At 49.2% G+C, this 57,671-nt stretch carries 51 protein-coding genes and 1 riboswitch (2 of these 52 running past the window's edge); of the genes, 17 read left to right on the top strand and 34 right to left on the bottom strand.

Features of this window, described 5'->3' with window-relative positions; genetic code table 11:
* The 19 genes from lpxC to modF form a co-directional block, all read right to left on the bottom strand.
* Positions 1-487, bottom strand: the 5' portion of a protein-coding gene (lpxC, locus tag BFC18_RS07955) for a UDP-3-O-acyl-N-acetylglucosamine deacetylase (RefSeq protein WP_070125004.1). Its footprint begins 425 nt before the window's first position; only the first 487 of its 912 coding nucleotides appear in the window; its start codon is at positions 485-487; its stop codon lies beyond the left edge, outside the window.
* A 156-nt stretch (positions 488-643) separates the two neighbouring features.
* On the bottom strand, positions 644-1,807 hold the full coding sequence (gene ftsZ / locus BFC18_RS07950; protein WP_070125003.1) for a cell division protein FtsZ: 1,164 nt from the start codon (positions 1,805-1,807) through the stop codon (positions 644-646).
* Between the two features lie 107 nt (positions 1,808-1,914).
* The gene (ftsA, locus tag BFC18_RS07945) at positions 1,915-3,144 is read right to left on the bottom strand and encodes a cell division protein FtsA (RefSeq protein ID WP_070125095.1); all 1,230 of its coding nucleotides are present in this window, start codon (positions 3,142-3,144) and stop codon (positions 1,915-1,917) included.
* 20 nt (positions 3,145-3,164) lie between these two features.
* A complete protein-coding gene (locus tag BFC18_RS07940) occupies positions 3,165-3,893 on the bottom strand; it encodes a cell division protein FtsQ/DivIB (RefSeq protein ID WP_070125002.1) in 729 nt (242 codons plus the stop codon).
* Positions 3,894-3,899: 6 nt separating this feature from the next.
* Positions 3,900-4,850: a D-alanine--D-alanine ligase gene (locus BFC18_RS07935; protein ID WP_070125001.1), complete on the bottom strand. Its 951-nt coding sequence runs from the start codon at positions 4,848-4,850 to the stop codon at positions 3,900-3,902.
* Positions 4,850-6,295, bottom strand: a complete 1,446-nt coding sequence (murC, locus tag BFC18_RS07930; RefSeq protein ID WP_070124999.1) for a UDP-N-acetylmuramate--L-alanine ligase — start codon at positions 6,293-6,295, stop codon at positions 4,850-4,852. The genes BFC18_RS07935 and murC overlap by 1 nt, the downstream gene beginning before the upstream one ends.
* Positions 6,295-7,368 (bottom strand): undecaprenyldiphospho-muramoylpentapeptide beta-N-acetylglucosaminyltransferase, encoded by a 1,074-nt coding sequence (gene murG / locus BFC18_RS07925; protein WP_070124998.1) that lies wholly within the window; start codon positions 7,366-7,368, stop codon positions 6,295-6,297. The genes murC and murG overlap by 1 nt, the downstream gene beginning before the upstream one ends.
* On the bottom strand, positions 7,361-8,671 hold the full coding sequence (ftsW, locus tag BFC18_RS07920) for a cell division protein FtsW (RefSeq protein ID WP_070124997.1): 1,311 nt from the start codon (positions 8,669-8,671) through the stop codon (positions 7,361-7,363). Before ftsW ends, murG begins: the two co-directional genes overlap by 8 nt.
* Positions 8,668-9,978: a UDP-N-acetylmuramoyl-L-alanine--D-glutamate ligase gene (gene murD / locus BFC18_RS07915; RefSeq protein ID WP_070124996.1), complete on the bottom strand. Its 1,311-nt coding sequence runs from the start codon at positions 9,976-9,978 to the stop codon at positions 8,668-8,670. The genes ftsW and murD overlap by 4 nt, the downstream gene beginning before the upstream one ends.
* 2 nt (positions 9,979-9,980) lie before the next feature.
* The gene (gene mraY / locus BFC18_RS07910) at positions 9,981-11,063 is read right to left on the bottom strand and encodes a phospho-N-acetylmuramoyl-pentapeptide-transferase (RefSeq protein WP_070124995.1); all 1,083 of its coding nucleotides are present in this window, start codon (positions 11,061-11,063) and stop codon (positions 9,981-9,983) included.
* On the bottom strand, positions 11,057-12,460 hold the full coding sequence (locus tag BFC18_RS07905; protein WP_070124993.1) for a UDP-N-acetylmuramoyl-tripeptide--D-alanyl-D-alanine ligase: 1,404 nt from the start codon (positions 12,458-12,460) through the stop codon (positions 11,057-11,059). The genes mraY and BFC18_RS07905 overlap by 7 nt, the downstream gene beginning before the upstream one ends.
* The gene (locus BFC18_RS07900; protein ID WP_070124991.1) at positions 12,460-13,986 is read right to left on the bottom strand and encodes a UDP-N-acetylmuramoyl-L-alanyl-D-glutamate--2,6-diaminopimelate ligase; all 1,527 of its coding nucleotides are present in this window, start codon (positions 13,984-13,986) and stop codon (positions 12,460-12,462) included. The genes BFC18_RS07905 and BFC18_RS07900 overlap by 1 nt, the downstream gene beginning before the upstream one ends.
* On the bottom strand, positions 13,976-15,751 hold the full coding sequence (locus tag BFC18_RS07895; RefSeq protein WP_070124989.1) for a peptidoglycan D,D-transpeptidase FtsI family protein: 1,776 nt from the start codon (positions 15,749-15,751) through the stop codon (positions 13,976-13,978). The genes BFC18_RS07900 and BFC18_RS07895 overlap by 11 nt, the downstream gene beginning before the upstream one ends.
* Positions 15,748-16,089, bottom strand: coding sequence for a cell division protein FtsL (gene ftsL / locus BFC18_RS07890; RefSeq protein ID WP_070124987.1), 342 nt, complete (start codon positions 16,087-16,089; stop codon positions 15,748-15,750). The genes BFC18_RS07895 and ftsL overlap by 4 nt, the downstream gene beginning before the upstream one ends.
* Positions 16,086-17,021, bottom strand: coding sequence for a 16S rRNA (cytosine(1402)-N(4))-methyltransferase RsmH (rsmH, locus tag BFC18_RS07885; RefSeq protein WP_070124985.1), 936 nt, complete (start codon positions 17,019-17,021; stop codon positions 16,086-16,088). Before rsmH ends, ftsL begins: the two co-directional genes overlap by 4 nt.
* Positions 17,018-17,476, bottom strand: coding sequence for a division/cell wall cluster transcriptional repressor MraZ (gene mraZ / locus BFC18_RS07880; protein WP_070124983.1), 459 nt, complete (start codon positions 17,474-17,476; stop codon positions 17,018-17,020). The genes rsmH and mraZ overlap by 4 nt, the downstream gene beginning before the upstream one ends.
* A gap of 330 nt (positions 17,477-17,806) precedes the next feature.
* On the bottom strand, positions 17,807-18,760 hold the full coding sequence (locus tag BFC18_RS07875) for a pectinesterase family protein (protein ID WP_070124982.1): 954 nt from the start codon (positions 18,758-18,760) through the stop codon (positions 17,807-17,809).
* 63 nt (positions 18,761-18,823) lie between these two features.
* Positions 18,824-21,556: a TonB-dependent receptor gene (locus BFC18_RS07870; protein WP_070124981.1), complete on the bottom strand. Its 2,733-nt coding sequence runs from the start codon at positions 21,554-21,556 to the stop codon at positions 18,824-18,826.
* Between the two features lie 268 nt (positions 21,557-21,824).
* Positions 21,825-23,264 (bottom strand): molybdate ABC transporter ATP-binding protein ModF, encoded by a 1,440-nt coding sequence (gene modF / locus BFC18_RS07865; RefSeq protein ID WP_070124979.1) that lies wholly within the window; start codon positions 23,262-23,264, stop codon positions 21,825-21,827.
* 234 nt (positions 23,265-23,498) lie between these two features.
* Here modF and BFC18_RS07860 point away from each other — a divergent pair, with 234 nt between their 5' ends.
* Positions 23,499-23,825, top strand: a complete 327-nt coding sequence (locus tag BFC18_RS07860; RefSeq protein ID WP_070124977.1) for a YkgJ family cysteine cluster protein — start codon at positions 23,499-23,501, stop codon at positions 23,823-23,825.
* Between the two features lie 81 nt (positions 23,826-23,906).
* On the opposite strand, the gene BFC18_RS07855 is transcribed toward BFC18_RS07860, so the two are convergent.
* A complete protein-coding gene (locus BFC18_RS07855; RefSeq protein WP_070124975.1) occupies positions 23,907-24,674 on the bottom strand; it encodes a SapC family protein in 768 nt (255 codons plus the stop codon).
* Positions 24,675-25,124: 450 nt separating this feature from the next.
* Between BFC18_RS07855 and BFC18_RS07850 the strand changes: the two genes are divergently transcribed.
* Both BFC18_RS07850 and BFC18_RS07845 read left to right on the top strand, forming a co-directional pair.
* Complete coding sequence (locus BFC18_RS07850; protein ID WP_083272971.1) at positions 25,125-27,053, top strand: S9 family peptidase; 1,929 nt, start codon at positions 25,125-25,127, stop codon at positions 27,051-27,053.
* An 80-nt stretch (positions 27,054-27,133) separates the two neighbouring features.
* Complete coding sequence (locus BFC18_RS07845) at positions 27,134-28,303, top strand: dipeptidase (protein WP_070125093.1); 1,170 nt, start codon at positions 27,134-27,136, stop codon at positions 28,301-28,303.
* A 95-nt stretch (positions 28,304-28,398) separates the two neighbouring features.
* Here the strand turns inward: BFC18_RS07845 and BFC18_RS07840 are convergent, their stop codons facing one another.
* The 5 genes from BFC18_RS07840 to BFC18_RS07820 form a co-directional block, all read right to left on the bottom strand.
* Positions 28,399-30,114, bottom strand: coding sequence for a potassium/proton antiporter (locus BFC18_RS07840; protein ID WP_070124973.1), 1,716 nt, complete (start codon positions 30,112-30,114; stop codon positions 28,399-28,401).
* A gap of 115 nt (positions 30,115-30,229) precedes the next feature.
* A complete protein-coding gene (gene secD, locus BFC18_RS07835; protein ID WP_070124971.1) occupies positions 30,230-32,803 on the bottom strand; it encodes a protein translocase subunit SecD in 2,574 nt (857 codons plus the stop codon).
* Between the two features lie 56 nt (positions 32,804-32,859).
* Complete coding sequence (locus BFC18_RS07830) at positions 32,860-33,201, bottom strand: hypothetical protein (RefSeq protein WP_070124970.1); 342 nt, start codon at positions 33,199-33,201, stop codon at positions 32,860-32,862.
* A gap of 145 nt (positions 33,202-33,346) precedes the next feature.
* Complete coding sequence (locus tag BFC18_RS07825; protein ID WP_070124968.1) at positions 33,347-33,736, bottom strand: YybH family protein; 390 nt, start codon at positions 33,734-33,736, stop codon at positions 33,347-33,349.
* Between the two features lie 232 nt (positions 33,737-33,968).
* The gene (locus tag BFC18_RS07820; protein WP_070124966.1) at positions 33,969-35,012 is read right to left on the bottom strand and encodes an alpha/beta hydrolase; all 1,044 of its coding nucleotides are present in this window, start codon (positions 35,010-35,012) and stop codon (positions 33,969-33,971) included.
* A gap of 252 nt (positions 35,013-35,264) precedes the next feature.
* A riboswitch (cyclic di-GMP riboswitch) is annotated at positions 35,265-35,355 on the top strand.
* Positions 35,356-35,444: 89 nt separating this feature from the next.
* On the opposite strand from BFC18_RS07820, the gene BFC18_RS07815 reads away from it, so the two are divergent.
* From BFC18_RS07815 to BFC18_RS07805, 3 genes are all read left to right on the top strand, one after another.
* The gene (locus BFC18_RS07815; RefSeq protein ID WP_070125092.1) at positions 35,445-36,140 is read left to right on the top strand and encodes an AAA family ATPase; all 696 of its coding nucleotides are present in this window, start codon (positions 35,445-35,447) and stop codon (positions 36,138-36,140) included.
* Complete coding sequence (locus tag BFC18_RS07810; RefSeq protein ID WP_070124964.1) at positions 36,100-36,432, top strand: ribbon-helix-helix domain-containing protein; 333 nt, start codon at positions 36,100-36,102, stop codon at positions 36,430-36,432. Before BFC18_RS07815 ends, BFC18_RS07810 begins: the two co-directional genes overlap by 41 nt.
* A gap of 122 nt (positions 36,433-36,554) precedes the next feature.
* Positions 36,555-37,649 (top strand): GGDEF domain-containing protein, encoded by a 1,095-nt coding sequence (locus BFC18_RS07805; RefSeq protein WP_070124963.1) that lies wholly within the window; start codon positions 36,555-36,557, stop codon positions 37,647-37,649.
* 46 nt (positions 37,650-37,695) lie between these two features.
* Here BFC18_RS07805 and prsR read toward each other — a convergent pair whose 3' ends face one another.
* From prsR to BFC18_RS07785, 4 genes are all read right to left on the bottom strand, one after another.
* A complete protein-coding gene (gene prsR, locus BFC18_RS07800; protein ID WP_070124961.1) occupies positions 37,696-39,057 on the bottom strand; it encodes a PEP-CTERM-box response regulator transcription factor in 1,362 nt (453 codons plus the stop codon).
* Between the two features lie 48 nt (positions 39,058-39,105).
* Positions 39,106-41,136: an XrtA/PEP-CTERM system histidine kinase PrsK gene (gene prsK / locus BFC18_RS07795; RefSeq protein ID WP_070124959.1), complete on the bottom strand. Its 2,031-nt coding sequence runs from the start codon at positions 41,134-41,136 to the stop codon at positions 39,106-39,108.
* 39 nt (positions 41,137-41,175) lie between these two features.
* Positions 41,176-42,300: a beta-ketoacyl-ACP synthase III gene (locus BFC18_RS07790; RefSeq protein WP_070124958.1), complete on the bottom strand. Its 1,125-nt coding sequence runs from the start codon at positions 42,298-42,300 to the stop codon at positions 41,176-41,178.
* Between the two features lie 222 nt (positions 42,301-42,522).
* Positions 42,523-44,298: a choice-of-anchor I family protein gene (locus BFC18_RS07785; protein WP_070124956.1), complete on the bottom strand. Its 1,776-nt coding sequence runs from the start codon at positions 44,296-44,298 to the stop codon at positions 42,523-42,525.
* A gap of 260 nt (positions 44,299-44,558) precedes the next feature.
* On the opposite strand from BFC18_RS07785, the gene BFC18_RS07780 reads away from it, so the two are divergent.
* The gene (locus BFC18_RS07780) at positions 44,559-45,356 is read left to right on the top strand and encodes a M48 family metallopeptidase (RefSeq protein WP_070124954.1); all 798 of its coding nucleotides are present in this window, start codon (positions 44,559-44,561) and stop codon (positions 45,354-45,356) included.
* Between the two features lie 63 nt (positions 45,357-45,419).
* Here the strand turns inward: BFC18_RS07780 and BFC18_RS07775 are convergent, their stop codons facing one another.
* Positions 45,420-46,526 carry an NADH:flavin oxidoreductase/NADH oxidase gene (locus BFC18_RS07775; RefSeq protein WP_070124952.1) on the bottom strand — a complete coding sequence of 369 codons (1,107 nt, stop codon included), beginning with the start codon at positions 46,524-46,526 and terminating at the stop codon, positions 45,420-45,422.
* Between the two features lie 125 nt (positions 46,527-46,651).
* Between BFC18_RS07775 and BFC18_RS07770 the strand changes: the two genes are divergently transcribed.
* Positions 46,652-47,566, top strand: coding sequence for a LysR family transcriptional regulator (locus BFC18_RS07770; protein WP_070124950.1), 915 nt, complete (start codon positions 46,652-46,654; stop codon positions 47,564-47,566).
* Positions 47,567-47,613: 47 nt separating this feature from the next.
* On the opposite strand, the gene BFC18_RS07765 is transcribed toward BFC18_RS07770, so the two are convergent.
* On the bottom strand, positions 47,614-48,489 hold the full coding sequence (locus tag BFC18_RS07765) for a mechanosensitive ion channel family protein (RefSeq protein ID WP_070124949.1): 876 nt from the start codon (positions 48,487-48,489) through the stop codon (positions 47,614-47,616).
* A 490-nt stretch (positions 48,490-48,979) separates the two neighbouring features.
* Between BFC18_RS07765 and BFC18_RS21675 the strand changes: the two genes are divergently transcribed.
* The 6 genes from BFC18_RS21675 to ruvX all read left to right on the top strand — a co-directional run bounded on the left by BFC18_RS21675 (position 48,980) and on the right by ruvX (position 53,526).
* Positions 48,980-49,144: a hypothetical protein gene (locus BFC18_RS21675; RefSeq protein WP_170826576.1), complete on the top strand. Its 165-nt coding sequence runs from the start codon at positions 48,980-48,982 to the stop codon at positions 49,142-49,144.
* A gap of 91 nt (positions 49,145-49,235) precedes the next feature.
* Entirely contained in the window at positions 49,236-49,964 is a 729-nt protein-coding gene (locus BFC18_RS07760; RefSeq protein WP_070124947.1) for a 16S rRNA (uracil(1498)-N(3))-methyltransferase, read from the top strand.
* Between the two features lie 74 nt (positions 49,965-50,038).
* Positions 50,039-51,466 (top strand): ATP-binding protein, encoded by a 1,428-nt coding sequence (locus BFC18_RS07755; RefSeq protein WP_070124945.1) that lies wholly within the window; start codon positions 50,039-50,041, stop codon positions 51,464-51,466.
* Between the two features lie 114 nt (positions 51,467-51,580).
* Positions 51,581-52,531 carry a glutathione synthase gene (gene gshB / locus BFC18_RS07750; protein WP_070124944.1) on the top strand — a complete coding sequence of 317 codons (951 nt, stop codon included), beginning with the start codon at positions 51,581-51,583 and terminating at the stop codon, positions 52,529-52,531.
* A gap of 10 nt (positions 52,532-52,541) precedes the next feature.
* Positions 52,542-53,108 carry a YqgE/AlgH family protein gene (locus tag BFC18_RS07745; RefSeq protein ID WP_083272969.1) on the top strand — a complete coding sequence of 189 codons (567 nt, stop codon included), beginning with the start codon at positions 52,542-52,544 and terminating at the stop codon, positions 53,106-53,108.
* 1 nt (position 53,109) lies between these two features.
* Positions 53,110-53,526, top strand: a complete 417-nt coding sequence (gene ruvX, locus BFC18_RS07740; protein ID WP_070124943.1) for a Holliday junction resolvase RuvX — start codon at positions 53,110-53,112, stop codon at positions 53,524-53,526.
* Here ruvX and BFC18_RS07735 read toward each other — a convergent pair whose 3' ends face one another.
* Genes BFC18_RS07735 through BFC18_RS07725 form a run of 3 tightly spaced genes read right to left on the bottom strand, consistent with a single transcriptional unit; the run spans position 53,527 to position 56,033 of the window.
* Entirely contained in the window at positions 53,527-53,853 is a 327-nt protein-coding gene (locus tag BFC18_RS07735) for a putative signal transducing protein (RefSeq protein WP_070124941.1), read from the bottom strand. It lies immediately after the preceding gene.
* A 19-nt stretch (positions 53,854-53,872) separates the two neighbouring features.
* The gene (locus BFC18_RS07730; RefSeq protein ID WP_070124940.1) at positions 53,873-54,985 is read right to left on the bottom strand and encodes a PilT/PilU family type 4a pilus ATPase; all 1,113 of its coding nucleotides are present in this window, start codon (positions 54,983-54,985) and stop codon (positions 53,873-53,875) included.
* Positions 54,986-54,995: 10 nt separating this feature from the next.
* Complete coding sequence (locus BFC18_RS07725; RefSeq protein ID WP_070125090.1) at positions 54,996-56,033, bottom strand: type IV pilus twitching motility protein PilT; 1,038 nt, start codon at positions 56,031-56,033, stop codon at positions 54,996-54,998.
* Positions 56,034-56,061: 28 nt separating this feature from the next.
* Between BFC18_RS07725 and BFC18_RS07720 the strand changes: the two genes are divergently transcribed.
* The 3 genes in view from BFC18_RS07720 to BFC18_RS07710 are tightly spaced (at most 48 nt apart) and all read left to right on the top strand, a layout consistent with a single transcriptional unit that may run on beyond the window.
* Entirely contained in the window at positions 56,062-56,748 is a 687-nt protein-coding gene (locus BFC18_RS07720) for a YggS family pyridoxal phosphate-dependent enzyme (protein WP_070124939.1), read from the top strand.
* A gap of 48 nt (positions 56,749-56,796) precedes the next feature.
* Entirely contained in the window at positions 56,797-57,618 is an 822-nt protein-coding gene (proC, locus tag BFC18_RS07715) for a pyrroline-5-carboxylate reductase (protein ID WP_070124938.1), read from the top strand.
* Between the two features lie 21 nt (positions 57,619-57,639).
* Positions 57,640-57,671: the 5' end (the start) of a YggT family protein gene (locus tag BFC18_RS07710; protein ID WP_070124936.1), read on the top strand. 511 nt of this gene lie beyond the right edge of the window; only the first 32 of its 543 coding nucleotides appear in the window; its start codon is at positions 57,640-57,642; its stop codon lies beyond the right edge, outside the window.

The following is a 57,671-nucleotide window of genomic DNA, read 5'->3' as shown; positions in this document are numbered from 1 at the left end:
GATCGAAGTCGATACGGAAATCCACACGGAAACCATCGTAAGGACGCAGTTCTGCCCACTTGTCGCCATCTTCCACGCGTACGGTTTTAGTAATACGAATGAAACGCTTCGGCGCGTTTAACTCTTCAATACCCGCCGTCTGCAGCAGAAATACGAACGGGCTTGCGCTTCCGTCCATTATTGGCAGCTCATTGCTGTCGACTTCTACAATGATGTTGTCAATGCCCAGACCGGCCAGAGCCGAAGCAAGGTGTTCAACAGTGTGAATGCTAACACCATCTTCATTGTTTACACACGTACACAGCATGGTATTGCCCACAGCGTTCGCACGCGCAGGAATATCTACAAACGGGTCCAGGTCGATGCGACGGAACACAATACCTGTGTTCGCTGGCGCAGGCCGGAGAGTCATAGTGACCTTTTCCCCTTTGTGCAAACCAATACCGGTTTCTTGTACCGATTCTTTGATTGTACGTTGTCTAATCATTTCGTTGCTTTTACCTGTTCAAAAAGCGGTCGCGCAGTATATAGACTAAAGTTCAGTCTGTCAAATTTCTGTCATGCGCAGCCTTGGTTAAACACCAACTTCTTATACATTGACAACAATATCAGAAAAAAGTTTCCTGATATTAACAGCTTAGTCTTAGTCAGCCTGTTTACGCAGGAACGCTGGAATATCTAAATACTCCAAATCGCTACCTGGCTGAACGTCATTCTCGACTTTCAGTGCCTGATTTCCGTCGGTACCGCCAACACTACGCTGTTCGGTAGCATGCGAAGTACCAAATTCACGGGCCGCAGAAGACAGACGAGAACCTTCAGAACTCACCAGGGAGATATCAGGCTTGCGCTCAGCGCCAATACCGGTTGCAACTACCGTTACGCGCAGCTCGTCACCCAGCTCCATGTCGATAACCGTACCTACAACCACAGTGGCGTTCTCTGAAGCAAACGCTTTAACCGCGTTACCCACAGTTTCGAATTCGTCGATAGAGAAATCAGGACCCGCAGTGATATTCACCAGAATACCGCGCGCACCAGACAAGTCGATGTCTTCCAGCAGCGGGCTGGCAATTGCCGCTTCAGCAGCTTCTTCAGCACGGTCAGAACCTGATGCCACACCAGTACCCATCATTGCACTGCCCATTTCTGACATCACCGTTTTAACGTCGGCGAAGTCAACGTTAATCAGACCAGGACGGGTGATCAGTTCAGCAATGCCTTGCACCGCACCGCTAAGTACGTTGTTGGCTTCGCTGAATGCTTGCAGAAGTGGTGTGCCCGGGCCCATCACTTTCAGCAGTTTTTCGTTAGGAATGGTGATCAGTGAGTCAACGTTTTTCGCCAGCTCAACAATACCTTGGTCAGCAAAAGCAGTACGCTTTTTACCTTCGAAAGGAAACGGTTTGGTGACAACCGCAACGGTCAGAATACCCATTTCACGTGCGATACGCGCAACTTCAGGGGCTGCACCTGTTCCGGTACCACCGCCCATACCCGCCGCGATAAACACCATATCGGCGCCATCAAGAGACTGGCGGATAGTTTCGCGATCTTCATGGGCCGCTTCACGACCAATGTTTGGATCGGCACCTGCACCTAAACCTTTGGTGACAGAGGAACCAATTTGCAGTGTCACGTCTGCGCTTGAACTGCGCAGTACCTGGGCATCCGTGTTCACCGCAATGAACTCAACACCCTCGATATTTTGTGTCACCATGTGTTCTACAGCATTACCGCCGCCACCACCGACGCCGATAACTTTAATTACGGCTTCTTCGCCGTGGCTATCCATTAACTCAAACATACTTACTCTCCGGATTGGTACGTCTAACAACACTAAGCCAGGTCATATACGACGGTCGGATGCCTCCATGCGACCGTATGCCGAGTCTTAGCGCCCCCAAAATAAAATTAAAATTCACCTTTAAACCAGCTTTGCACGCGCTGAAAGAAACTTTCGCCGGACTTCTGCTTACTGGTCTTTTTATTATCTGCTTGCATTTTGCCGTAGTGGAGCAAGCCCACAACGGTTGCAAAGCTTGAATCATCGGTATACTCCGATAATCCGCGCATATTTATTGGTTTGCCCACTCTCACGGGCATTTGGAAGATTTCTTCCGCAAATTCAACAGCGCCTTCCATCTTGGCGGTACCGCCGGTCAGAACGAGCCCTGCTGCAATTTGTTCTTCAAATCCACTGGCACGGATCTCTTTCTGCACCAGCTCAAATAATTCCTGATAACGAGGTTCTATTACCTCTGCCAGGGTGTGTCTGGACATGGCTCTGGCTGGTCGACCGCCCACACTGGGCACTTCGATATTTTCTTCCATGCTGACCATGTCTTTCAGCGCACAGGCGTAATTCACCTTAATTTCTTCCGCGTTACTGATTGGCGTACGGAAAATCTTTGCAATATCACTGGTTATCTGGTTACCCGCAACCGGGATCACAGCAGTGTGACGAATTGCGCCGTCGGTGTAAATGACAATATCCATGGTTCCGCCACCGATATCCACTACACATACGCCCAGTTCACGTTCATCATCGGTAAGAACCGCGTAACTTGATGCCAGTGCGGAGAAAATAAGCTGATCTGAACTCAGATCACAACGCTCAATACACTTCACCAAATTCTTGGCCATATCATCCGCACAGGTGATGATATGCGCTTCGGCTTCCATTCTTACGCCTGACATGCCAACCGGGTTTTTAATTCCTTCCTGCACATCAATGGTAAATTCCTGCGGCAGCACGTGAAGCAAACGACGTTCTGATGCAATCGGCACTGAACGGGCGGCGTGGATCACGTTGTCTACGTCTTCCTGCGTCACTTCCTGATTGTTAATCGGTACCATGCCACTTTCGTTCTGGCATTTCACATGGCGACCTGAAATCGACATGAACACCGAAGAAACCTGACAATCTGCCATCAGTTCCATTTCACTGACTGCACTCTGCACTGATTTCACCACCAGGTTGAGATCGTTTACGCCGCCTTTATCCATGCCCTGCGCATTATGGGTACCAACGCCCACAATACTGATCTGATCGTCCGCCAGCAGTTCACCGACAACGGCTTTTACCTTGCTGGTTCCGATATCCAGTCCGACAATCAGATTGCGTTCAGCAGTTTTTGACATGGTATTTTTAAACTCTCTCATTAACTTTTTTCATCTTCCGCTTCCTGCCAGCCTACAGCCAGCCCGGTGTCATAACGTAAATCCACGTACTTCACCGCTTTGGGTTGCTTCGCCAGCAGCGGATAAACATCAATAAATCGCTGCAAACGATCGATAAATTCCTGTCGGCCCAGATTCAACTCTATGCCATTTTCAAGCTGTATCTGCCAGGCGAAGCGTTCGCTCAGTGACATTTCAGCAATCGGCATCGCCGTGGTTGCTAACAGTGACTGCATGGCGTTGTAACCTTCCAATGCCGTTTTCTCGCTACCACCGGGACCAAATAACTTTGGCAGACCTAAGTCATCTGCACTGGCGTTAAAAGTTTCACCGTAAGGATTCAGCAAAAAATCATCATTCCACTGTGCCACGGGCTGTTGCTCAACCAGGTAGATCTTCAGCGTATTCGGCCACTGTTTGCGAACCGATGCGCGATAAACCCAAGGCTGCGCCTCGACCAGCTTGTATACTTCGTTCACATCGAGGGCAAAAAAACTGCCGGGCTGCGACTGCCTGATCAAACGCTCAAGCCGGGTAACGTTCACATGACTGAAATCGCCGGAAAAATCCACTACCTGAACCGGTGCCCGCTGGGCGTCCTGCAGGTATTCCTGAATTTTCACGCCGCCCACAATCAGACCGGTAATCACTGCCAGCAGAAACGCTACGCCGGACCAGAATCGGATCTGTTTGTGTCTTACTTCAGTCATGCAGGTTTACGCCTCATGTTCAGTTAAACTGGTTGCTAGAATTTCCAGCGTCAGTTCATCAAAACTCAGGCCAGCCACTTTGGCTGCTTTCGGTACCAGACTCTTTTCAGTCATACCTGGAACCGTATTTGCCTCAAGCAAATAAAACGTTCCGTCAGCAGCTTGCATAACATCGATGCGGCCCCAGCCGCTGCACGACAACGCATTAAACGCACGAAGCGAAAGCGCTGCCAGCTCAGCTTCTCTGTCTTGTGACAGACCACTGGGACAGTGATACACGGTGGTATCGTCTTGATACTTTGCCGCGTAATCATAAAAATTATGGGGGGTAGACATGCGGATCGACGGCAATGCCCTGCCCTGTAAAACAGAGACAGTAAACTCGGGGCCATCGATGTACTGCTCTAACAGGACCTGATTATCGTACTTAAAAGCGTCCTGAACGGCAGTTTCTAGTTGTTTAGCGCTTGTCACTCTCGCCATCCCGATACTGGAACCTTCTCGGGCGGGCTTGACCATGACTTCATTCCCCAATTCCATCATTATAGCCGCGCATGATCCAGCTTCAAAGTCACTTTTGTCAGCAATTTGATATTTTGCCGTAGATAATCCAAGGGTTTGCCAGATTTGCTTGGTGTGGATCTTGTCCATTGCCAATGCCGAGCCCAACACACCACTGCCGGTGTACGGTATTTTCAGGTGCTGCAGCGCACCCTGCATTGCACCATCTTCGCCGCCGCGACCATGTAACATGATCAATACACGATCGGTTTTTTCATCAACCAATTCAGTTAGTTGCCTTCCCGCAGGGTCAAATGCATACGCGTTTACACCCTGTCGTAAAAGGGCATTTAATACCGCTTCGCCCGACCGAAGAGACACAGCGCGCTCGGCGGATTCACCGCCAAACATGACTGCTACACGACCCAATTTCTGAACATCTGCCTGCTCAAACATTACTGCCACTCACGTTGAAATTTTTTTGGTTCTAATTCTGAATTTGCCAATTTTCTGGCAATCTGGCCGATATTACCTGCTCCCTGGGTCATGATCACGTCGTTTTCCTGCATCACACTGGCAAGAATATCCGCCAGTGAATCCGGCTCACCGACGTAAATCGGTTCCACTTGTCCTCGCAGACGAATCGACCGGCACAATGCTTTACTGTCGGCACCGTCAATGGGCTGCTCGCTGGCTGCGTAAACGTCGAGCAGCAATAACACATCGACCTGGGATAAAACATCGACAAAGTCTTCGTAAAGATCTCTGGTGCGGGTGTATCTGTGAGGCTGATACACCATCACGAGTCGCTTATCTGGCCAGTTCGTTCTCGCTGCGGCGATGGTGGCTTTTACCTCTGTCGGATGGTGACCATAGTCATCCACCAGGCAGACATCACCCTTACTAGTAGAAAACTCACCCAGCACTTCAAAACGACGACCTATACCGCCAAAACCTTTAAGCGCTTTAACTATGGATTCATCGTCCACACCTTCATCAGTAGCGACAGCAATTGCTGCCAGCGCGTTCAGCACGTTATGCATACCGGTGAGATTCAGGGTGACTCTCAAAACCGGCATGTCAGGGCGAATCACATCGAACTCTGCCTGACCGAAACGTAACTGCACGTTTTCAGCCCGCACATCATTAGCGGCATCAAGGCCGTAGGTCAGAATGTTTCGCCCAATACGCGGACGTAGAGACTGAATCACCGCATCATCGCCACACAAGATAGCCTGACCATAAAACGGCAAGTTGTGCAGGAATTCGATATAGGTGTCTTTCATCTTGTTGAAGTCACCTTCATAGGTGCCCATGTGGTCCGGCTCAATATTGGTGACCACGGAGACCATAGGTTGAAGATGCAGGAAAGACGCATCGCTTTCGTCCGCTTCAGCAATCAGATAGCGACTTTTACCCAATCGGGCATTGGTGCCAGCACTGTTAAGCAGGCCTCCGATCACAAACGTCGGATCCCAGCCAGCTTCGGCGAATATAGTGGAAATCAGACTGGTGGTTGTGGTTTTCCCGTGCGTACCCGCGATGGCAATTCCATGACGGAAACGCATCAATTCGGCCAGCATCTCAGCGCGGCGAATAATGGGAATACGATGTTCCCGGGCATAACGAATTTCCGGGTTTGCCTCGTTAATGGCACTGGATACCACCACCACATCGGCGCCCACCACGTTATCTTCGTGATGGCCGATAAATATCTCCGCGCCCAGTTCTTCCAGGCGCGCTGTCATCGCCCCAGCCTGAATATCAGATCCAGCAATGTCGTATGTTTCATTGAGTAGTACTTCTGCAATACCTCCCATTCCCGCGCCACCGATACCGATGAAGAAAATGCGTTTTACTTTACGCATTTGCGGACTCTGGAATGGTTTTTCACCTACCATCAGGCTTTCTCTCCTGTCAGCAGTTCGCATTGTTCTACGACCTGCTGTGTTGCATTTATGATCGCCACCTGACGGGCTTTTTTCCCCATATTCAGGCACGATTGGGGTTGACGCAGCCAGCCTTCCAGCACTTTGCCCAACCCGCTTTCTAATTCTGTTTGCGGCAATAATACCGCAGCGCCCTCATCGACCAATGAGCGGGCATTTTTGGTTTGGTGGTCATCCACGGCATGGGGCAAAGGAACAAATACCGCAGGTAAGCCTGCAGCAGCAACCTCTGCCACCGTCAATGCACCCGCGCGACAAACAATACAGTCGGCCCATGCATAGGCAGCTGCCATGTCGGCGATAAAATCGCTTACCTGAACGTCCACACTGCCCGATGCATAAGCAGCACGCACCGATTCTGCATTGCCTTTGCCTGCCTGATGACGGATTGTCAGGCCATACAGGTTTTTGCACACCGCTGGCACGCCCTCGTTCAGCGCTTTCGCACCGAGGCTGCCGCCAATCACCAGCATGCGCAGAGGTGAGTGGGTTTCAGTTTTATCGGCCAGGGCGACAATCTCTTTTCGTACAGGATTGCCAACCGTCATACATTTAGACGCGGCCCCCTCAAAGCCCCCGCGGGCATTGCCGAATCCCAACATGATCCGCTTTGCCAGTTTACCCAGCATACGGTTAGTCATACCAGCAGCGGCGTTCTGTTCGTGGATCATCAGCGGAATGCCCCGCAACCAGGCGGCAACACCGCCAGGGCCACTGGCGTAGCCGCCAAAGCCAACCACCAGATCGGGTTTCAGCTGCCCCATCAGTTTTCGCGCTTCTCCCATGCCTTTAAGCAGTGCCATGACACCGCTAACACGGGCTGATAAGCCTTTACCACGCAACCCCTTCACATGAATGAAGTGGATGGGAAAACCATTTTCTGGTACCAACTGTGCTTCCATTCTTTCTGCGGTACCCAGCCAGTGTACGTCCCAGCCTTTCGCTTTCAGCGCATGGGCCACCGCTAGCCCGGGGAACACATGTCCACCGGTACCACCCGCCATAATCAGGCAACGCTTAGTCATACTGCGCCTCCTGCTCTACATCTTTCAGCATGGCGCGAATATCATCCTTACTCTTCTGCTGGGTTTCTTTATCTGCTGTATTGTCTTCAGCTTTTTTGATTCTTTGCTGCTTCTTGCGTTGGTTTTTACGTTCAATGGCTTGTACACCATCGACACGTAATTCAAAATCGATTCGCATCAGCATGGCAATGGCTACCATCATGACAATCAGACTGGTTCCCCCGTAACTAATGAGGGGCAACGTTAATCCTTTGGTAGGCAGAATCCCCGCACTGGCACCAATGTTTACCGCGGTTTGGAAACTCAGCCAAATGCCAATGCTATAAGCAAGGTATCCTTCAAAAGGTCGCTGCTTCGCTAATGCGTGATTACCAATTTTAAGTGCCTTAACCACCAAATACAGAATAAGCGCCAGTACCGCTAACACGCCCACAAAGCCAAGTTCTTCGGCCAGAATCGCCATAATAAAATCGGAGTGCGCCTGGGTTAAAAATTCCAGCTTTTGATAACTGTTGCCCAAGCCCTGTCCCAGCCAACTGCCGCGGCCATAAGCCATAAGAGACTGAGTTAACTGATAACCGCTACCGAAAGGGTCTGCCCAGGGGTCAAGAAATGAAGTTACCCTGCGCATACGGTATTCCTCGAACACGATCAGGAATACGATGGCCAGCAAGCCCACAAAAACAATGGCGAAGAACTGCCAGAGCCGCGCACCGGCAAGAAACAGCAAGCCCATGGTGGTGGTAAACATTACCACTACGGTTCCGAAGTCGGGTTGCAGCAGCAGTAAAATAGCGACTACAAAGAAAACAACCAGAGGCTTTAAGAACCCTTTGATATTTTCCGTTACCTCCTCATACCGGCGCACCAGGTACCCAGCGAGATAAGTGAAAAAAAACAGTTTAGCCGGTTCCGCGGGCTGTAACGTAAGCGGGCCAATCACAATCCAGCGAGTACTGCCGTTAATTGACCGTCCCACCGCAAGTACCGCCAGCAGCATACCTATAGCCGCCAGCAGCAACCAGGGATTCACTTTGCGCCAGAAACTCATGGGGATCTGCATCACTACACCAGCAGCAAGTAAAGCGAATAACAGATAGATACCGTGACGGATGGAGAAATAAAACGGATTGCCATAAAGACGGTCTGCCACCGGCATAGACGCCGATGTCACCACCACCAGACCCAGCGTTGCCAGGGCGATAGCCACCAGCAGTAAACCGGTATCATAGGGCGATACAGATTTTGCCTCACCGTGACGCTGGGTGAAGAGTTCAGACAATTTAGCGGTCGCCTCACTCATTTGGCGGTGACCTCCGTGATTGCATCGGCAAACACCTTCGCGCGATGGGCGTAGTTGTCGAACATATCAATACTGGCACAGGCTGGCGACAGTAGCACCATGTCGCCAGGTTCGGCCTGCTGAGCAGCAAGCTTTACCGCACTGGGTAGATCAGGTAAATATTGAGAGCCCGGCACCAGCTCGCTAATCGCTTTACCATCTTTACCAATGGTAATGACTAAATCCACGTAGCGATTGAAGGGGGCTTTAAGCGCTGTAAGATCAGCGCCTTTTCCGTCACCACCGGCAATGAGAATAAGCTTGCCGGTTTTGGTACCCCCTAAACCTTCAAGAGCCGCCAGGGTCGCGCCCACATTGGTTGCCTTGGAATCGTCTATCCAGCGCACACCATTGGTATTGGCAATTTCTACACAGCGATGCGGTGCAGGCTCGAAGGATTTCACTGCTTCACAGGCGGTGTCGATTTTTAACCCGGCAACCAATGCCAGAGACAGCGCCGCCTGAATATTCAGCACATTGTGACTGCCCACCAGTTTAACCGATGCCATATCAAGCACAGGTTTACCCTGCCAGGTAATATAATTGTCGGTAAAACCAAAATCTTTCGCTGTAGGCTGCGCCTGGAATGCTGTCTGCTTCGCTACCTTTGTAGCTGGATAGGTTTCTTCGTGACCTTGCCACACCACCGCGTGTTCACAATGGGCAAAAATACGTTGTTTGGCGGCGGCGTACTCCGCCATCGTACCGTGACGGTCGAGATGATCGTCAGTCACGTTTAAAATGGTGGCACCTAGCAGATTCAGTGAGGAGGTGGTTTCGAGCTGAAAGCTTGATAATTCGAGTATCAGAAAATCCCATTCCTCGCCCACAGTTTCCAGCACCGGGCGACCCACATTTCCTGCCGCACAGGCTTTCAGACCGGCTTGGTTTAGAATATGGGTGAGCAATAAGGTTACGGTGGTTTTACCATTCGAGCCGGTGATACCAAATGCCGGGATACGCTGCAGGCGAGCGAACAGCTCCACGTCACCCATCACTTCCACATCGGCTAATTTTGCGCTTTTCACCGACGCATGAGACGGTGAGATGCCCGGACTCAACACTAACGTGTCTACACCTTCCCAATAACCAGGAGGCAACTCACCCAGGGTCACGGGTTGCGTAATGCTTTCTGGAACCACGGCGTTTGTGCGGGTATCCCACACTTTAACGGTAGCGCCAGTGGCAGATAAAAAGCGCACAACAGACTGACCGGTCAATCCAAGACCGGCCACCACTACCTGTTGAGAAGCGAGTAATTCGTTCATCGTCACCGTAACTTCAGCGTTGCCAGACCAACCAGCACCAGAATTAATGAAATGATCCAGAAGCGCACAATCACGCGGGGTTCTGGCCAACCTTTGAGTTCAAAATGGTGATGGATGGGCGCCATGCGGAAAATGCGCTTGCCGCGGAGCTTGAACGAACCCACCTGCAGAATTACCGATACGGTTTCCATCACGAAGACGCCGCCCATAATAATAAGCACGATTTCCTGACGCACCAGTACCGCCAACACACCCAGCGTACCACCAAGAGCCAGTGAGCCCACATCGCCCATAAATACCTGTGCTGGATAGGTGTTAAACCATAAAAAGCCCAGACCGGCACCGACAATAGCAGTACACACAATGACCAATTCACTGGTTAGTGGAATGTGCGGAATATTCAGATAAGTGGCAAAGTTAAAGTTACCTGTGACATAAGCAAAAATAGACAATGCTCCGGCTACCAGAATAGTCGGTACAATAGCCAGACCATCAAGGCCGTCGGTAAGGTTTACCGCGTTAGAAGTGCCTACTACCGCAAAGTACACCACAACCAGGTAGAACAGCCCCAACTGTGGCATCACTTCCTTGAAGAATGGCACCAGTAGTGACGTTTCTTGTGGCAGCGTAGACGACGCATAAAGATAAAACGCCACACCCAGCGCAATCACTGACTGCCAGAAGTATTTCCAGCGGGCAATGAGACCTTTTGAATCTTTACGCACCACTTTACGGTAATCGTCGACAAAACCAATGATGCCGTAGCCAATCACCACGGCAAGGGTAACCAACACATAGCGATTGGTGAGATCGCCCCATAGCAGCACGCTTATCACAATGGCAGATAAAATTAGCAAGCCGCCCATGGTGGGCGTACCCGCCTTAGACAAATGACTTTGCGGACCATCATCGCGGACAGTCTGGCCAATTTGCAAACGCTGTAGCCAGCGAATCATTTTCGGCCCGATTACAATGGCAATCACCAGTGCAGTGAGCGTGCTTAATATGGCACGCAGAGTAAGGTACGAGAATACAAAGAATCCCGGTTCGTATTGTTTAAGCCAGTCGGCCAGCCACATCAACATGCTATTCGCTCCCGACGGCGTTCAAACTTTCCCAGGCGAGATACCTCGATGGCATCTACAACCCTTTCCATTCGCGAGCTTCGCGAACCTTTTACTAAAACAGAAATATCACGCTGATCGGCCATCAGTACATCCGTAAGCGTTTCCATCAACGCATCCACGTCACTGAAATGAAAACCGTTATCACCGTAAACCGCACTGGCGCTTTGGCTCAGCACACCCAAGGTGAACAGATAATCGATGCCTTTTTGTTGTGCATATTTGCCCACTTCCTCGTGATAGTAGCGCGCTTTCTCACCGAGCTCTGCCATATCACCCAGAATGAGTACACGTAACCCGGAGAAACTAGAAAGTGTGTCGATAGCGGCATTCACCGAGGCGACGTTAGCGTTATAAGTGTCATCAAGCAGGCGGAAGTGTGCAGATAACGCTTTAACATTCAGGCGGCCCTTTACTTGCGCCATATTGAGCAAGCCGTCTTTCACGTCTTCAAGGGTCGCACCTACCTGCATGGATAATCCCGCAGAAACCAGTGCATTGCCTACGTTGTGAATACCAGGAATGCGAAGTTGCACTGCGGTTTGCCCCTGTGGTGTCACCATGTTGAATTCAGCACAGCCATCTAGTCCGATAGTGATATCTTCAGCGGTGAAATCCGCCGTATTCTGTTGCTGTGGAGAGAATGTCAGTACGTGGTTGTACTTGAGTTTACCTAACCAGAATTCTGCAAACTGGCTGTCGGTATTGACAATGGCAGTGCCAGATTCACCTAAACCTTTAAAAATCTCGCTTTTTGCCCGTGCAACGCCAAGCAAACTGCCGAAGCCTTCCAGGTGAGACGCCGCGGCGTTCACAATGGTCGCCACATCGGGTTTCACTAAATCGGTGGTATAGGCAATTTCACCCAAATGATTGGCACCTAACTCCATCACCGCGAAGTCATGTTCAGGCTCAAGACGTAACAGCGTCAGCGGCACGCCGATGTCGTTGTTGAAGTTACCGGCAGTAGCCAGCACATTGCCACGACGAGCAAGAATAGCCGCCGTCATTTCTTTAACTGTGGTTTTACCGCTACTACCGGTTACCGCGATAGTTTTTGGTGCCACTTCAACCTTCACTGCTGCACCGAGTAAACCCAGCGCGAGCTTGGTATCGGCAACTTTGATAACCGGCAACGAGGTGCTGACATCTTCACTGGCAATCACAGCACTGGCACCTGCCTTTTCTGCTGATGCCACGAACCGGTGACCGTTAAAATTATCGCCGCACAGGGCGATATACACATCACCCTTTTGCAGCGTACGGGTATCGGTACTTACCCCGTTAACTTCCTGATCATCCCCTTTCAGGGTGCCTTTTACTTTGTCGGCGATCCAGGAAAGTGTAGTCAGAATCATTAGCTGTACTCCCTTTGCAAGCGTGCTACGACGGCGCGCTCGTTATAATTGTTCTTGTGTTCACCGATGATCTGATAATCTTCATGGCCTTTACCCGCCACGAGGATCAGATCCTGCGGAGCTGCCTGTTCCAGGCAGTGGCGAATGGCCTTTTCTCTGTCCGGCTCATCCACCGCACATTGCGGTTGTGTCAGTCCGGTACGAATATCTGCTGCGATAGCGGCTGGCGATTCTGAACGGCTGTTGTCGGTAGTGATGATCACATGATCAGCCCCTTTTTCAGCCGCCTGTCCCATTAGCGGGCGTTTACCCTTGTCTCTGTCACCACCACAACCAAACACACACCACACGTCGCCGTTGGTATGGTCACGGGTACTCAGCAGAGCTTTTTCCAGTGCGTCCGGCGTGTGAGCATAATCCACAATCACATTAGCGTGCGTTTCAAAACGGAATACTTCCATCCGCCCAGCCACTGGCGAAACTTTCGGCAGCAACGACACCACATCTTCAAAACGCTGCCCCTGCACCAACATCACAGCAATTACCGCCAGCAGGTTGTGCACATTAAATGCGCCTAAAAGCGGTACGTTGATGTCGCGGCTTCCCCAACTGGATACCAGTCTGAACTGACAACCATCGGGATGATATTTCACATTTGTGGCCAAACAATGGCGATCTTCGGGCTTTTGCGCTTCCAATTCGGTTAAACCAAACCAAACCGTTTCCACCCCTTCGGGTTTATGGCTATGCCAATTCGCGCTTTCCCCATCATCTTTATTCAGCACCACCGTTTTCACTGCAGGAAGTTTCATCGCCAGACGTTTTGCTGCCGCGTAGTCTTCCATGGTGCCGTGATAGTCGAGATGGTCTCTGGACAGGTTGGTAAACACAACGATATCGGTATTCAGCTGACTGAGACGCCCCTGCACTAAGGCGTGGGATGAGGCTTCAAAAGCCACCTGACGGGCGTTGTGTTGCACAAAGTCTGCCAACAAATACTGCATACGAATAGCGTCGGGCGTGGTGTTACCTCCCGGCGTAGGCAGCCAGTCGGTATTACTGCCTTCATACAGGCCTGCACCCAGCGTGCCTATTGCCGCACAGCGGGTTCCGCCGAGTGTGGTAAGTTGCGACAACATTTGCACCACAGAGGTTTTTCCATTGGTGCCGGTTACTGCTACCGTTTGCAATTTGGTGGCGGGATAGTCGTAAAAAGCACCAGCCAGCGAGCTCAATATGTCTGTTAATTCATACAGATGCACAATAATTGTGGTACCGCGCATTTCCATACGGCCGTGCTCACGCACCTTTTCAGTTTGCGCAAGAATGGCTTTCGCGCCCAGACTAATAGCCTGGGGAATAAATTCACGCCCATCCTGGCTGTGGCCTTTCACTGCCACAAAGGCTAATTTCGGTGTAACGCGACGGCTATCCAGGGTGAGCCCCCGAATGCGAACGTCTGGCGCGCTGATTCCAAATTTTTGCAGCAGAACACCGAGGCTCTGCTCAAATTTGCTAACCACCATTGCTGCCTCCGTTGAGCCATTTCGTTGAAGTCACCTGTTTGTCGTCTGGTGCCACGTTCATCAGTTGCAGCGCGCCACCCATGATTTCAGAAAATACAGGCGCAGCAGTGTCACCGGCGTAATAAAGATCGCCCGCCGGTTCGTTTATCAGTACCACGGTGGCGATCTGCGGATCAGACAGTGGCGCCACACCAGCAAAAATATTTACATACTCATCACCGTAACCGCCAGCAACCGCTTTACGGCTGGTCCCGGTTTTACCGCCAACGCGATAACCCGGCACAGCGGCTTTCGGTGCTGTACCGCCTCGCAACACCACGCTTTCCATCATTTCCAGTACCGCCCGAGCATTCTTTTCAGACACCACACGTTGTGGCTGCGGACGATAAACGTCAGATTCAGGCTGCTGCACGATTCGCAACGGCATGCTGATACCGCCATTGGCCAGCGTGGCATACATGCGGGCAAGCTGTGCGGTGGTTACCGAAATACCGTAACCGAAAGATAAGGTGGCCAGTTCAAAATCAGACCAGCGCGTGCGCTCATGGAATAATCCGTTGCTTTCACCGGGCATATTGATACCGGTATCTGACGTGAGCCCCATGCTGTAAACCATATTCAGCAAGAAGGGTTTAGGTACGCCCAGCGCCAGTTTAGACGTTCCCATGTTGGATGAATGCTGAATGATTTCTTCCAGCGTAAGTTTGCCCAGATTGCGATGATCTTTTACCAGGCTGCCACCTAAGCGCATCCACCCTGGATAGGTGTCTACGGTATCGCCCACTTTCACACTGCCGTACTCCAATGCCGACAGCACGGCAAGGGGCTTTAATGACGAGCCGGGTTCAAAGGCATCGGTGATGGTGCGGTTACGCATACGATGAGGCGACGCATTTCCGCGATCATTCGGGTTAAACGACGGCGCGTTTACCATTGCCAGCACATCGCCAGTGTGGATATCCACCACGATGGCCGATGCAGAGGCGGCCTGGAAATACATCATCGCTTCTTTAATTTCGCGGTAAGCCAGGGCCTGAATACGCTGATCGATGGTAAGCTTCAGATTGCCAGCTTCTTCGCCATCGGTGGATTTCAGCACTTCCACGGTACGCCCTTTGGCGTCACGACGAATCACCCGGGAGCCCGGCGTGCCGGTTAACCAGTCATCGTACTGGCGTTCCAGACCTTCCAAACCAGAATCGTCCACATCTGTAATACCGATAAGCTGTGCTGTTACCTCACCATTGGGATAGTAACGACGGCTTTCACGGCGCAGATAGATACCGGGAATGTCCAGTTTGTCTACGTAATCGGCCATGGCCGGTGACACCTGACGTTGCAGGTAAACGAACCGGCGTTTTGGGTTTTGCACCTTGCTGCGCAAGTCTTCAACATCGCGGCCAAGCACATCCGCTAGGGCTTCCCAGCGTTCGTACTGCTCCAGGCCGCCTTGCTCGTGGATAATTTTTGGATCGGCGTAAATTGCCCGCACTGGTACACTCACTGCCAGTTCTACGCCGTTGCGATCGGTGATAATGCCGCGATAGGTAGGCATGTCTTTGGTGCGCATGGTCCGGTTGTCACCTTGCGCAATGAGGTTATCTGGCGCAATAACCTGAATATAGGCAGCACGTACGCCAAGGCCCACAAAAACGGCAATGACTAGCACGATAACTAGCATAAAACGCCATTGCATGAAGGACGGCGTCACGTTCTGCTTAGCGCCTTTTTTCGTTTTTTTCGCATGCAGTGCAAATATGCTCATTTTAACTTCACCACGACTTCTTCGTCCGCTGAAGGACGGTACATGTTAAGTTGCTTCTGGACTTCGTTTTCAATGCGGTTGTGCTCGGTCAGCGCGCGCTGTTCCAGCACCAGGTTCCGCCACTCCACATCCAGATCATCTTTCTGCTGCATCAGGTTTTCCATGGCCATATTTTGCTGTCGGTTCAGGTGACTACCCAGCACCACCGCCATAGCGGTAGACACAACCATTAAATACAACAAAACCCGCAACTTGTTGCGGGTCAAATCGGAGACCAGGATCAGTACTAAACTGAAATTTGTCGGAGACGTCGTCCGTGAATTCTGCCCCTCGCTCATAGCTTCTCGGCCACCCTTAACACAGAGCTTCGGGAACGCACATTCTGTGCAATTTCCTCCTTCGACGGCTTCATCTTACCAAGTGCTTTGAGCACCTTGTCAGCATCGATTTCAGCCTGGGTGACAGGCAGGTTTGCGGGCACCACCTTGCCCCGACTTTGGTCTTTCATAAACCGTTTAACCAGGCGGTCTTCAAGAGAATGGAACGAAATAACGGCTAAACGGCCGTCTTTTGCCAGCACTTCTACTGCCGCTTTCAGGCCTACACGAAGTTGATCAAGCTCCGCGTTGATGTAAATACGGATCCCCTGGAATGCTCGGGTTGCAGGGTGTTTAAATTTATCTTTCACTGGCACCGCTTCATCAATCAACGCAGCCAGTTCAGCTGTACGGGTGAGCGGTTGGGTTTTACGGCGCTCGACAATGGCATGCGCAATACGCTTACCGAACTTCTCTTCGCCAAATTCTTTGATAACCTGCGTGATGTCTTGCTCGTCGGCATGTGCCAGCCACTGGGCGGCACTCTGGCCACGACTGGTATCCATACGCATGTCCAGGGGACCATCTTTCATGAAGCTGAAACCACGCTCAGCATCATCAAGTTGCGGCGACGATACGCCTAAATCCATCAGCACACCGTCGATTTTACCGGTAAGCGACATTTCGTTGATAACACGGGCCATTTCACCGAACGGCTCATGCACAATAGTAAAACGCTTATCGTCTTTAAAACGATCGGCAGCTGCAATAGCTTGAGGATCGCGATCAAACGCAATCAGGCGGCCATGTTCGCCGAGTGATTCGAGAATGCGTGCAGAATGACCACCACGTCCGAACGTGGCATCAATATAGATACCGTCAGGCTTAATGGCCAACGCCTCGATACATTCCTCCAGCAACACCGAAATGTGTTTAAACGGGGTGTTGCTCATAGTGAGAATTCCTGCAGACGATCAGTAAGTTCAAATGCACCATCGCGCTCAGTTTCCATATCAGCATCAATCTGTTTAGCCCAGATATCTGCATCCCAGATCTCAAATTTGTTAAGCTGTCCGACAAGCATGACTTCTTTGCTGAGTTTGGCGTGTTGACGTAAAGGTGCGGGGAGAAGGAAACGGCCGCTTTTGTCCATGTCACCTTCGGTGGCATAACCAAGTAGCAGCCGCTGCATCCGGCGTTCAGCCGGGACCATACTGGAGAACTTACTCAGTTTGAGTTCGATCTCCTCCCATTCGGGAAGTGGGTAAAGTAGCAAACAACTTTGTTGTGTATCGATTGTGCAGACCAGTTGTCCGTTACAATCATCCAGAAGTGACTGGCGGTATTTTGTTGGTATAGCCAGTCTACCTTTGGGATCCAGATTGATTGCATTAGCGCCGCGGAACATTCCCCTAGCCTTTTATATTTTTGTGCTCTTGTTGTTCTTGTTTTCTGAGTACCAATCTGCAATTCGTTGATGACTCGATCCACAATTCGCCACATTTACCCACTTGCTAGACAGTTTGGTCTCTACTTTCCCCACTGTCAAGGAAAAACAAGGCTAAAACCCGCGTAAACACTGGGCTGGAGACTGTTCTTATATACAGTATTATTTGTAAAGTAACTGAAAAGATTAAAAAAGAATCAGATTTGATACGTGAAAAGTTTTTGAAGAAACAAAAAATAATTGTTTGAAGCCCCGTTTTTCGGGGCCTGCAAAGCGATCAATAAGTGGAGTTTAGATCGCTTTTTTCGGATTCCAGCCCCGGAGGATGTTGGCTTGGGTATATTTCGCTGCTTGTTCTGGCTCCAGTGTGTGTTGCCAAGACACGCGCTTAGGTGACATTGCTCCTGCCCCTTTGTTACCTGAAACAGCATACCGGCTGGTTGCTTCCTTGGAAGCATCACCCCAATTGTGCCAACCCGCCGAATGAATGTGTCCGTCCAATGTGCTGTTAATAATGGTGGTAGCAGCAAACTGACGCCACGGACGGCCCAGATAGACATTGACGACATCATCAGGCGCAGTAAACCGGCTATTATGAAACACCAATCCATAAGATTGATTTAAAGGCGTTGAGGCAGCGGTAACGTAGGTATTACTCAGTAAAGAGCGAATTTCACAGTTTTCAAAAAGCGCTGTACCTTCACCGAAAATAAAATCCACGGAGCCAGTTACAAGGCAGTTTTCAAAGTAAGTACGATGCCCTTCCCCTGCCACATAGAGTGTGTCCTGGTACCCTTCAATACTGACATTAAAGAAAGCGGCTTTGTCAGCTTCTACATGTAGTGCAACAGCCTGACCCACTGGTCCCGCCGTGTTTCGTATTGTCAGGTTTTCAGCGCTGAAGTCATTGCCGGCAACACGCAGAGTATAAGTGTGAAACGTGCTGTTTCTTCCAAGCCCCAGCTTATCGAAATGGTCGTCAAACGTAATGATGGTATGTTCCCGGCTTTCACCAATCATTTTTAGACGGGTATTCCAGGCGTAAACATTGACTTTTTCTTTATAAGTGCCGTTTTTGATGAATAAGACAATATCTGTCCACGGGAACGCTTTAGTGGCGTGAATAGCATCCTGAATTGAGGTGAAATCTCCTGAGCCATCTTTGGCAACCACTAAGCGGGTTTCATAATTTTGAGCAACCGTGCTGAAACTGAACAGCATGAAAAGCAAATAAACGAGTCGCATCCTTTCTCCTATTGAAAAAAAGCAGACAGCCGAGGCTGCCTGCTTTGGTTACACAAGCCAGTATCAGAATGTGTATCGCGCGCCCAGGAAATATTGAGCACCGGTATGACTGTATTCGCGGGTAAGATCCATGTCGCCGTCACCGGTTCCGTATATGCGCTCCACTTCATCTGTCAGGTTAATAATTTCCAGCGTGAGAGTGAGCTGCTCATTCACATTGTAAAACGCTGATGCATCTACATGAGTAGGCCCGTATTTCATCTCCTGAGCATGACCATTGCCTGCGGGCTCACGCAGCAGGTAATCATCACGTTTGTTCATCGATACCCGGGCACCGTATTTGTCTGTTTCGTAATACAAGGTAAAGTTATAGGAATTAGGAGACAGGCCTGTTGAGTCTTCCGCGATGACGCGGGTCAGGTTTGCCACTACCCCGAAATTAGACATCCAGCCATCAAGGAAGGTGAAAGGTTGCTGGTACATAAGCTCGAAGCCTTTGACAACAAACCCGTCTTTATTCAGTGGAATAATATGAGTGTATTCCTGTGTGGCCGGATCCCCGATAGGCGCATTACTCTGATACTGAGGATCATTGTAAATAATGTCCCAATACTCGCGGTCCACCAAGCGTACTTCCTCATCAGTGTCTAATGAGGTAACAACGTTTTTGTTAAACAATGTGGCTGCAAGTACTGCTTCTTCTGCAAAATACCATTCGAATGCTAAGTCAACATCGTTAGATTCATAAGGATCCAGCCCGGGATTACCAAGATTACTCACTGTAAATGTAGTAACCCCGAAATTGGGTCTGGCGATATTTAACGAGTTCAAACCGGGGCGCGTCATACTTCTGCCATAAGACAATCGCATTACGATATCGTCAGTAATATCCAGAGCCAGATTCGTCGAAGGTAGGAAATTGCTATAATCCCGCTTAACCGTAACAGGGTTACCACCAACCAACGCCTCGGATGTGACTTCCGTCTGAATGTAACGGCCACCAACATTGACCCGCAGCAGCATATCTGCAATATCAAAATCAGAGTTGTATTCGACGTAGACGGCTTTGGTTTCTTCCGTTACCACCCAGCTTGATTCTAGCTCCTGGGTATAGTTGTGTGTCAAGATGCCATCGGCTTCCAGACCCTCGAAGTCAGCCACCAGGAAAGGAACTAAAGTGGCTCCATCTAAGCCGTTGCCAAAATCATCGTAAGGGAACGGGGTGGTATACTGGCTTGGGTCAAAAGCAGTGAATTCACCGTTACCTTGCTGGTAGTCAACTTCGCGGTTATTGAAGGCTAATCCAGCTTTTAAGTCATATCCGTCACCCAGATAGGTTAAATCGATCTTGGTGGTGTAGTTGGTTTTCTTTACCTGATGATTACGGTTAGCAGCATTGGTCGCATCCAAAAAATTATTCGGGTCCATGGTGTCGTAATCACCATAGTTCACGGTGGCAGCATTACCACTGCTGTAGTCATAGGCATAATAGTGCGGAACAGAACGGTAGTAATATCGGATTTCTTCCCGGTCTGCATCGTTCGCTGCGTAGCCTGTCATGACATCCAGCGCCAAATAGTCGTTAATTTGGAAATCACCAGAGAAGACAACCTGGTCAAAGGTCGACTCGGATACCTGATAGCGACTCTCATACCAGGATGTCACATTATCGAAGCTGGCCGCTTCAAGCACGCGACCAGATTCATCAACAGTAAACGACAAAGGGGTTTGTCCCTGGAAATTACCCGGTGCGCCGCGATTAATAAACCACTCCATGGAGTTGTAGCTGCGACGATCGTTTTCCAGCTCAGAATGCAGAATGTCCAGCGTGAACAGCATGTCGTCATTTGGTTTGAACTGGAACGAACCTGTGGCGCCAATCCGCTTCTGATCGTTTCCGAAGAAGTCGGCACGAGGAAGCCTGGGCACCCACAAACAAGAAATCGCTTCTTCAGCCCCACAATAATTATCTGGAGTGCCATTAATTTCGGTGAGCTGTGACGTATCTCCCCAGGTACCATCGCCAATTTGATAGGTGGGTTGCCAACGCACACTGCCGAAGCCTTCCTGTCTGATAGTTCGTTCAGACAATGCCAGAGAGAAAAGTGCGCCTATAGTGTTATCAGCAAATGTATTACTGATCAGGAAAGCCGTACGCGGATCGACCTCTTCAGTGAGATCGTTATAGCCGCCTTTCAACGATACCGTTGAAGCAAATCCCTGGTAATCGAAAGGTCGTGCGGAATACATATCAACCGTACCAGCAATCCCCCCTTCTTCTATTGAAGCTGTTTGCGTTTTCTGGATATCGATTCGATTAAACAATTCCGATGCAAACACATGAAAGTCAAAAGAACGACTACTGTTTACGGTGACACCGCCTGAATCGAGACCATCACTTCCCGCAGGCACTTCCATGCCGTTTAACGTGGTACGGGTAAAGCCTGGGCTGAATCCACGTAATGTAATGTTACGTCCTTCACCACCCTCTCGGGAAATTGCAACCCCAGGCACGCGCTGAATGGCTTCAGCGACGTTCAGGTCAGGGAACTTACCGATGTCTTCGGCCATGATTGATTCGCGAACGTTTGACGCGTCTCTTTTTGCGTCAAGTGCTTTCACCAGCGCACCGCGAAAGCCCTTAACCGCAATGACTTCAACATCACCGTCTTGCTCTTCAGCCGAATTCTGAGCAGCCTCCTGCGCCGAGGCAATAAAACTGAGTGAAGTAATCGATAAACCTAAGAGTATGCTTTTAGAGAGTTTGCTGTAGCTAAATGTGTGCTTGGATTTCATGTGCTGTCCTTCCCGATTGAACGTTTGGTCGGGCTAGGTGCCGTTCATCCCATGCCCGTATCTCGCACACATTTATATAACATTTAAATTACATTTGCTACCGGTGGCATTAAAATACTTGTTATATATGTAACATTCTATCAAAGAAACCCTAATGAAATTAGAAATAATTGGTAGATATCAGGCTAATAGCAGGATAAACAAGTTACATAATACTGTTAACAAAAACCCAAAATGCCACCGATAGCAAAACAAAATTGATACTATGTTAGTTATGATCTTGCATATTCAACACCCGCTCTATTCCGTCGATGCGGTCTTCACTATGGTGGTTAACATATAACAGCGTGCTTTCCCCGCCTTTGGCAATAATACCAAGCAGTGCGAGCACTTTTAGCCGATTAATTTCGTCCAAACCATTACAAGGTTCGTCCAGGATTAGCAGTGTTGGGTGCTTTACCATGGCGCGCACGATAAGCAGCAAGCGCTGATCACCAAATGAAAGCGACTGGAACGACGTGTTCAGCCTATCGGTCATGCCCGCAAGCGCAATCCATTCTCTGGCAAGTTGTTTTTGTTTTACCGTAGGCTGCTCATACAGACCGATACTGTCAAAGAAACCGGAAAGCACCACATGTAACACCGAACTGTTCACCCGATACTGTAAATGAAAGCTATTAGAAACCAGTCCAATGTGCTGCTTGATGTCCCAGATACTTTCACCACTGCCTCGCTTATAGCCAAATACCGTTAGGTCATTGGTGTAGCAGTGTGAATCATCACCGGTGATCATCGACAACAAACAGGTTTTCCCGGAACCATTTGGCCCTACTACCTGCCAGTGCTCGCTTTTGTTTACCTGCCAATTGAGATCCGAAAAGATAACCCGGCCATCGTAACTCACCTTGCCATCTTTCAATGCAACCAGCGTTGTTTCATCGTCGTTCATTTGCGGCGAAGCGCGATCAGCATCCTTGGGTGGCAAGCTCGTTGGCACATTCTCAAGATGCAGCAGATGTTTTATCTGTTCACGATCATCATTGGAGACCACATCCCCCTGAGAAGCCCAGACGACCTTACAATCTTGCATTAACACCAACTGATTGATGAAGCTCGGAATTTCACTCAAGCGATTAACAATGATCACAATCGTCATTTTTCCGCTCAGTTCATCAAGTAACTCGCGCAAAAATGCAGAGGAGGCGGAATCTAGTCCGTCCCAGGGTTCATCGAGAATAAGCAATTGCGGGGCTTCGAGTAGCGTTTTCACCAACAGCGCTTTACGGGTTTCGCCAGTAGACAGGCCAAGAAAGGCATTATCGAGAAAGTGGTTCATGCGCAGGCCAGCCGTGAGTTTATCGAAAAACGCCTGCTGCTCTGCACCGAGTTTACCGCATTCTTTAAGCATCACTTCAGTGGTCGTGCTGGGCACGGGAACCACATCAAGAATATCCGCATCATCCTTTTTCTTTTCTTCGGCGATGAGCGCTTGCTGCTGAGCTGTGCTCACCCAGCCAGTGCTGACTGATACTAAGCGTTCACCCTCTACAACTTCGCCTTGTCCTGCCAGCACCGCCGCTAACGCAGACTTCCCACTTCCATTCGCCCCCACCAGCGCAACGTGCTTAAGCGGTTGAACGTCAAACTGTTCTGTAAACAACGAAAATGTATCGGATAGCGCCACGCGGCACTGCTGTAATGCGATCATAATATCTCCTTTAATGAGAAAATTATGCCTGATAAGTGATGGGCTGCTAAGAAGAATGCGGTAATACATATTCTTATTGCGTTTTAACAAAATGCTGAAATAATGCGCCGTCCGAGCGACGAGGCTTTTCTGGCTCATCCTGTTCGCTCATGGGACATCGAATGAATGTGTATTTGATGGCCAACCCAGTCCAAAACTGGTTGTTGTGCACGTAGTGTGGAGCAAGCAAGGGCAATGAATCCCTGTATTAACTGTGGCGCGTGTTGCGCAACTTTTCGCGTTTCTTTTTATTGGTCTGAGTCCGATCCTTTTGCAGGCGGCTCGGTACCGGCAGAACTAACAGAGAAAATTTCACCCAACCTGGTGGCAATGAAAGGCACAAATCAGCCTTCTCCCCGATGCGTGGCGTTAGCCGGTGAAGTGGGCTCTCAGGTGGGGTGCGGTATTTATGAGCACCGTTCGTCAACGTGCCGAGAGTTTGAAGCGGGAACGGCGGACTGCTTAAAGGCCCGACTCAGGCACGGCATTAATGAGGATCTTATTCCAGTTGTCGCAGCCTGAGCGATGTGAACTGCCACCCCCCTAGTATAAAAACAGAAAAAGCGGGCCTGGCCCGCTTTTTACGTATGCATAATGTTGAACTTACGCTGTTGGCGCTTGTTCTGGCGCAGGACCGTTATCCGTTGCAATTTGCATGTTCGCTATTGGGTTTTGCGTATCGTTAGACAGTTCAACCAAACGGTTCAGCTGACCCAGTGATAACATGATAGCGTACAACGCGCCCAAGAAGCCCTGTTTGTGCAGATCGGTCACGGTTGCTTCTGGCAGTTCCAGTAAACGTTTTTCGTTGATGCTGAACATACCAGTAACGTTACGCTGTTGGCCGTCTTGATAAGTAAGACGAATTTGAATTGGATCAAACAGATTCAGTTCAACAACTTTCGCGATGAAACGTTGCGTCAGCATTTCGCTGTTAGCCAGTTCACCTAAGAACTTCTGACGATTTTCCAGGAACGCAGACGGCGTACCATCTTCATTAAACAACGGCTCACCGTCTTCTGCGCCAACCAGATTACTCTCTTCATCGATGTAAACGCCAAGCTTGTCAGCATCAGGACGAATATCGAAAGGGTAACGCATAATGTTCATTGGCACGTGTGGTGCTTTCCACTTACCTGTTGCCAGGAACAGGTTTTGGTTCTGTTCCATGCCCAGCATAGCAACGGTGTGATAACGATCGCTCTTAGGGTCTTTGATAAATACCAGAGGCATTGTTGCAGCAAGCTGCGCATATTCACGAATAGAAGCTGCAGACAGGTGAGTTTGTTTTGCAAACTCAAATGCACTGTTAACCGCTACTTTTAGCTCTTTGTGTTTTTCTTTATTCAGCGGAATGTAGTTAATAGCCATAAATCTGTTCTCATTACGTTTATTGGTGGTAATCAATTGTGGAATTCGCCAGAGGAAATGCCCTATTGGTGAAAGCCTGCAGTCCCTGCGCACGCGACCACTAACAACTCTGGTCAATGGACTCACCAAACACAGATGAGGAGAGGATTACCACGAAGATTATTCTTGTTGCCTGCTTAAGACTGGCATGAGTCTGTAAAACAGGTTGCCAAGCAGTATCCCGTATTTACCGTCTTAAGTCACGCCCTGAGAACCATATCAAAATTTAAACTTTTATTACAAGCCTCTTTCTTGTCAGTAACAACCCGCTCCTGCAAAGGCTTGCTCGCAGGGGCGATACCGACATCCACCGGAAAAAATTACCATTGCACCGGCTATTGATGATTAGGTGATTGTGGCATCGCGCAATATTTCGTAGGCTGAAGAAAATAAAAATTAAAAGGCTTCATCATGGGTCCACTTCGCACACTTTCCACCTTAATTGGTCTGAGCTTTCTCAGCCATCCCGTTTTTTCTGCACCAGAAGCAGCGTGGCCTTATGCCGCTGACATTCCTGCATCACAAACCTTAGATGTGGGCTTGGCTGGAGAACAGCCCGTTGATATTGCACGCTTTCTTCTTGCCCGAGGGGCATCGCAAAGTAGCATAAACAGTACCGGAAACCAGATGGCGTTTGTCGATAACGTTACCGGGCGTCGCCAACTCTGGATCAAGAACCTTCCTGACGGACAGGCGAAGCAATTGACCTGGGGAAATGGCATTTCATTTTACGCTTGGCACCCCGACGGACAGCGCTTAATTTACGGCGCTGACAACAATGGCGACGAGCGGGAAGCTTTCTTCATTCTGAATGCCGATGGCTTAAAAGAAAAAGTTTTACTGCCTTACAGTGACGGCTTTCGTTCATTCGGCAGTTTTTCCAACGACGGAGAAAAATTCACTTACGCATCGACAGAGCGCAACGGCCGGGATTTTGATATCTACCTGCACGATATGAAAACAGGTGAGAACAAAATGATATTTCAGGCTGAATTTGGATACTTTCCACAGGCGTGGCGACCCGGTTCTGACGAAATTATCGTGACAGAGACCCGGGGCGAAGATGCCGAAGACGTTTATATGTTGTCTGCAGAAAGTGGGGAACTTCGTCCGTTGTTTAAACCTGATGTAGCTGCCGCTTTTAGCGAGTTTCACTGGACCGACGATGGCAGCAAGTTATATTTCGTATCGAATTTAAACCGTGAGATGAAAGCCATTTTCGCTTACGACCCAGCCAGCAAAAAAACCAAACAGGTTATTGGTAGCCAGTTCGATATTGATGACTTTATCGTTTGCGGACAGGATTCCATGCTTCTGTGGACCGAGAATCGCGACGGTATCGATACCCTGCTGAAGAAACCGGTTGGCAGTATTGAAACCAGCGAAATTCCGCTGCCAGACGGCGATTACTCAATTAGCTGTACCAAAGACAGCACCAATGTTCTGGTTAGCATTAACAGTGCAACTTCGCCGGGTGAGGTTTATCTTATCGACGCGCAGAGTAGGCAGCAAACCGTAGTGTATCGTGCTGAAATGGCCGGTATTTCCCGTAAGAACCTGGTTAACCCAGTGCAGGTTAGCTTTCCGGCTCGTGACGGTGTCACACTGCACGGACAACTCTATATGCCCAAAGGGCAAGAAGGCCAAGCTCCGGTGGTTATTGATGTTCACGGAGGCCCAACTTCTCAGGCCAAAATGGGCTGGCAACCGCTAACGCAGTACCTGGTTGGTAAAGGTATTGCCGTGCTCGATATCAATGTGCGTGGCTCTACCGGCTACGGCAAAACATTCACCCGTTTAGATAACCAGGAAAGACGTCTCGATAGCGTGCGCGACCTGGTCGATGCGCTAACGTGGATGAAAACAGACAAACGTTTAGATGCCAACAACGCCGCGGTGATGGGTGGCTCTTACGGCGGTTACATGGTGAATGCGGTAATGGGTAAATACCCCGATGCTTTTAAAGCCGGCGCCTCGTTTGTTGGGGTATCAGACTGGGTACGAGCGTTAAAAAGTGCATCGCCTGCCCTCATGGCGTCAGACCGCATTGAGTATGGCGATATCCGTGAACAAAAATGGCAGGACTTTTACGCCGTAAACTCACCAATCAACACCGTTAACGATATTAAAGCACCGATGTTTTATGAGCATGGCGCTAACGATCCCCGTGATCCGGTAACAGAATCCGATCGCATGGTAAAAATCCTTCGGGACAAAAACATACCTGTCACTTATTTGCGCTTTCCTGATGAAGGCCACGGCGTAAGTAAGCTGGAAAACAGGATTATTTTTTATCGGGAACTCGCTGCATTCTTAGAGCAGCACTTAAAAACACAATAATGATGAAGGGAAATAACATGGGGCGACTCAGCAACACAATCGTAGCAAGGAAATCGACACTGGCGCTTATCATTCCAGCCATGCTGTCACTGGCAAGTTTCAGCAGTCATGCAGATGCGCCAATCAAAGTATCGGCGCAGGCAAACCAGATTGCGCAAGAGAATATCATTGTCGACGGGCATATTGACGTACCTTACCGTGTGCATAAAAAATGGGAAGATGTCAGCGTTGCCACCGAAGGCGGTGACTTTGATTACCCTCGTGCGAAGAAAGGCGGACTTACCGCGCCTTTCATGTCGATTTACGTGCCAGCGAGTTTAGACAACTCTGCGGAATCTACCGCCGTTGCTCACCAGTTGATCGACTTGGTTGAAGCCATGGTGTATCGCTCACCGGATAAATTTGCTATCGCAAAGTCGGTCGCAGATGTAAAAGCACAATTTAAGAAAGGCTTAATCTCCTTACCAATGGGTATGGAAAACGGTTCCCCCTTACAAGGCAGCATGGAAAACCTGAAGACCTTTTACGAGCGTGGTATACGCTATATCACCCTCGCCCACTCGCTCAGCAACCATATTTCTGATTCATCTTACGATTTACGTCGTCAGTGGCACGGTTTGAGCCCATTCGGTAAAGAAGTGGTAGTAGAGATGAACAATTTAGGCATCATGGTAGACATCAGTCACGTGTCAGATGAAGCCTTCTATCAAGCCATTGAAATCAGCAAGGTGCCGGTTATTGCTTCCCACTCATCCTTACGTAAATACACGCCAGGTTTCGAGCGGAATATGGATGACAAGATGGTGAAAGCACTGGGAGAAAATAACGGTGTGATCATGATTAACTTTGGCTCTAGCTTTGTTTCCAAAGAAACCCAGGATTGGCGCAATAATCTGACTAAGCGCAAAAATGCGTTAATCAAGGAAGTGGGCGAAGATAGCCCGCAGGTGGCTGAATTTGATGAGAAATATCGTAAAGAGAACCCTTATCCGTATTCCACGCTTGAGCAGGTGCTGGATCATATCGACCACGTGGTGGAACTGATCGGCATTGACCATGTTGGTATTGGGTCTGATTATGATGGCGTAGGTGATTCACTGCCGGTGGGCTTGAAAGATGTATCGTCTTACCCGAATCTCATTCAAGGCATGTTAGATCGCGGCTATTCTCGTGCAGACATTGAGAAAGTACTCAGCGGCAACCTGCTACGGGTATGGTCTGAAGTAGAAGAATACGCCGCCAGCCACTAATCCGCTCAGTAAAAAACTCAGCAATAAAAACATGCCGACGCACAGTAACGTGTGTCGGCATTTTTTGTTCACAGGCTCTCGTATCTAAACACCACTCATACTGTCGGGCGAAATTGCACAGCCATCGCGTAACCGTTGCGCACGTGCTTTATTTCAAACAATCCAAAATCACGACTTAGCGCTTGCCCTTCACTAAGGGTATTCCCCAGATTTTTTTTCAGAAACTCATTCAACGTCAACTCCATCTCGTCTTCCGGCAATGGGAAATCCAGATTATAGGCGTGACTGATTTCACTCATTTTAGCAACCCCTTTTATGACCAGTTCGCTGCGGGAGAAATGGGCTTTCTCCAGACCTTGTATGTGTGAAAAGATATTGTCGACAAAAGGCTTCAGGCCCGGCCGGATAAGAATAAAAATGTGATCGCCCGGTAACAGCATGGTAGAACCCCGTGGCGGAAATACCGCGTCGCCTCGGGTGATCATCGCCACCACCGCCCCTTCTGGTAACGCAAGTTCGCCCAGAGTGCGGTTTACCGCCTTGGCTTTATCACCCAGGGTGTACTGCACGATATCAGCGTTTACATCACCCAGAGAGCTAATTTCCAATGTGGCTGAGGGCGTGACCGGGGCACTTTCCAGCAACTTCAGCTTTCGCGCCATCCACGGTAGCGAAGAACCTTGCAAGGTGGCGGATATTAGCACCACAAAGAACACCACATTAAAAATCAAATACGCTTGTGGAATGTCGAACAGCAAAGGAAATATCGCCAGAATAATTGGAACAGAACCCCGAAGCCCAACCCAGGATAACAGGCCTATTTCGCGCTTGTTAAAACCTGCCATCACCATAAACGGCGCCACTGCCAGCGGCCGTGCGACAAATATCAGTACGGCGGCAATCAGCAAGCCTTCTGCCCAGACATCGAGCAGAGATTTGGGATTCACCAGCAACCCCAGCATGACAAACATGCCTATTTGACTCATCCACGCCAGACCATCGTGAAACATGAAGGTGGCGCGTTTGAGCACAAACCGACTGTTGCCAATGAAAACACCGGCAATAAAAGTTGCGAGGAAGCCGCTGCCGCCAAGACTTGCCGATACCCCGAACGTAAGGAAACCGCATACGGCAACCAGCACTGGATACAACCCAGGCGCCCCCAGCGTAATACGGTTAATCAGCTTCACTGCAAGCCAGCCAATGCTTAAACCCACCAGCGTACCAATGCCCATTTGCATAGCAAATAGCATGGCTAAATCCCAACCCGGCTCCATTTGGTGCGTAAGAAGTTCAAGAATGCCCACGGTAAGGAAGATTGCCATGGGGTCGTTGGAAGCACTTTCAATTTCCAGGGTGGCTTTTAAGCGCGGGCTCAGATACACACCGGCATTACGCAAAATGGAAAATACCGCCGCCGCATCGGTTGAACCCACAATGGCGCCTATCAAAAAGCCCACCATGGGCGGCACACCGAGAATATGGGCAGCAGCAAAGCCAGTTACCCCGGCGGTAATTGCCACACCTAAGGTTGCCAGTATGGATGCGGGCTTCCACACTAGCTTAATGGAAGAAAATGAGGTTTGCAGACCACCATCAAACAGGATCATCGCCAATGCCAGCGTACCTAATGCATGGGCTACACCAGCATTATCGAAAGATAAGCCAAGGCCGTCTTCGCCGGCGAACATTCCCACCAGCAGGAATACCACCAGCAGAGGTAATCCGAGTCGGGGTGACAATTTACTCGACAGTATGCCGACAAAGAGTAATACCGATGCGATAAGGATTTGATAATCAATGGCAAACATACCGGTACTCCTTTAAACCTCAGCCATGTGTTTCGTGTTCCTACAGTAATAACAGACCCTGTTGGCAGGGTAATCGTTCACAATGCAGAGCCATTATGGCTCTGCATTGTCAGTGTTAGGGAATGTGCGCCAGCGACTCCCTGATTTCTTCTGAGGTTGGACGCAGTTGCGCCAATCCTTTTGCCTCACGGCGTTTACCGAGGTAATAAAGAATAGGTGATGCAACAAATATAGAGGAACTGGTGCCAATAACGATGCCAAATAGCATGGGCAGCGCAAAACTCGCGACCGACGCCCCGCCAGCAATGCCCATAGGTAACAATGCCAGCAACGTGGTTAATGAGGTAAACACCGTACGGCTTAACGTTGCGGTGATACTGCTATTGAGCACCTCCTCAATGGGTTTATCCGGTGTCATACGGAATCCTTCCCGGATCCGGTCAAATACCACGACCTTATCGTTGATAGAATAACCAATCAGTGCCAATAAGGCTGCCACCGCAGTAAGATTGAACTCCAGCCCGGTGAGCGCAAAGAAACCAATGGTTTTGGTGAGGTCTAGCGCAATGGTGGCGGTGGCCGCTAAAGCAAAGTGACTTTCGAAGCGCAGCCATAAATAGGCCAGAATGCCACCACCTGCAATCAATACCGCTAAAATAGAAGCATCTGCAAAGCCACCACTGACTTTTGAGCCCACCATATCAACGCGAGGAAAGGTTGCATCTTTATCAAGGCTTTGCACGACCTGTTTTACTGCTGCTACCTGACCCGACTGCGCGACCTGATAGCTCGTATCGGGTTCAGATTGCTCGGTATTCACACCTTCCGCATTGGCCGTACTTGGACTGTCTGCAACGGGCACACGAATCAGGTAGTCCCCCTGATTACCAAACTCCTGTATAGACACGCCTTCGATACCATTGGCTTCAAAAGCGCTGCGCAGTTCATCAACCTGGACGTGCTGCGTACTTACCTCGACCAGTGTGCCACCAGTAAAATCAACACCATACTGTAAACCTGGCGTGAAAAAGGCCACCACTGAGGCCACCGACAAAAATGCAGAAACACATAGGCCGGTGACTCGTCCCCGAAGAAAGTTTATCGGGGTTCCGGCTTTTCGCGTGAACCAACCATAGCCAGGGAACTGCAGTACCTGACGCTCTTTCCCGCGGGTGACGGCTGAGATTAGCAATCGGGTGACCGCGATAGCGGTGAACATACTCGTAAACAAACCAATGCCAATGGTAATGGCGAACCCTTTCACCGGGCCGCTACCGAACATAAACAGCAAACTCACAGCAATGAGTGTTGTTAGGCTGGAATCGAGAATCGTTGACCACGCTTTGTCGAAGCCAGCCCGGATAGCCGTACCCGCGGGTTTACCACGCCGGGATTCTTCCTTTATGCGCTCGTTAATCAGAATATTGGCATCTACCGCCATGCCCAACGTCAGAATTATCCCTGCGATACCGGGCAACGTGAGAGTGGCACCAAACACACTGAGCACACCAAACAACATACCAATGTTAATTGCCAGGCTGGTACAGGCAATTACGCCCCAACGGCCGTACAGTACCACCATCAGAGCCAACACCATGGCGGCACCAATGAGGCCGGTGGTTAATCCCATTTCAATAGCATCACTGCCTAAATCCGGCCCAACCGTACGCTCTTCAATAACATGCAGAGGCATAGGTAATGCACCTGCACGCAGTAAAAGCGCCAGCTCTTTAGCTTCGTTAGCGGTGAAGTCGCCGCTTATTTCACCGCCACCTGCGCCAATAACCGCCCGGATCACCGGTGCTGTAATGACTTTGCCGTCGAGCACCACAGCCAAAGGCACACCAATATGCGAACGGGTCATGTCTGCAAACAAACTGCCACCTACACTATCGAGTTTAAAATTCACGACAGGGTTGCCGGTATTGGGGTCGAACGCTAGCTGGGCATCACTGATGTGTTCGCCTTCCATCGCCACCCGCTTTTCCAATGTGTAGGTGGTGTTCCCTTGCATGTCGGGAACACGAATAACACCGGTTCGCTGACTGCCGTCGGTCACCCAGTGGAAGCGCATTTGCGCGGTGGTGCCAAGGAGATCTCGAATAGCTGAGGGGTCAGTCACACCCGGCATTTGAACTAATACACCGTCATCGCCCTGCCGGGAGATACTGGGATCGACAAGACCGGTTTCATCCAGTCGGCGGCGCACCACTTCCACACTACGCGCCATGGCATCGTTCACCAGCGCGGTTTTGTATTCATCGGTTAGCGCAACCGAAATCACATTGTCGTTGCGGTCTATCGCGAACTGAGGTTTACCCTCGGTGCTGTAGCGATAGGCCGTGAGAATATCCCACGCCTTCTGCGCATTAGCATTCGCCATCAAGGTGAACTGAAGGTGATTTTTCGCCGCCGACTGTACCTGATAGCGAATACCAGCATCGCGAAACTGTTTAAACAGACTTTCACGCATATCGTCAAAGGCTTTGTCGAACAGCGGGGCCGTATCGGCAGTGAGCAAAAGATGGGAGCCACCCTGTAAATCCAATCCCAGCGATAGCTGATTCTGGGTATACCACTCTGGCAGTTTCTGCTGCGCAGAAGCGGGGAGCAGGTTAGGCAAGGCGCTGAATAGGCCAAGCAAAATTACGAGCACGTATATCACGCCCCGTACGGAGAATTTTTTCATGTTTATCCTTAGAAATTGTCAGCAAAATGGGCGTTTAGCCCGTGAAAGCGAAAGTTCTAAGGTTGAGGTGGTGCACGTAGTAAGGGGCGGAACCAGCGAAACGCCGGTGTGAATAAAACGGAATAAACCGACTCACTTACAATGCCACGAAGGTGCCAGTGTACTGCCGGTTGAGGATAGTTTTGCTCCGTCCATTCAGTACCATTACCCTCAAAGCTAACACGAGACGCTTTAGGTAAGGTTTGTCTTGAGGGCAGCAAATCTGTGCGCGAAAGTACCAGGCCACCGTAATGCTCAAAGGGCGCGTAATTCGTCGACGTATTACCAGTAAACCGGTGACCACTGTTTGCTGCAGCAGCTAACACCAGGAACAACAAAAAAGCGGACACAAATTGCATGGTCCGGCTGGCTTGCCTGTTCGGTAGTGGTGTGTGATTCACGGTTTAATTCTTCTGTTTGCGGACGCAAGAATAGGCAGACCGCATTATCTGTGCATCAGATATGGGAGCGAAGGGCTGAAATTCAATATCAGCCCTGCGGCCATTACACATAATCAATGAGATCGACACCAAAAAAGTTGTCGATGGCGCATTGCCACTCCCCGCCCTCACTTTTACGAAACACGTAAATGGCTTTTTTATAGTCGCAGCCCATCTTGTCGATGGCCTGTTTGCTGTTCAGGTACAACTTACTGATCACCAACGCGGTATCGCCCGCTTCAATCACCACCTCATCACCATGGGACACCACATGTTCTGGCATATAGCGAGACTTAAACTCGTGTAACGCGCCGTGAATATCGCGGTGCTCAGAGATAAATGGCTTATCTACCAGCACAGCGTCATCTTTATAGAGTTGCTGCAATGCGGCGGCATCATTGCTATTTACAGCCTGATGCAACGCATGTAACTGCTGGGATATTGGGTGGTTCATGGTCTGTCGTCTCCTGGTTTATAACCACGAAGACGAAATAAAAAACCCGCCTTCGCGGCGGGTTTAGTGTATTTATTTACGTACTAGCAAACCCGCCCATTTCTAAGAATAGCGAGTAGAATAATGAGAGCGATGTGAGTTGCCTTGATAGCGCTGGTAGTAAGGTTCATTATTTTTCCTGTACGTGATGCCTAAAAGGTAATCGTTATGGCATGTGGAGTCAATTGGCTTTTCAGCCTTTTTCCGCCACTTCATCAACAAAGCTACCTAACATCATAATCATCTGCCGGAACAGCGGGTTTGCCTGCGGTGCGGCGCAGTTGTCTCGCAAGTCCACGTTGCTATCGTCGAAATGCATGTCTACCACCATTTTGCTGTTAACCACGACGTCGGCATGACAAGTTTTGAAACTCTCATCAATAACAAAGAAGGTATTTGTTTTGGTGGTCGTGTGCGCCATCAAGGTCTCAATGCCCACAATGGGCGTAGTGGTATCGGCCTGCGAATGGGCTGCAAATACCGGTATATCGATGGTTTTACCGTCTTCGTATTGTTCGCGTATATCGTTAATGACATCCATTAACTCCAGCCCGGAGAAGCTAGCAATAGTCGGGTATTTATACGGATTGGGCCCTTGGGTAACATAGGTGCCGTCGATCATCCGGGCAACCAGACTAATTCCCCAGATTTTTGACAACCGCTCTACCCCGCTATCCAGCGCCAGTGCACCAGAGAATAACATTAACCCTTTGATATTATCCGGGTGATGAAGATAGTGCTGTACCGACAGTGCCCCACCTGTCGAAAAACCGCCGAGGAAAATGTCGTCGCCAAACTGGGGGGCCAGCGCCATCACATCATTCAAATGTGCTGCCCAGCGCTCATCGAGCTGGCTATCACTCATTTCATCATCGGCCTCTAGCTGACCATGCCCGACGTTCAGCGGCACAATCACGTTAAACCCTTTGTCGTAAAGCGAGCGGGCAATGCCCGTCATATAAAAGGGCGAGTCACTCAGACCGTGGAGCAGTACGGCCACTTTCGCGGTTTTATTTCCGTGATGAAGGATATAGGGCGCATTTCCGTCGTTTCGCAGGGCCGGTGAACACACATCGAATCGCGTCACTGAACGGTTCATACAGGCTCGCACCTGCCCTAACCGCTCTTCATACAAATGACTGAAAGCGGCGAATCCGTCATTCAGTTCGTTTTCCTTTGCGGTTGTTGTGGCGCTAATAACCAACAACAGTGCACTGAATAAGGCAGCCTTAGACACTCGCCTCTCCTTCTCGCTGGTATAAATATTGATAACCTCTTAATAGTAACAGATAAAAACCGGTTTAGGATGGTTATGCATTGGATAAACGGTGTGCAGATACGGTTTATTTGCACCGGTAGCCCAGAAATAAAAGGTATATTATTTTATCCCTGAATATTCCGTAACATGCGGCGGTGGCATTCAGTTTTGACTACTATCTCACCAACTGGTTACTGCAGCCACAATCGGCTGTAATGCCTGTAGTAAATCTGTTGAAAAAGGCAAAGCGGCGTGAAAACCCGTGACGCAAAGCCTCCGGTCTACCGTCTGTGTAGCAGACCACGATAGCGGGGTTACCGAACAAACATAGTTCTTCGGGACTTAGGTTCACTTTTTCAGTCACATTCATTAGCTGCAGTGGTTGCTGTAGCGAACGTTGAGGAACTGACAATGATCGTGTTAGTTGGTGGCGAAAAAGGCGGCAGCGGAAAAAGCTGTCTCGCACAAAACATCGCTGTATATTTACGAACTGAAAAAAATGCCAGCGTGCTGATGGTCGACTGCGACCCTCAACGCACCACGTCAGACTGGATACAGGAACGCAAGGCAAACGAAAAGTTACCTTCGATTAACTGCGTTCAGCTATACGGAAAGATCCGTAATGAGCTTCTCAGTCTGCGCGAACATTACGATTTTGTCGTTATCGACTGCGGTGGTCAGGATAACCTCGCTCTGCGCTCATCCATGGCGGTGGCTGACCACATTCTTATTCCTTTGCGTCCGAAACGTCGCGACCTGAAAACCGTACCTCATATGGAAGACATTTTATCGACGTGTAAAATGGTTAACCCCACTATGAATGCGGCATTCGTTATCACCCAGTGTCCTTCCCTTCCTTCTCTGGCCAGTCGCATATTAGAAGCCAAAGAGGTCTGCCGCTCTTTTGAAGTGCCGGTGTTGGATGCCGTGACATTCAGTCGCAATATGTATGATGATTCTGAGGAATCCGGCCAGTCGGTAATGGAAAGTGAGCCTACCGGCAAAGCATCGTCGGAAATTCGCAGTATTATCGAAGAGCTTCTGTCCCGGGGTAAGGGGGAATCTTATGAGCCTTTGCAGTCTCAAAAAATCCACGCCGTCAGCTAAACCTGCGGCGCCGGTCAGTATTGATAGTTTTATTGACGATGCGCTCACCTACGCTGCTGGTAAGCCCTCGGGCGCAAAGCTTTACGCGTTGCCAGAACCCGCCCCCGTTGTTACAGCGTTGCCTGCGGGCCCCATGCGTAGAGCCACCTTCACGCTAACGGAAGATGCCATTAATAAACTGGGCGAGTTATCAGAAACGACCGGGATATGTCGTTCCAGATTAATCAGGATCTGGATTGAAAAACAAATTAACGGCGAGATAGAGTCTGTTCTCACCGACAATACCCCCTGATTTTTATTCTGCCGTAATAATAAGGCATTTCACAATACGGAGTGACATGGAGTGCTCTCCGACCACCCAGGGAAGCATTTAATGCTTCCCTTTGCTGTTAACTTTTTCAAGACAGGATGATGATGAAGAGTTTCTGGTACCGCAGTATTATTGTACTCACTGCGTTTTGTAGTTTTTGTACTGTGGCCAATTCACAAGACTATGACCTGGCCGACAACACCACACCGGTATTCAGTAAGCAACTTACAGAAGAACAAGCTGCCTACCTGGCAAAAACCAGTGCCGATGCTAAGTTGGCAATTCGTACCCTCTCACTTGAAAAACAACAGTTGGTGGCAACACAGGAACTCGCGGCACTCAGACAACGCAGTTTGTACAATATGTTTGTATTAGGTTCGCTGGTATCTGCCCTTCTGCTCATCTTTTTGTGCTGGGGACGCTACGAACAGTATCGTCAAAATCGTTTCCTTGCAGCACAGATAAAAGCCCGTACCAGTGAACTCGAATTAAAAAATACCGAATTAGAAGCAGCCAACAAAGCCTTAGAAAGAGTGAGCATGCGCGATCCGCTCACGGGACTCAACAACCGCAACTTTTTGAATGCCCATCTTCCTGGTGAAATTACGCGAGTGCAGCACTATTACGCCAGTGCTGAGCATCTACAACATGCAACCAAACAAGATTTGCTATGTTTTCTGGTCGATATCGACCACTTTAAACGGATTAACGATGAATACGGTCACCTTGCTGGCGATCAGGTCCTCGTACAGTTCACTCAGGTGTTAAAGACACTATTTCGAAGCACCGATCTGTTAGTGAGATGGGGAGGAGAAGAGTTTCTGATCATCTGTCGTCAGGCCGATAGAAGAGAATTGACCGATTTGGCAAATCGATTGATTGAAGCGGTAAGGCAAAAGCGGTTCATCGTGGCTAACGGAGAGGTTATCCATCTTACCTGCAGTGTGGGATTTTCGGCATTGCCGCTATGGCCGGAACGTTCAGCAGCATTTAGTTGGGAGCAAACCTTTTCTCTCACCGACTACTGCCTATATGCCGCGAAAATTTCTCAGCGGGATTGTTGGGTTGGCGTAGAAAACGCGACTGGCGCGTTTCACCCAACAGATGAGCTTACGCCCATTGCACATAGATTTGGTATTAGCGGCACAAATGTCAAAACGTCGTTGAATAATCTAGCCAGCATCTACTGGCCAGATTAAGCCTTCGTTCTAACGCCTCAACAACGCGGCTTTACGTATGCGCAGACTAAACGCCAGTCTTTATATCTTCCATGTGATATTTGTCAATCAGGGAATACAGTGTAGGACGGGTAACACCCAGTAACTCCGCTGTTTTTGACATGTTTTTGTCTGCCGTTTGGTAGGCTCGACGAATGGCACGGCTTTCCGCCATTTCTCTCACTTCGCGTAAATTCAGCGTTTCTGGCTCAGCGTCACCTCGCGGTGCCATTAAGCCGAGATCTTCAGCTTGCACCACCGAGCCTTCCGCCATAATAACCGCAGACTTCAGCTTATTTTGCATTTCACGAATGTTGCCAGGCCACTTGTGCGCCAGCATGGCTTGAATAGCATTGTCTGAGAAACTTTTCGCTTTCGCGTTAAATTCTTCTCGATAGGTGTTAAGGAAGGTTCGCGCCAACAGAATAATATCCTGTTCCCGCTCCCGCAAAGGCGGAATGAAAATAGGAATTTCACCTACGCGATAATACAAATCCTCACGAAATGTTTCGTCGGCAACCATCTGTTGTAAATCACGGTGCGTTGCACAGATCACCCGAATATCAACCGGAATTTCGGCACGGCCGCCCACTCGCTCAATCACTCGCTCCTGTAAGAAGCGCAGCATCTTGGCTTGTAGACCAATAGGCATATCACCAATTTCATCGAGGAACAGTGTGCCGCCCTGAGCCGTTTCGATTTTACCCAAGGTGGTTTTGTTGGCGCCGGTAAATGCGCCCTTTTCGTAACCAAACAGCTCACTTTCCAGCAAGTTTTCCGGAATAGAGGCACAGTTAATTGCAACAAAAGGCTTATCTTTACGGGGGCTATGTTCGTGAATGCTGCGTGCAAACACTTCCTTACCGGTACCACTTTCTCCCTGCAGCAGTGTGCTTATGTCGGTACCAGCAATCTTCTCCGCTTTGCGCATTACCGCTTGAATGGCATCGGAATTACCAATGATTCTGCCCATGGCAGGACGCGCCTTCGCCAAAATCCTGTTTTGGTGCTCCAGGTTGGCCAGGTTCAGTGCGCGCTGCACCAACAGCTTGATGGTGTCTGAATCAATTGGCTTTTGATAAAAGTCGTAAGCGCCAAGGTCGATGGCTTTAAGCGCATTTTCTTTATCGTTATTGCCTGTTACCACAATCACTTTTGTGCGTGGTGCCAGTGCCATAATTTCTTCAAGGGTTTTAAGCCCTTCTGACGCATTGGCGGGATCAGGCGGCAAGCCAAGATCCAAAGTTACAACCTTCGGTTCGTGACGACGTAACTGAGCAATAGCCGAGGTTCTGTCATCAGCAAAGACCACATCGTAATCAGTAAAGCTCCATTTCAACTGTTTTTGGATGCCGAGGTCATCGTCGACAACAAGAATCGTATCGGTCATTCTTAAAATTCCATAAATAGTATTACGTTATGGGAACAGTGAGTGTTGTTAGTCCAGTGGAAACACCAGGGTAAAACAACTTCCCTTTCCAACTTCGCTATCTACTGACAATTTTCCGCCAATAGATTGCATATAATTTCGTGCGTCATAGGCGCCAATCCCCATGCCCGCGTTTCCTTTAGTGGTATCGAATGGCTTAAACAGGCGCTGTTCTATAAAGGCTTCGTCCATGCCACAGCCATTGTCTTCTATACGCACAATTTGCTGCTGGCTGGCTGGGTCGCATTCAAGAGTGATGCGCACAAACCCTTCGGAGGACGTTGCTTGTTGCGCATTGCTTACCAAATGGTACATCACATTGCTAAATTTCTCAGGATCGACCACTACATTTTCTTCGCTTTCTACTTCAATGGTAGGCAGAGGCTGCAAAGACTGACAACGGCTATCCATTAAGCGATTGATCAAATCGGAAAGCTTATGCGCCGAAAATACACCGGTTTCATCAACCTTCTTCTCCGTAAGCTGGCGCAACATTTTATCCATTCTGGCCTTAGTATAATGCAGGGTTTCAAAGGTATCTTCAATAAACTCTGGGTTATGTTTATGCTGCTCGGCATTACACAGAATAAGGTCGATTTGCGCCATGACGTTTTTTAGGTCGTGTAATACGAAAGCCGACATGCGGTTAAACGCAGCAAATTGCGCATTTTCTGCCACGGCGTTGGCGGCTTCGTGGTGAAGTAAGTAAGTACCAACCTGCTCGGTAACCGCGTTAAGATAGTCCCGCACTTCCCAGTTCAGTGCCAGCGCTTCGCTTTCTTTGGCTTTCAGCAATGCGAAGCCCCAAATTTTTTCGCGATTGAACAATGGCAGCGCCAGTTGAAAACGACAGGCTTTAAGCCTTTCCCGATCGAGTTGTAAGCCATTATATTCAAACGGCTTAGATGCGTATTCATCAATATCTACCAGCCAGTTAGTCTGCTGGCAGAATGGCATCAGTTGCTTGACGATGTCGGCTTCTTCCGGCAACAGCTTGTCGAAATTTTCATTGGCAACCACATCAAAATCGATGCCGTTAGATTTAAGCAGTAACCCATTTTCATAGTTAATCGCCCCGAGCAACCCGTGAAGCGCATTGCCGTAAACGTCTGGGGCGGTGCTACCGTCTGTCGACGAGAGTGCTTGCGTGAGTTTTACCCACTCTACCCGGTAGTCAAATTGGTTAGCGAAAAAGTGTTTGGTTATAAACACTTTAATGCGGGTACGAATACTGTTCGAAATTACCAGCGTGATCAGCAATGCCATCGACAGCACCACCAGCACGGTCTGAATGGTTGAACTCCAATTACCGCCGATAAAATTCACCACATAACCCGCTAACGCCATCACCAGCAAGTAAATACCCGCCACCAACAGTAAAGAACTGTGCAGTACCACTTCCCGGGAGATAAAGATATCGACGCCCCAGTGCTTAATGCGACGAATAGCGACAATCAGCAATGGCATCATCAACAGATAAATGTAACCACGGGATACGAGATAGATAAGCTCTATTTGCGTGACCATGGTGGCATTCGCATACATGACGAATTCAAATAAATGAATGGCACCGAGATACAGCACCAGCGGCTTGAACGCCCACTGGTTTTCGCCTGATTGACGATAGAGCACCTCGAGTAAAATGAGCACTTCTAACGACAGAACAGTTAAAAACAGGAATTGCCAGGTATGCGGAATAACGGTAATGAGTGGCGCCACCAGCGCCAGAGCGGGCGGCGTAAGGATTGCAATGGTGGCAGGCCGTCGTAGCACCTGCCAAAGGTTGTCAAAGTTGTCTTGCAGACAACCGGCAATGAACAACAGCCAAACGAGTTGCTTCAGTGAGTCTGCGATGAGCAACTGTTTCACCGAAATAGGGCCGGTGAGCTGAGTAACAAAACTCAGCGACCACACCATGGTCGCCATGGTAGCAAGTACCAGCAAGTGTTTGGCAAGCCCTGACTTGCGCACAGTGAACAACAGCAGCAAAAGCACAAAATACCCGGCTGCATTCAGACCGTAACCAATATCAGAAATCATGACTTCCCTATTTCATCGTTCCAACGCGTGTCGCGCTTATTATCGTTTTTTTATTACCAGGCTGCCGATAGAGTAACCCGCGCCAAAAGAACATAGTACGCCAACATCACCCGCGCTGAGATCTTGATGATGTAACGCGAAGGCGATAACCGACCCTGCAGACGCGGTATTGGCGTAGCGGTCTAGCACGATGGGCGCCTCATCGGCGGTAGCGTCGCGCCCTAAAAGGCGCTTGGCAATCAACAAGTTCATATTGATGTTGGCTTGATGCAACCACCAGCGGCGCACATTTTCAGGCTTCAAATCATGTTTAGTCAGGTGGTCTTCTATATGGCTGGCCGCCATAGGACAAACCTCTTTAAAGACTTTCCGACCCGCTTGATGAAATAGCTTATCTTCGCCATAAGGGTCTGCGTCGGTTGCTCGGCTCATGTAGCCAAAGTTCGAGCGAATATTGTTGGAAAACTGGGTGACCGCTTTGGTACTTAAAATTTCAAACTGATGCGCAGACGTGGCCGTTTCTGCAGATTCCAGCACGGTAGCCGTTGCTACATCACCGAAGATAAAATGGCTGTCACGGTCGGTGTAATTGACCTGCGGCGACACCAGTTCTGGGTTAATAACCAACACGGCCCGAGCATTCCCCGAAGCCACCATTTCCCAGGCTCTGTGCATACCAAAAGTTGCCGCGGAACAGGCAACCAGCATGTCAAAACCAAAGCCCTTAATGCCTAACTGGTTTTGCACTTCAATGGCAATAGCCGGGTACGAACGCTGGGTGTAAGCACATGACACAATCACCGCGTCGATGTCTTCAGGCGATTTATTCGCCGCAGCCAATGCTTTTTTGGCAGCTTCAAGGGCAATTTCAGCCTGTTGTGACAGCTCGTCGTCGCCGCGTTCAGCAATATCTGGGCGCATACGATTTACATCAAGTGCACCCTCTTTGCAGTAAATATATCGCTGTTTAATACCCGATGCTTTTTCGATAAATTCTGCGCTGGAATGGGGTTTAGCAGTCAATGTACCTGCTTCAATGTCTGCCGCATTTTCTTCATTGTATTTATCAGCGTAGGCATTATAGCTGGCAACCAGTTCTTCATTGGTAATGACGTGTTGTGGAGTCCACAGGCCCACACCACTAATAACAACGTTTTCTGACATGAATAGCTCTCTTTTTATCTGTCGTGACACATGTGTTCTGAAACCTGCATGGCTAAAAGTTAGACTTCACGCAGGCTGGAGCAAAAACCGTTCAGGTAAATCGGTTGGGTTTTGCGTAGCTTAGCGTTTTAGACATCAAAAGTCATGACACTTCAGATAAACAAAAACCCGGGGCCGTTACCGGAACCCGGGTTGATCATGTAAGTAAAATCGTCGAACAGGTTAGTTCGCAGTGACCTGCCAAAGTGTAACAGAACCACTCACTTCGTTGCCGACAATCAGCAGAGGTTCACCGGTAGGACTTTGTTCCGCCGTAACAAAAACAATGCTTTCCGGCGCCAGATCGCCAATACCATCGTCAACCGTTAACCCTTCGGTTAGGTCGCGATTAATCGCGTATGCTGAGAAGCTCACGTTATAAGGATTGGTAACATCATAAGCGAACAGTCCGCCCATTCTCTCCAGGCCAATGAACGCATAAGTACGACTACCGATTGTGCCTACCGCAATCGCTTCTGGCTCAGGCCCTTTGTTTTCAGAACGGCTGTCACCTTCGTTTTCGTCGTCGCCATTATTGAACGCCGCACCGTGCACCGACGCCGTGATTCGCTCGAAATCGTCACCAGAGTCGTAAACAACCTGACCGTTCTGATCCCAGATAGTAAATGAACGGGCACCATAGGTGTAAGCGGCATCAAATTCACCGTCGCCATCGGCATCGCCCATCGCCGTGGTTACACGCAGGTCGTCTGCTTCACCGTTGGCCTGTAGCATGGCAAGCTCAGAGTTGGTTGCAGCAGTCAGATCTTCAATTTTTGCTTCATCGGTGTATGCCAGGCAGTCACCGTCGTCAAATTCCAGTCCGCCGGCAGCCAAACAAGCCGCTTCATCATCTGCGTCGAAGATATATTCGCGAGCATCACCTTCGTTGGCCGTCAGCAGGAAGGTAGCACCGTTCCATTCCATTTTGGTAATCGTGTCAGGCATGTATACGCCGTAAAGACCGTCGTACTGGCCAAAGCTGACTTCGCCATTTTCCTGAACATCAATTTGGTAGTCGCCCCAGTCCTTCACGCCCAAACCCATAATGCTGATCGTCATCGCTTCTAAGTCAACAACTGCAACGCCATTGTTCTCTTGCAAAGAAACATACGCCATGTCGTTGGTAGCAGTGATGTATTCAGGTTCAAGATCCATGGCAACCGTGGTATCAATGGTGACACCATTGATGGTACGACCGGAAGGATTAGGGAACATCATACCCATGGCTTCAAGATCAGCCTGGCTGTCGTTGAAACCTTCGAAAGTTAGCGTAGTCGCCGAATCTGCCGGTACACCATCCGCGACATTGATCACGCTAATTGAACCTTCAGGATCGATGGTGTAGTCATCAGAGGGCTCACCTTCATTTGCCGTAAGCACTTTTGTGCCATCGGGTGTAAATACTACGTTGTCTGGCAGGTTCCCAACTTCAACTGAAGAAAGCAACACGGGGGCGCTGTCGTTAAGGCCGCTATAAAAGACAACAAAGCCGTTGTCACTTTTTTCGTCCGCTGGAATAGCAACGGCCAGTAGGTCATCGAACACAGCAATGCTCGTGAGGCCAGCTAAAGCCACGCCATCAATTTCTGTTGGCAGTTCAATAGAGGTGTTGGTCAGGTTGGTAGAGGAAGTGGGAGCTTCCAGCGCTTCGCTGGTTACATCCGCAATGCTGATAACCGAGATGGTGTCAGACTCGCCATTGGTGGCGTACACTGTTTGCGTGCCTGCGTGATACTGGACAATTTCAGCCGCGCCCACACCGCCAACAACAGCGCGACCGACGACTTCCAGGTTTACACCTAAGCTGGCATCCTGACCGTCGGCACCGCTAGCGCCCTGCTCACCCTGAGCACCTTGGGGGCCTTGTGCACCATCATCGCCATCCAGGCTGCATCCGGTTAATGCGGCTGACACCATTAACGCCAGTACACCCATCTTATATTTGTTATTCAACATGCTGTTTCCTCTGATCATTATTATTTGTAATGTGATGAGTGCACGACTGGCCTTCATCAAAAACACATCAACCTAAGGAATCCTTATGACAACTGAACGACAGTTCTGTGACGTATTTGTTGCAGTCGTTCAGGGGATATCGATGAGAAATTGAAAACTCTTTCAACCAATCTCACGTAGAACTTAGTTAACAATATCAGTGATATTTAACAGACACTTCGTTTAGACTTAGGTGGATGAACACGTAGACAAGGAATACTATGAAACTGCGGATGAAAACACTGGTCGCTGCCGGGCTGGCGACTATACTTACGGCTTGCGCCACGTCACCTACAGGACGTAATCAGGTACTACTGTATTCTGAGCCGCAAATGGCCGAAATGGGCGCGCAAGCCTTTACCGGCATGAAAGAAGAACTGAAGATATCCAGCAAGCAGGTGGAAAACAGCTATGTGCAGTGCGTGGCGAAATCGATCACGCCTTATGTTCCCGAATCTGTGTTCGACGGCGAATGGGAAGTCGTTGTGTTCCAGGATGAACAGGTGAATGCGTTTGCCCTTCCAGGCGGAAAAATTGGTGTTTATACCGGGCTTCTTGACGTTGCCAAGACACAATCGCAACTTGCTGCGGTTATCGGTCACGAAATTGGCCACGTCATTGCTCACCATGGTAATGAGCGTATGTCCACTTCTACCTTAACGAACCTTGGTACCCAGGCGGTAGCCCAGGTGATTAATTCTCAGGAAGTGGCTTATAGTGGTGCGATTATGGCGGCAATTGGATTAGGCTCTCAGGTAGCAATTACCTTACCTTTCTCTCGCGCTCACGAATCTGAAGCCGACCTTATTGGCCTGGCGCTGATGGCCCAGGCTGGTTTTGACCCACGGGAATCGGTTACCTTGTGGCAAAACATGGAAGCGGCTAGCGGTGGCCAACGACAAATGGAAATATTATCCACTCACCCGGCGCCACAGTCGCGTATCGCGAATTTGCAGGCAAACATGAATGCGGCAATGGCGGATTATCAGAAAACCGCTACTCGCCCCAAGTGCAAGTAATATCATGAAAAATCCCGGCAAATGCCGGGATTTTTACTTTAAAGTGCAAATCACACTAAACGATTATTCTGTTTCCGCTGGTGCATACCGCTCAAGCCAGTGGGCATAAGAAGCTGGCAACACCCATGAAGGCTTTTCTTCGCCTAATGCTTTGGCAGCCATGTAGCTCCAATGGGGATTCGACAGATGGGCACGTCCAATCATCACCAAATCCAGCTGTTCTTTTTCTACCGTGCCATTCGCCAAAGCAGGTGTATCGACACCCCACGCCGTCGCAACCGGCACACCCGCTTCACGGCGAACCCGCTCGGCGACTGGCGCAAGAAATGCTGGTCCCCAGGGGATTCGTGCTTCTGGCGTGTTAAAGCCAATGCTAACGCTGATAAAGTCGGCGCCGTTGGCTTTGAACTGCTTGATCAGTTCAATGGATTCTGGGAAAAGCGTGTCGTCGGAGCCATCGTATTCCACCACACCAAAACGGATAGTGAGCGGCAGATTTTGCGGCCATACTTCCCGCACAGCCTGCAAGGTTTCTAGCAGGAAACGCCCGCGATTTTCAGCATTACCGCCGTATTCATCTTCTCGCTGATTCGCAACAGGAGACCAAAAGCTCTGGGCCAGATAACCATGGGCAAAATGCAGTTCCAACCATTTAAAACCGGCTTCAACAGCACGTTTAGCAGAGGCAACGAAGTCAGCTTTAACCCGGTCGATATCCTGCTTGGTCATTTCAGCAGGCGTGCGTGGCAGGTTAACACCAAAGGGAATGGCCGACGGACCAATAATTTCCCAACTGCCTGGCTCGCCAGACGGAATATGGTCGTCGCCTTCCCAGGGCTTGTTTGCACTGGCTTTTCTTCCAGCGTGACCAATTTGAATACCGGGTACTGCACCGGCAGCTTCAATATTCGCTGCAATACGACGCAGGCCGTCGATTTGTCCATCTTCCCATAACCCTAAGCATGCCGGTGTTATGCGCCCTTCCGGCGAAACACCGGTTGCCTCCACGATAACCAAGCCTGCACCACCACGGGCAAGCGACGCATAATGCGCCTGATGCCATTCATTGGTGTAACCGTCTTCTGCCATATACTGACACATAGGCGGTACTGCAATTCGGTTTCGTAGTGTTACGTCTTTAAGTGAAAAAGCACTGAATAATGCTGCCATTTAATTTCTCCGCTGGTATTTGTTGGTCGGGCGTTAGCCACCCGACAGAAATCGACTGTAAAGGAGATATAGGGGCGAATCTGTGTTTTAATAAATGAATGTTTTAAAAGATCTAATTTTAAAAAATGAATATTGCAGGCAAAGATTTTAACTTACTTTATTTGTTTACGGTGTTATACGAAGAACGCAGCTTACAGCGCGCCGCCACGCGCATACGCTTAAGTCAGCCGGCAATGAGCCACAAACTCAATAAACTCCGGGCCGAGTTCGACGACCCGCTCTTCATTCGCACGGGGCGCGGATTCACCCCTACACCGAAAGCGCATCAAATGGCAAAGGATGTATGTTGCCTGGTGAAAAGTCTGGAGCAGTTTTACCTTCGCCACGAAGCAAAAGAGCTAAACACCCGGGTCGATCATATCCATATTTATGCCACCGATTTTATCGAATGGCTATTGTTACCTTCATTACTAGACCGTGTTCATGAGCACACGCCGAATGTGAAAATTATTTGTCATAACACGGTGGGGCAATTGCCGCAGGCTGCACTGGAACAGGGTGAATGTGATATTGCTATCGCGGGCTTTTTCAGAAAGGCACCAGAGCATTTTTATCGCCAACCTCTTGCTCGATTTCCGTTTAAGGTGGTGTGTGACAAAGAGGCGAATCAGCAAGCTGTGCCAATTACCGCAGAAAAGTATGCCGCTGCTCGCCATGTTGTTTCAACCATGACTGGCGATCTTCGCAGCCCTGTGGATGAGGCTTTAGAATCACATGGCCTAAATCGTCAGGTTGTTTCAGGTGCTTCAGGGTTTCTCAATCTACCCGATACCATTGTTGGCAGAACCTTGTGGCTTACCTGTCTCGCCCCCATAGCCGACTATGCCACACAACGACATCCCCAATTGTTAGCGCAGGATTTACCGTTCGACGTGCCTCCCATTCAAATAGAGCAATTGTGGCATCCACGCACGCAGGAAGATCCATTGCGGAAATGGATTCGACAACAAATCAAAGAGATTTTTTCGCAATATGAATGAAAAAACCCGGCATGTGCCGGGTTTTGATGAGTTGTGAACAAACGCTATCAGGCTGACTGAGACGCTTTTTCCTGTTCTGCAACACGGTCTGCTTCTTTGTAGAAGTGAACATCCATTTGTGGATAAGGAATGGAAATGCCTTCCTCATCGAAGCGTAATTTAACCGCTTCGGTAAATGCCAGGCGCACAGCCAGATTATCTGATGCCTTAACCCAGGGACGAACGGTAAAGTTAACCGAGTTGTCACCCAGTTCAGCAACACCAATCAAGCACGCAGGCTCTTTCAGAATGCGCTCTTCGCTGTCGACCAGCTCCTGCAGAATGCTTTTTGCTTTCAGCAGATCGTCGTCGTAACCAATACCAAACATCATGTCACAACGACGGGTATCTTTCGCAGAGAAGTTAGTAATGTTGTCGCTGTAGATTTTACCGTTAGGAATGGTAATTTCTTTATTGTCCAGCGAGGTCATAACTGTGTGGAAAATACCGATCTTTTGCACAATACCTTCTGTTCCTGCTGTCGCAACATAGTTACCTTGCTTGAACGGTTTGAATACAAGCAGCATCACACCCGCGGCAAAGTTTTTCAGTGAATCCTGAAGTGACAAACCAATCGCTAAGCCCGCAGCACCGACAATGGCCACCAAAGATGTAGTATCAACACCGAGTTTGTTCAGCGAAGCGACGATTACAAACAGCATCAAAATGGCTGACAATATTGACTCAACAAAATTGATCAGCATGTCATCGTATTTGGATTTCGCCATCACACGACGGAAAATCGAAAGTAGCAGGCCAACGATGAGTCGACCGATAACGAATATGGCCACAGCCATGGCAATATTAATTGCCCATGGAATAGCATAAACGTTGATATAGCGTTCAATGTCTTCGGCAGTGAACAAAGAGAGAGTTTCTTCCATACAGGTTTCCTTTTTGTGTAGCGCAAGCTTTACGTCAGTGCGAGTTTACGATAGCAACTTTGAACTAGATCACGCAATGTTTCTGCTCAGCTTTTAAGTACATACGTTGGTATGAACGGCCATTATGTACCACAAGGGCAAAAATTATAATATTTCTGTCATCCGCAATCGCTATATTCAGTGCTTCGCGAACTTAGCTGATGGCTTCGCAAAAAGCGTGTTTCTTAACCTTATGAATTCTGGACTAATTACAAAATCGTATAATTTCAGCGCATTTTAAAGCTGGTATTTACGCCCAATTCGTCTAACATTCGATCTCACCAACGCTTGCTGGGCAAGACTTGGTAACTGGAAATACAGCCAGAATGCCGGTGTAAAGTGACTTACACCGAAATTATTTTTCAACATCAGGAACCGATGTTGTCGTCGTGATGTATCTGGTATTTAGCTATCGCTATGTAACGGTTTGCTAAACTAAGGGATTTTAACAATGTTATTTCTTTCTATTCTTTTTGTGCTCGTTCTTTTCATTCTGGGATTTGCACTTAGCTCAGATAAGGGCAAAAACACCATTCATGCCCGACGTCAGGCGCAGGCCGCAGACATGAGCAAAATCTCTAAAGAAACCCGCACTGGTAGTGTTCAGGTAAACTAACCCGCTGTAATTTGTGGTGGCGGCGTTGCGCCCGCCACTGCAAAATCGTTATCATAAGCCATTGTGTGAAATGCTGAAGTGATAACCTCAAATGCGAATCCCCCGCTTATACCATCCTGCCCCTATTCCTATTGATGAAGAATTTACGCTAGACGGAGATGCAGCCCATCACGTCGCCACAGTCTTGCGCCTGAAAGCCAACCACCCAGTGGTATTGTTTAATGGTGACGGCAATGAATATTCTGCGCAGATTATCGATGTAAGTAGAAAACAGGTGGTGGTAGAAGTCGACGCTTGTCTGACCATAGGAAAAGAATCCCCCCTTTCTATTCATTTGGGTCAGGGCGTATCGAAAGGCGATCGTATGGACACCGTTTTACAAAAATCAGTAGAACTGGGCGTCAGTGAAATCACACCAATTCTCACTCAACGCTGTGCAGTCAAGCTGGATGAAAAGCGCTGGGAGAAGAAAATCCAACAATGGCAAAAAATTATCACCGGCGCCTGTGAACAGTGCGGTCGCAATACCGTTCCTACACTCAATGCTCCCGTAACACTAAACCAGTGGTTGGCTAGCCCAACGCAGGCTAGCCGTCTTATTCTCGCGCCCGGTGCAGAACAACCTTTGTCTAAAACGCCATACAGCACCCATGGATTCCGTCTTTTGATTGGTCCGGAAGGCGGATTATCTGAACAGGAAATTCATCAGGCCAATGAAAACGGCTATTCGTCGGTGAGTCTTGGTCCTCGCATATTGCGCACAGAAACCGCTGCGCTAACATCAGTTTCCATTTTGCAGTCTTTGCACGGCGATTTGTAACCAGGAAAACTTGAGTTGTTGGCTTAATCAGGTTAAAAAAGACCTACAAATAAGAAAAATAATAAATACGTATTATGTATTTGGTACAACCGGCTCATCAATACGCTGCTGCTTCAGGTCGATTAAACCTGGAGCAGGTTTACAGTACTTGTCTTGAAAAAATTCTTGAAGGGGAACCTTTAGCCAAGGTACTCACCCTTTACCTGCACTTTTTAGAACAGCATACCCCGGGACACCGGTTTGCCATACTTCAGCATATTCACCACAGTGCAACGCTACAACTCCTCACCGCGCCCTCACTTCCAGAAGTTTTTTTAAAAACTGTTCGCCGGGTTCTCGTTGGTGACAAACACACTGCCTGTGGACAAGCCGCATCCACGCTAACGCCCTATTTCATCGAAAATCTTGCTGCTTATCCGCACTGGCAGGATTTTTCTGAAGACATCGCCGCTGCCGACATTACCTGTTATTGGTCTTTCCCGCTGATAGATGATAACCGCTGTATTGGTACGTTGTTGATCACCGGCAGCGATAAACATTCGCCCGATCTTCCCACAGTAGCGCACTATCAAGCCGTGGCCGCCAATATCGTGAAGGTGTTTTCCTACTGCGAACAGCAACAGGGCAGAACCAGCGTAAACTGGACATTACAAAAACAAGTGTCGCAAACGGAACAAGCACTTCACAGTCTGCGTTCAGAGCACGACAAGCTGTTAGTTCGCCATCATCAGGCCGTAACGCAATTGGTGCATCAGCCATTGCCAAAAAGCTTTCACAGCATGGCCTGTGGGCTGATTGATGAAATCAACGCACAGCTGAATGTTGTGCATACCACACTCACATTTCAAAATGTGCTTACCGAACAAAATCGGCGCAATGTGAGTCTGAAGCAATTATCAAAAGAAGGGCTGAATCAGTTTCATAATTCAATGATTCGCTCGGGCTCTTCTGGCCTGGGCATGCTTGGTCAGGCTCGGGAACGAATTAGAGAGCTGGCTGACTATATTGAACTGATGACAGTGAATCCGGTTCAGGACTTTCCCGTATCGGCAACGGTGGGAGCAATTGCTGGCATTATTGCCGATTCTGTACCCCACTTCGCGCTTACCCCCTGTTTAAATATTGAAGCCGATTTTAGCTTTTCACTGCCAACAGGTTGCTTCACACAAGTACTCAGCGAGCTACTCCTCAATGTTTATCAACATGCATATCCTAATGAGAACCATGGCAGAATGTGGGTTTCCGCAAGTACCCACAATGTGAATGGCACCAACACCATGCAACTGGTTATCGAAGATGAGGGACGGGGTATTCCACGAACGGTGCTGCAGAATCTGGCAGGCGCTAAATCCGTATCCCACAATGTCGATACTGATGCAGGTGGTCTTGATCGCTGCCAACGTCAGGTTAAATCCGGCCTCAACGGCACCATGCATGTACAGCATCGCCGTGGAGGCGGTTCCCGGGTCATCCTCATGCTTCCTTTTCAGAAGCGAGGCTAATTGCAACAACGCATTTCATGGCTTCAGCACAATATAACCGGCTAAAGGTGTTGATTTTCGTAATATCAGCGCCATAGTAGGGTTATATCTTCCCGTTAGTTAAGAGTAGCAAACATGACCTATTCCGTCGGTTTCGTGATGGACCCTATTTCCTCGGTAAAACCTCATAAAGACACCAGCTTCGCAATGATGCTGGAAGCCCAGAAACGTGGCGCCACCATTTATTACATGGAACAGTCCGATATGTATCTGGACAACGGCAAGGCCATGGCTTCTGTTCGCAAGGTTACCGTGCGGGATCAAGCTACTGACTTCTACGATTTATCGCCACGGGAAACCATCGCGCTGTCGGCCATTAACGTGTTGATGATGCGCAAAGATCCGCCCTTCGACAGCGAGTTTTTATATGCAACCCAAATGCTGTCGCTGGCAGAAGCTGAGGGCTCGCTGGTTGTTAACAACCCGCAGGCGTTGCGCGATTATAACGAAAAACTGTTTACTTCCTGGTTCCCGGATTTAATTCCAGCTACTCGTGTTACCCGCAATGCGCAGTTGGTTCGCGACTTTCACGCAGAGCATGAAGATATTATCTGTAAACCCCTCGATGGCATGGGCGGCGCATCGATTTTCCGGGTAAAACCTGACGGCAATAATCTGGGCGTCATTATCGAAACGCTCACAAAAAACGGCGCTCAGCAGATGATGGTGCAAGAATATCTGCCAGCCATTAAAGAAGGCGACAAGCGGGTACTCATTGTCGATGGTGAAGTGATGCCATATTGCCTGGCTCGCTTACCCACCAAAGGCGAGACCCGTGGTAATCTGGCGGCAGGTGGCACCGGACGTCCTCAAGCTATTAGCGAATCTGATCGGGCACTGGCAGAAGCGATTGCGCCAGTTCTTAAGAAAAACCGTATATTATTTGTTGGCCTTGATGTAATTGGCGATCGTATTACCGAAATAAACATCACCAGCCCCACCTGTGTGCGGGAAATTGAAGCCCACTTCGATTTCAGTATCATGGGTAAACTGTTTGATGCCATCGAGAGTAAACTGGCAGTCTGAGGAGCGTTGAATGACTGAATTGAAATCCCTGCAAAATCACTTTTTAATCGCAATGCCGTCATTGGATGATCCGTATTTTTCGCGATCCATCACATATATCTGCGAACACAACAGTGAAGGCGCAATGGGTATTGTTATCAATCAGCCTTCTAACATGAACCTGAAAGAACTGCTCGAACAAACAGACAAAGACGGTACCTTCGACGACAGTATTGCCGAACAAATCATTCTGGCCGGTGGGCCGGTGTCGCAGGAACGAGGCTTTGTGTTACACAGTGATGAGGGAGATTGGGGCTCTAGCCTGAAAATGGCGCCGGGTGTGGTAGTAACCACATCGAAAGACATTCTCTCAGCCATTGGTCATCAGCAAGGTCCTGAGCATGCCCTTATAGCGCTTGGCTATGCGGGTTGGGAAGCCGGTCAGCTTGAGCAGGAAATGCAGGAAAATGCCTGGCTAATGGTAGAAGCCGACACCGATATTCTGTTCAATACCCCCATGCATCAAAGATGGCAATCGGCGGTGAAAAAGCTGGGTGTGGATGTCTGGCAACTTACCCCGCAGGTGGGCCACGCCTAAGATGAGTCGCACCGTTTTAAGTTTTGATTTTGGTACCAAGAGTATCGGCGTTGCGGTGGGTCAGGAAATCACTGGCACCGCCTCTCCCCTAGCTGCATTAAAAGCCCGAGATGGCGTTCCCGACTGGGCGCTGGTGCAGAAGATCTATGACGAATGGCAACCTAACCTGGTGATAGTTGGCCTGCCGCTAAATATGGATGGCACCGAGCAACCCGTCACCCAGCTAGCAAAGCGCTTTGCCAATCGTCTTGAAGGCCGTTTCAATGTGAAAGTAGAAACCTGGGATGAGCGCTTGTCTACAGCCGATGCCAAAGCCATGTTATTTGAGCTCGGTGGCTTTAAAAAGCTGACTAAAGATAAAGTCGACAGCGTGTCTGCCTGTGTGATTTTTACCAGTTGGGCGGAGAATCAGTATTAGCTAACTGTCACCCAATGCCAGCTCATCGTGTACGGTCTGGCATTTCCAACATAAAGAAAACTGACCATCATTGGTTTCCCCGCAGGCAGTGCACTGCCAGGTTCCAGAAAAATCAGCAGGGCTTAGCGCTTCGACAATTTGTTTTGCTTTGGGCAACCACTGCTCATCGAGCAGCCACAATTCCATTTGCGTTTCCTGCCAGGGCAGCTCACCCACAGCGCCGCCGGCATACTCATTCTTTACCAGATAAGGAATATTGGCGGCGTCCAACTCAGAGCGAACCTGCTGCACCAAAAACCGGTCGTCATCACTGAAAAGTTTCTGCATCGCCCCTCTTATTTGTCATTTAGTCCATATCAATTGAGACACCTGACAGCGAGCCCAGTTCAGAACCTTCGCTGCTGTCGAGTTTGATCATCAGGCGCAAATCATTGGGTGAGTCAGCGTGATGAATCGCTTGTTCATAACTAATACGATCTTCTTTATACAGATCATACAATGCCATATCAAAGGTACGCATGCCCATTTCGCGGCCTTTTTTCATCGCTTCTTTCACTTCACCGATTCGGTTTTTCTGAATGAGATCAGAAACCAGCGGTGAATTAAGCAAGATTTCGATGGCCGCTACCCGACCCTTTTCATCTTTCTTCGGCACCAGTTGTTGCGCCACAATCGCACGCAGGTTCAAGCTTAAATCAAACAACAGTTTGTTATGCATTTCCTTCGGCGCTAAGTGCATAATACGCTCGATGGCCTGATTGGCGTTGTTGGCGTGTAGTGTTGCCACACACAAGTGGCCGGTATCGGCAAACGACATGGCGTATTCCATGGTCTCCATAGACCGAATTTCACCCAGCAAAATCACATCGGGCGCTTGTCGCAACGAACTTTTCAGCGCGTCATCAAAGCTCAGGGTATCAATACCTACTTCACGCTGAGTGACCACACAAGAACCGTGTTTATGAATAAACTCAATGGGATCTTCAATGGTAAGAATATGCCCTTTGGTATTGTGATTTCGGTGGTGAATGAGTGCTGCCAATGAGGTAGATTTACCGGTACCGGTCGCCCCGACCATAAGTACCAGACCGCGCTTACTCATGATGATGTCTTTTAGGATTGGCGGTAAACCCAGTTCGTCGGCGGTGGGAATTTCCGTCACAATTCGGCGGGCAACCATACCAATGGAGTCCCGTTGCCAGAACGCACTGCAACGAAAGCGACCAATCTCTTTAATACCTACCGCAAAATTACTTTCTTTATGCTCACTCAGTTCTTTTATATAGCGTTCTTCCATTACGCTGTGCACCAATTCCTTGGCTTGAAACTGTGTAAGCGGCTCAGTGCTTAAATGCGTTAGCTGGCCGTCAATCTTTGCACTCACCGGAAAACCTACAGAAATAAAGATGTCCGATGCGCCGCGCTCGGTGGCAAGTTTAAAATAATCCGTTAACGTCACCCTGTTCTCCTTACATCATCTTGTTTTTATCAACGGACTTCGCAGCCGCGTCTTGATGGGAGATCACGCCGAGGGCAACCAGCTTCTGCAGCGCCTGATCCATGGTTTGCATACCATGTGCCTGGCCGGTCTGAATAACCGAATACATCTGTGGAACTTTATCTTCACGAATAAGATTACGAATGGCCGGTATCCCCACCATAATTTCGTGCGCCGCCACACGGCCGCCGCCCACTTTCTTAAGCAGGGTTTGAGAAATAACGGCACGCAGTGATTCTGACAACATTGAACGAATCATGGCTTTTTCTTCTGCCGGGAATACATCGATAATACGGTCAATAGTTTTCGGGGCCGAGTTGGTGTGAAGCGTACCGAACACCAGGTGCCCGGTTTCTGCGGCGGTCATTGCCAGGCGAATGGTTTCTAAGTCACGAAGCTCGCCCACCAGTACCACATCCGGATCTTCACGTAGCGCTGAACGCAGTGCATTCGAGAAGCTATGTGTATCGCGATGCACTTCCCGCTGGTTCAATACGCTCATCTTATTTTCATGCACGAATTCGATAGGGTCTTCGATGGTAAGAATGTGGTCGCGTTTGGTGTTATTAATGTGATCGATCATCGCCGCCAGCGTGGTACTTTTACCCGAACCGGTAGCGCCGGTTACCAGCACCAGGCCCGTAGGTTGATCGATCAGATCACGGAAAATAGGTGGCGCGGCAATGTCATCCAGCGACAATACTTTACTGGGGATGGTACGTAAAACCGCAGCAGCGCCTCGGTTCTGCATGAAGGCATTAACACGGAAACGGGATAAATCTTTTACTTCAAAAGAAAAATCCACTTCCAGGTTTTCTTCATATTCTTTGCGCTGCTTGTCGTTCATGATTTCATAAATCAGCGCGTGAACCTGTTTGTGGTCAAGCTCAGGGATGTTCAGCTTACGCATTTCACCGTCAACACGGATAATAGGCGGCAACCCAGCCGATAAGTGCAAGTCAGAAGCTTTATTTTTAACACTGAAAGCTAAAAGTTCGGTAATATCCACAACCATGTCTCCAAACGCCGATTGATTAATGCAAACAATAGCAGAACGACTGAAATCCGCACGCTCGCGAATCGAACTAGCCACTGCAAGTGCGCATCGTCCTCCAAAATCCGTTGAATTACTAGCGGTAACCAAGACCAAACCGGTATCCGATATTGTCCAAGCGTATGAAGAAGGACAACGTTTGTTTGGCGAGAATTATGTGCAGGAAGGTGTTGAAAAGGTTCAGCAACTCAGTGAATACGCCGATATTGAATGGCACATGATAGGCCCGTTGCAATCGAATAAGACCAAAGTGGTTGCCGAACACTTCGACTGGGTACAAAGCATCGACCGCGAGAAAATCGCCCGCCGGTTAAACGACCAGCGCCCTTCATCGATGAAACCACTCAATGTGTTGATTCAGTTGAATATTGATGATGAAGACAGTAAATCAGGTATTCAGCCTGCTGAATTACCTGCACTGATTGACACCATCCAGAGTATGCCTAATCTGAAATTACGTGGATTAATGGCCATTCCAAAAGCCGCACCAGATGAACAGCAGCAGAACGCAACGTTAAGCGCGCTGGCGGATTTATTCCACCAATACCAGCAAAATCTGAGCGAATTTGATACCCTGTCCGTAGGAATGAGCGGGGATATGGACGCCGCCATCGCCCACGGTTCTACCATGGTAAGAATTGGCAGCGCGATTTTTGGCGCCAGGAGCTAACCCTCCTGCCCCGCTATCTTGTAATTTGAAATGACAAAAAGGGTATTCATGCAACAAAAGAAATTGGCTTTTATTGGCGCAGGTAATATGACACGCAGCATCATTAGCGGGCTTATCCAGTCTGGTTATGACAAGGCAAATATCATCGCCAGTAATCCCTCTACGCCAAAACTCGATAAACTGAGTGAAGAATTCGGCATTCAGGTTACCCAGTCAAACGATGAGGCCTGCCAGTTTGCTGATGCCATTGTGCTGGCAGTGAAACCACAAATGATGGGCGACATGCTTGGCGCGCTTCAGGAAAACAACGACTTAGCTGGTAAGCTGTTTTTATCCATCGCCGCTGGCCTGCCGGTTTCCCGTTTGCAAGAAATGCTGGGCGGCGAGTATCCGGTGGTACGCGTTATGCCAAACACGCCAAGTTTGATTGGTAAAGGCATGACTGGTTTATACGCCGACGACACCGTGAGCAGTGCCGACCGAGACTATGCCGATGATGTGATGAAAGCTGTCGGTGAAACCGTATGGGTTGAACAAGAAGACGGCATAAATGGCGTTATCGCCGCCGCAGGCAGTAGCCCGGCTTATTTCTTCCTGTTTTTACAAGCCATGCAAGAAGAAGCCATCAATATGGGTTTCGACGATAAAACCGCCCGTGAAATGGTGCAACAGGCCATGCTCGGTGCCGCTGAAATGGTTTGTCACAATCCAGATATTGAATTAAGCGAGCTTCGGGCCCAAGTTACGTCTAAGGGCGGCACCACAGCAGCGGCCGTAAACACCCTACTCGACGAAGGCCTGAAGGAAACCGTAAGCAAAGCGATGCGCGCAGCGGTTTCACGGGCTGAAGAAATGGCTAAACAACTTTAAGTTTCACAGGAAAAACAGTTAATGAGCAACGCATCGGCCTTTCTTATTTCCAC

It is taken from the genome of Alteromonas confluentis (genome assembly GCF_001757105.1).
Lineage (GTDB): Bacteria > Pseudomonadota > Gammaproteobacteria > Enterobacterales > Alteromonadaceae > Alteromonas > Alteromonas confluentis.
This window is presented reverse-complemented; position numbering and strand designations above follow the sequence as displayed.

What these genes read in the sequence shown, in the direction of transcription:
- ftsZ (WP_070125003.1), bottom strand. Translation starts at nt 1,807, where the DNA reads ATGTTTGAGTTAATGGATAGCCACGGCGAAGAAGCCGTAATTAAAGTT.
- ftsA (WP_070125095.1), bottom strand. Translation starts at nt 3,144, where the DNA reads ATGTCAAAAACTGCTGAACGCAATCTGATTGTCGGACTGGATATCGGA.
- BFC18_RS07940 (WP_070125002.1), bottom strand. Translation starts at nt 3,893, where the DNA reads ATGACTGAAGTAAGACACAAACAGATCCGATTCTGGTCCGGCGTAGCG.
- BFC18_RS07935 (WP_070125001.1), bottom strand. Translation starts at nt 4,850, where the DNA reads ATGTTTGAGCAGGCAGATGTTCAGAAATTGGGTCGTGTAGCAGTCATG.
- murC (WP_070124999.1), bottom strand. Translation starts at nt 6,295, where the DNA reads ATGGTAGGTGAAAAACCATTCCAGAGTCCGCAAATGCGTAAAGTAAAA.
- murG (WP_070124998.1), bottom strand. Translation starts at nt 7,368, where the DNA reads ATGACTAAGCGTTGCCTGATTATGGCGGGTGGTACCGGTGGACATGTG.
- ftsW (WP_070124997.1), bottom strand. Translation starts at nt 8,671, where the DNA reads ATGAGTGAGGCGACCGCTAAATTGTCTGAACTCTTCACCCAGCGTCAC.
- murD (WP_070124996.1), bottom strand. Translation starts at nt 9,978, where the DNA reads ATGAACGAATTACTCGCTTCTCAACAGGTAGTGGTGGCCGGTCTTGGA.
- mraY (WP_070124995.1), bottom strand. Translation starts at nt 11,063, where the DNA reads ATGTTGATGTGGCTGGCCGACTGGCTTAAACAATACGAACCGGGATTC.
- BFC18_RS07905 (WP_070124993.1), bottom strand. Translation starts at nt 12,460, where the DNA reads ATGATTCTGACTACACTTTCCTGGATCGCCGACAAAGTAAAAGGCACC.
- BFC18_RS07900 (WP_070124991.1), bottom strand. Translation starts at nt 13,986, where the DNA reads ATGGTGGTTAGCAAATTTGAGCAGAGCCTCGGTGTTCTGCTGCAAAAA.
- BFC18_RS07895 (WP_070124989.1), bottom strand. Translation starts at nt 15,751, where the DNA reads ATGAGCATATTTGCACTGCATGCGAAAAAAACGAAAAAAGGCGCTAAG.
- ftsL (WP_070124987.1), bottom strand. Translation starts at nt 16,089, where the DNA reads ATGAGCGAGGGGCAGAATTCACGGACGACGTCTCCGACAAATTTCAGT.
- rsmH (WP_070124985.1), bottom strand. Translation starts at nt 17,021, where the DNA reads ATGAGCAACACCCCGTTTAAACACATTTCGGTGTTGCTGGAGGAATGT.
- mraZ (WP_070124983.1), bottom strand. Translation starts at nt 17,476, where the DNA reads ATGTTCCGCGGCGCTAATGCAATCAATCTGGATCCCAAAGGTAGACTG.
- BFC18_RS07875 (WP_070124982.1), bottom strand. Translation starts at nt 18,760, where the DNA reads ATGCGACTCGTTTATTTGCTTTTCATGCTGTTCAGTTTCAGCACGGTT.
- BFC18_RS07870 (WP_070124981.1), bottom strand. Translation starts at nt 21,556, where the DNA reads ATGAAATCCAAGCACACATTTAGCTACAGCAAACTCTCTAAAAGCATA.
- modF (WP_070124979.1), bottom strand. Translation starts at nt 23,264, where the DNA reads ATGATCGCATTACAGCAGTGCCGCGTGGCGCTATCCGATACATTTTCG.
- BFC18_RS07860 (WP_070124977.1), top strand. Translation starts at nt 23,499, where the DNA reads ATGAATCCCTGTATTAACTGTGGCGCGTGTTGCGCAACTTTTCGCGTT.
- BFC18_RS07855 (WP_070124975.1), bottom strand. Translation starts at nt 24,674, where the DNA reads ATGGCTATTAACTACATTCCGCTGAATAAAGAAAAACACAAAGAGCTA.
- BFC18_RS07850 (WP_083272971.1), top strand. Translation starts at nt 25,125, where the DNA reads ATGGGTCCACTTCGCACACTTTCCACCTTAATTGGTCTGAGCTTTCTC.
- BFC18_RS07845 (WP_070125093.1), top strand. Translation starts at nt 27,134, where the DNA reads ATGCTGTCACTGGCAAGTTTCAGCAGTCATGCAGATGCGCCAATCAAA.
- BFC18_RS07840 (WP_070124973.1), bottom strand. Translation starts at nt 30,114, where the DNA reads ATGTTTGCCATTGATTATCAAATCCTTATCGCATCGGTATTACTCTTT.
- secD (WP_070124971.1), bottom strand. Translation starts at nt 32,803, where the DNA reads ATGAAAAAATTCTCCGTACGGGGCGTGATATACGTGCTCGTAATTTTG.
- BFC18_RS07830 (WP_070124970.1), bottom strand. Translation starts at nt 33,201, where the DNA reads ATGCAATTTGTGTCCGCTTTTTTGTTGTTCCTGGTGTTAGCTGCTGCA.
- BFC18_RS07825 (WP_070124968.1), bottom strand. Translation starts at nt 33,736, where the DNA reads ATGAACCACCCAATATCCCAGCAGTTACATGCGTTGCATCAGGCTGTA.
- BFC18_RS07815 (WP_070125092.1), top strand. Translation starts at nt 35,445, where the DNA reads ATGATCGTGTTAGTTGGTGGCGAAAAAGGCGGCAGCGGAAAAAGCTGT.
- BFC18_RS07810 (WP_070124964.1), top strand. Translation starts at nt 36,100, where the DNA reads ATGAGCCTTTGCAGTCTCAAAAAATCCACGCCGTCAGCTAAACCTGCG.
- BFC18_RS07805 (WP_070124963.1), top strand. Translation starts at nt 36,555, where the DNA reads ATGAAGAGTTTCTGGTACCGCAGTATTATTGTACTCACTGCGTTTTGT.
- prsR (WP_070124961.1), bottom strand. Translation starts at nt 39,057, where the DNA reads ATGACCGATACGATTCTTGTTGTCGACGATGACCTCGGCATCCAAAAA.
- prsK (WP_070124959.1), bottom strand. Translation starts at nt 41,136, where the DNA reads ATGATTTCTGATATTGGTTACGGTCTGAATGCAGCCGGGTATTTTGTG.
- BFC18_RS07790 (WP_070124958.1), bottom strand. Translation starts at nt 42,300, where the DNA reads ATGTCAGAAAACGTTGTTATTAGTGGTGTGGGCCTGTGGACTCCACAA.
- BFC18_RS07785 (WP_070124956.1), bottom strand. Translation starts at nt 44,298, where the DNA reads ATGTTGAATAACAAATATAAGATGGGTGTACTGGCGTTAATGGTGTCA.
- BFC18_RS07780 (WP_070124954.1), top strand. Translation starts at nt 44,559, where the DNA reads ATGAAACTGCGGATGAAAACACTGGTCGCTGCCGGGCTGGCGACTATA.
- BFC18_RS07775 (WP_070124952.1), bottom strand. Translation starts at nt 46,526, where the DNA reads ATGGCAGCATTATTCAGTGCTTTTTCACTTAAAGACGTAACACTACGA.
- BFC18_RS07770 (WP_070124950.1), top strand. Translation starts at nt 46,652, where the DNA reads ATGAATATTGCAGGCAAAGATTTTAACTTACTTTATTTGTTTACGGTG.
- BFC18_RS07765 (WP_070124949.1), bottom strand. Translation starts at nt 48,489, where the DNA reads ATGGAAGAAACTCTCTCTTTGTTCACTGCCGAAGACATTGAACGCTAT.
- BFC18_RS21675 (WP_170826576.1), top strand. Translation starts at nt 48,980, where the DNA reads ATGTTATTTCTTTCTATTCTTTTTGTGCTCGTTCTTTTCATTCTGGGA.
- BFC18_RS07760 (WP_070124947.1), top strand. Translation starts at nt 49,236, where the DNA reads ATGCGAATCCCCCGCTTATACCATCCTGCCCCTATTCCTATTGATGAA.
- BFC18_RS07755 (WP_070124945.1), top strand. Translation starts at nt 50,039, where the DNA reads ATGTATTTGGTACAACCGGCTCATCAATACGCTGCTGCTTCAGGTCGA.
- gshB (WP_070124944.1), top strand. Translation starts at nt 51,581, where the DNA reads ATGACCTATTCCGTCGGTTTCGTGATGGACCCTATTTCCTCGGTAAAA.
- BFC18_RS07745 (WP_083272969.1), top strand. Translation starts at nt 52,542, where the DNA reads ATGACTGAATTGAAATCCCTGCAAAATCACTTTTTAATCGCAATGCCG.
- ruvX (WP_070124943.1), top strand. Translation starts at nt 53,110, where the DNA reads ATGAGTCGCACCGTTTTAAGTTTTGATTTTGGTACCAAGAGTATCGGC.
- BFC18_RS07735 (WP_070124941.1), bottom strand. Translation starts at nt 53,853, where the DNA reads ATGCAGAAACTTTTCAGTGATGACGACCGGTTTTTGGTGCAGCAGGTT.
- BFC18_RS07720 (WP_070124939.1), top strand. Translation starts at nt 56,062, where the DNA reads ATGCAAACAATAGCAGAACGACTGAAATCCGCACGCTCGCGAATCGAA.
- proC (WP_070124938.1), top strand. Translation starts at nt 56,797, where the DNA reads ATGCAACAAAAGAAATTGGCTTTTATTGGCGCAGGTAATATGACACGC.